Raw genomic sequence first — 57,671 nt, forward strand, 5'->3', positions numbered from 1 at the left:
CTCAAGGCTTTAAATATGCTGGATTCATTTTCATATACCGTAAGGATAATGATATGCCCTGCAGGATATTTTTTTTTGATCTTGCTGATGGCGTCGAGACCAGAGATGCCCGGGAGTTCGATATCAAGCAAAATCACATCCGGAAAATCTGATACCAAATAGGGTTCTGCGTCTTCAAAGCTTCCATAGCTATTAATCATTTTAAGTCCGGGAGTCAGATTGATAAGATAAGAAAAGGCCTCTCTTATGGTATGGTCATCTTCTATGATTATGATGCGAGTTTCCATGATCTGGGAATGAAATATACGACAAAGGTCTCATTAAAATGCTCCTGGGTCATCCCTCGGACAGGGGGATATTGAGTTCTATCGTGATGGTAGTGCCCGTCGGATTTGTATTCGACAGGCTTAGATGACCTCCCAGTCGATGGATACGCTTTTGCATATTGTCCAGGCCATTGCCTTTTTTGATGGCATTGGTCGTGTCAAATCCAAGCCCATCATCTTTTATGATCACCTTCAAAGTACCTGGGGCATCGTGAACAGAATGTTGATATACAAAATCCAAGGAGGCATGCTGTCCTTGAGCATGTTTGAGGATATTGTGCAGGGCCTCTTTGCACACCATGATCAGATTGCGACTAAATTCAAAAGGGGGTTTGAGTGTCTTGAATGCAGGGTCTATATCGTTTGATTTGAAGTGGATAGACGACTCCTGGAATAATTCTGTCCCAAAGCTCTGGACCCGGGATATCGCTTCATACAAAGTATTGTGATTGGGTGCTAACGCCCAAATGATGTCTTTGGTGCCCATATACAGGCCTTGGATATTCTCTTTGATTTGTACCATGAGTTTATTTAAATCGGCATCATCCTCCTTCAATTTGGTCTGCAAGACATCGGTCAGAAGCGATAGCCGAGTGATCTTATTGCCCAGGTCATCATGCAAGTCTTCACTGGTCCTTTGTTGGATTTTTAATTGTTCTTGTTTGCGGGCTTCTTGCACCAGGCGAGCTTGCCTGGCCTTCAGCATCATCCTATACTTTTGCAGCAGTGCACCTAACAGAATAAGCAATCCTACCATTGAAAATCTGAACCAGGTCGTTTGATAATACGGAGGCACGATCTCAAAGGCATAAGACAATGATGGTGACATGACCGGATCATTGGTACTTACGATAGCCCTTGCTTTAAATGTATATTTGCCGGGAGAAAGATTGGGATATATCACGCTTGGGTTCTCTCTGGGGGGAGAGTATGCTGTGTCTGCACCCGCCAGAAAATATTGATATCGTAGGTCTTCTGGTGATGATAAGTGTACGCCCTGGACCGTAAATGTTAGGTGATTGTGTTTATAATCCAGGTGCAAATTCTGCGGGATCCAATTCCAGGCTGACCGTTTTTGGTCTCTGGAGTAAGCAGTATCAACGGATCCTGAATAAATGTCTACCGCTTTGAGGAAAATCTTAGGCTGCGACAGCACAGAACTTGAATCAGGGTCATAAATGTAAATTCCTTTAGTCGTCCCGACCCAGATGCGATCATGCTCATCTTTTAGGATGGCATTTTGGTTGCATTCCGGCCCCAGGCGTTGGTTGGAGGATTTGATATGTTGTGCCGTAAATCGCTGCTGCGTGTGGTCAAAGCTAAGTTTATTCAATCCATTGATGGTGCCAGCATAAAGATCACTTCCTTCCTGCAGGATGCTAAAAACCATATTGGAAGAAAGGCCATTGGATTCATTACATACCCAGGTCTTGTCACCGGAAATTTCTTTTATCAGGACCCCATTTTCTGATGTTCCAAGAGCAAGATACTTACCAATGGTCTGAATAGAACCTACGAGCATACCTTCAGCTCCTGCCACCGGATAAGGGCAAGCAGACAAGTTTTTGTCCAGCAGGTACAAACCCTGCGTAGAACCTATCAGTATCGAATCTCTACCGATCTCATGCGTGATAAAACAAGGATATTGAATGCTCTCTATCGCCAATATTTTGCCATGGTCTATCTTGTGGACACCACGTGGACTTGTGAGCCAAATACTCGAATCGGAGGCTTCATAAATGGAAGTAAAATTCCTCGGAAAGCCTTTTTGATCCTTAGCAATTTGAGTAAACTTATTATTATAGTAGGTCCAAAGGCCTGACCCAATAGTTCCGATCCATAATTTTTGGGAATGATCTGTAAGCAAACAATTTATCTTCAACAACTGCCCGTTAGAGCTTGCGAAATTTATATGTTCTATATGCCCATTTTTTATCTTCGAAAGACCTCCTTCGAGCAAACCTGCCAAGATAGACCCATCTCTACTTTGTGATAAAGCCATAATAATCTCACCTTGCAAGCCCGATGCATGGTCAAATATCCTGAAGGTTGCATCATGAAACTTGAATAATCCAGACCCATCCGAACCAAACCATATATTGCCTTCATGGTCAGTAAATATATCATGAATGGCATTGTCCGTCAACCCTTGTTGCAAACCGATTTTTTCCGTGGTGGAGTTTGGTCTGATCTTATATGCACCATTATTCGTGCCAACATATAATGCTCCGGACGGATCCTCTTCGAGGCAATTTATCCAACCATTAATCTCCATGGGTATAAGGATTTTTTTGCCATCCTGGATATTAAAAAGGCCTTCGTTGGTCAATGCCCAGAGTCCAGGTGCATTTTTTTTGAGATAGAGTTTTCTAACCAGGAGACTCGTATCCTTGCCATGCCATTGAATGAATGGATCCCAATGCCCATCTACAAATTGGAATATGCCTTTTTTATAAATAGCACTGTAAAAATCTTTAGAATCAGAAGTTATTGCTGTGAAAGCATGCTCTTTATATACAGCATTAAAATTCCTCGAACTGTCAGATAGTTTACAAAGTTGACCACCAAAGATGAGCGCGTATATATCACCATCAGGAGCTTGTGTGAGATCTACAACATTTTTTCGTCCTGGGCTACAGCTGATATTATACAATTTAAATTCTTGTCCTTCAAACAATTGGATGCTAGATTCCTGGCCGATCCAAATTCGATTTTTCCGATCCGGATAGATGACTTCGGTCATGGACTGTACCAGTCCTTTACCATAATTAAAATTCGAAAACTCCTTGCCATCAAATCGACTGATCCCCCCCAGGGTGGCTATCCACAGCATGCCAAACTGATCTTGTGCAATGTTATTGATTTGTGACTGCACCAAGCCATGCTCAATATTGAGGTTTACAAAATCATACTTTTGGCTATGAGCTGGAATGCCTGACAACAAACAGATCATGTTAATGACTACAGTCGTTGCAATCCTATTGGTTGATATAGTTAAAAATGGTTGGATAGTATACACAGTTTTCTTCAGATGCAAAATTGATGTTTTTTAAAAATCAAGCAGTCCCCCACATTGGGTGAGACACAAAGTATGAAGCCAAATCGTTTTTCAAGAAATGATTCATGTTCAATAATACATATTATTTGTAATTTGACTATGTAAAATATTAACAATTAGTTTATTATAAAAAAAATATTCTCTGCATTGCTTTGGAATATTTAGATTTGTGTTAAAATCAAGCAATATGAAGTATTTAAAGCCTCTCTTATTATGTATAGGCCTATTGTTTTTCTTCCAATGCCAAAAGGATGATTCAGGGCCAACAAAATCCACCCAGTCGATCAGTGGCAAGCTAGCTATAGACTATATGGAGCTATTAAGAGATTACACCAAGCTGACTCCTGGTTTTTCGCCTCCAGTAGCTGCACGTGCGTTTGGTTACGCCGGGCTTACCTTATATGAAGCTGTAGTTCACGGGATGCCCGAATATCAAAGTATGGTTGGACAATTGAATGAATTGAATGAGCTACCAATGCCTGTAGCAGATACCTATCATTGGGGTCAGGTGGCTAATGCGGCTATGGCTGAAGTAGCCAGGTTGTATTACCCTTCAGCTCCACCTTCATTAAAGCCAAGGTTAGTATTGATGGAAGCCAGCTACAAAACAGACTTCCTGAATGAAACGAATGAATCAGTACTGGAGCGAAGTACTCTTTATGGACAGCAATTAGCCAATGCCATTTTTGAATATTCTAAAAACGATGGTGGACACGAAGGATTTAATAAAAATTTTCCCGGTTTTCCAAACCTACCGGTAGGACCAGGATATTGGGTGTCAACCAGTGCAGCCAACCCTACTCCCTTGCAACCTTATTGGGGCAATAATCGCACGTTTGTCAAAGACATCACCATACATACCCAACCTGTCAAGCCTCCTGATTATTCCACAGAAAAAACCTCCCCATTTTACATTCAGGCATTGGAAGTATATAATGTGACCAAAAATCTGGATCAGGAACAAGCCATTATTGCGAAATATTGGAGCGACGATCCTGGCAACGCAGGTACACCTCCTGGGCATTCCATTTCGATTGCCTCCCAGGTGTTGGGATTAGAAAATGCTGATTTAGCAGTGGCGGCTGAGACCTATGCTAAATTGGGAATAGCTATATCGGATGCTTTTGTATCCTGCTGGAAGTGTAAGTATACGTTTAACCTCGTAAGACCCGTGACTTATATCAATAAAAATATAGACGCCAATTGGACTACTTTATTGGCCACTCCTCCATTTCCAGAGTATACCTCCGGCCATTCAGTCCAGTCAGGTGCCACTGCCAGGGTATTGTCTGTCATCTTCGGAACCAACTATGCTTTTGTGGATCATACCCATGAGCGGCGTACAGATATACCTGGTGCACCAAGATCTTTCAGATCCTTTGATCACGCCGCTCAGGAAGCAGCTATCTCGAGGTTATATGGTGGGATTCATTTTAGAGACGCCATTGACCTTGGAGTCCTTCAAGGCAATAAAGTGGGGGACGCGGTAAATGCTTTAGCTTTTAAAAAGTAGGGAAGGATATCTTAACAGCTAATCGACCATTTGGATAGTATCATAAGTTAGATAGAATTTAATGTTAAGCATTGTCTATAAATGTTATACGGTTTAATAAAAATCATATTTGTCTCAGCCAAGTGTTTTTTATACTTTTACGCTAAACCAAAAATTATATGAAAAAAATAATTACACTTAGTCTCATTTTTATTTTGGCCAGTTCATGTGTTAGTAAGAAGAAGCACGATATGCTGACCAAAGAAAGGGATGCCACTGCTGAAGAGAAACGCCAGCTAATGTCTCAACTCAAACAAAGCCAGGATCAATACCAGGAGTTGATGAAAAAGTATAATGATGAGCAAAATCGACTAAAATCAGAGATGCAAATGTCTGATACTAAAGTTTCTGAAGCTCAAAATAGGATCAAAAGTCTTGAAACCCAGCTTGATCTTGCTAACAAGACCAATACTAACCTACTGAGCAGATTGGAAGATCTCTCTATCATCAGTATGTCTGGTGCGGAGAACATTCAAAAATCTCTGGAGGCCATTAACCAACAATCAAGGTACATTCAAGGGTTGAATAATAAGATCCAAATGAAGGATTCGCTCAATCTAACTTTGGTGACTAACCTCAAACGCTCCCTGGCTGATGTCAACGATCAGGATGTCCAGGTTGAAGTGCGTGGTGGAGTAGTATATGTGTCCATTTCTGACAAGCTTTTATTCAAATCAGGAAGTTATGATGTCAATGCTGCCGCTGAAATCGTGTTAGGTAAAGTAGCCAAAGTGGTCAATGACCACAAAGAAATTGACATTTTGATCGAAGGTCATACTGACAATGTGCCCATCAGCACTGATAAAATCAAAGACAATTGGGATTTAAGTGTGCTCCGGTCTACCTCTGTAGCCAGAATATTGCAAAAGAAATTTGGCGTCGATCCTAATCGTATCACAGCAGGGGGCCGCAGTGAATTTGCTCCTAAAGGTGCAAATGACAATAGTTCCGGAAGACAGGTCAATCGCCGTACAGAAATCATCATCACCCCAAGGTTGGATCAATATATTAACTTAATGGTACCGCAATCCAGCAATTAATTGCTATTGATTCATTCTGCGGTAAAACTTATAAAAGTGCTGATAATCCTGGTGGGTTGTCAGCACTTTTTGTTTGCCCAGCAGTCAGGAGAAGTATTAGTTCATATTGAATGCAATGGGCTATCCACGCAGCAGGTTTTAGACTCTATCCATGTAAAATACGGCACTACTTTTTATAGTGATCAAACTAACAAGCTCCTATCAATCAGCGTGTTGAGACCGTGTCAGGATTCAAATCTTCAAGACTTTTTAGAAAATTTATTGACCGGCACCGGACTTGGATATATCGCATATACGCCCTATTTGTATATCATCAGTGATACTGCTTTGTTAGATGATATTCGATTTGAAGCGTACTTCAAAAGCAAATCAATCATTGAAAATAATGTGACTGTCGATATAGAAACGATCGGTCATCGAGACTCCATAGCCAGATCAGGTATGGCCAGAATAAGGGGAGTGGTTACAGACGGCAATACAGATAGCCTGATATCTTTTGCCTTCATAAAATTTGGAGATCATGTAGTAACTACGACTGGTGATAGTGGCAAAATAGATGTCACACTGCCCATAGGCATATATTCACTGATAGTAGAATCTAATATTTATCAGTCATATCAAAAACAAGTCAAGATCTACGGTGATGGATTTATAGAAGTGAGACTATATGAAAACTCGGTCGATCTTCCGGAATTGGTGATCGGAGGCTCTGCCCAACGGAGACTTGAAAACGCTACTGCCGGGGTGGCAGAACTATCGATGAAGGAGGTTAAAAGGCTTCCAACTTTGATGGGCGAAACCGATATACTAAAGGCGCTTCTGACCCTGCCAGGGGTAAGCAATACCGGCGAAGTGGGTAGTGGGTACAATGTCAGAGGTGGCAATATTGATCAAAACCTGATACTTCAGGAAGGTGCTTTTCATCTGAATCCATCTCATGTATTGGGATTGTTTTCTGCATTCAACCCTGAAGCCATCAAAAATGTCACTTTGTACAAAGGATATATCCCTGCGCAATTTGGTGGACGGACATCCTCTGTCCTGGACATAAAACTGAAGGATCCCGATTTTGAACATTCCAGCGTGTTTGGTGGTATCGGGCCCATCTCCTCAAAGATATTTATTGATATGCCTCTGGTTAAAAATAAATTGGCTTTTTTCGCTGGCAGTCGGTTTACTTATTCAGATTGGGTACTTGGGCTTATTCGTGATCCTAATCTCAAAAAAAGTCACGCAGGCTTTTATGATATCAATTTTAAGCTGGAGACCAAACTGGGATCTGCAGCAACACTCTCTCTCTCGATGTATAATAGCAGTGACCAGTTCAATTATGCACAAGAATTTGGGTATGGCTGGTCCACACTTTCATTTGGGCTCAATTATACTCAACAAGTCAATCAGAGAGTGATTCTAACCGGATCTTTCATCCAAAGTAGCAATAGGAATGATTTTGATGATCAGCAGGTATTGGTAAAAAAGTATTTAAAAAACGGACTGGATTATTTAAAAACAAAATGGAACGTGGCCTGGCAAGCAAGTCCGGCACAAACACTCAATCTTGGATTGGAAGCTACCAGATATAAGCCATTACCACAATACTTTAGGGCTATATCCGAGCAAAGCACCATTGAAGAAAATGTAGAGCTGAGTCGGGGAGAGGAAGCTGCGATCTATTTGAATGATGAGATCAATCTCACAAAAAAAATCAATGCTTCGCTGGGATTTCGGTTTAATATGTATCGTAATTTTGGTGCTGAATCTGTGCATCAATATGCGCAGGGTTTGCCTCGTATCAAAGCCAATTTAATCGGAGAAGATATTTTTAAATCGAACCAAACGATCAAATGGTATCCTGGTGCTGAACCGAGGATCAGTGCTGCCTATAAAATCAATGCCAGCAGCTCCGTCAAACTGGCTTATAATCACCTGGTCCAATTTATTCACCTGGTATCAAATACGGCAGCTGCAACGCCTGTAGATCTTTGGTTGCTGAGCAATAGTTATATCCAACCCCAACAGGCTGACAATTATTCATTGGGATATTTTAGAAATCTTCGCCAAAATGAATGGGAGACCAGCTTTGAAATATATTATAAAAGACTGGATCATCTGATCGAGTATAAAGACTTTGCACAATTATTGCGCAATCCTTATATCGAAACCGATTTATTTGCCGTAAAAGGCCGTTCGTATGGGGCAGAGCTATCTATTAAAAGGTTGAAGCATAACCCGACAGGATATGTCTCCTACACATTGAGTAGAAGTCAAAGACAATCACCCGGCATCTATAGAGACGAGGTGATCAATGAAGGAGGCTGGTATGCATCTAACTTTGACAAACCACATAATTTTAATGCTGTAATTGATTGGCAGATATTGAAGACCATGTCATTCTCTTCTAACTTCGTATATGCTTCCGGAAGACCCTTGACAGGTCCGGTTGCTGACTTTTATATTGGAGATGGTGGCGTATTTTTGGACTACTCTCAAAGAAATTATCTGAGGATACCTGATTATCATAGATTAGATGTATCCCTGACCGTCACGCGGGGTGCCATCAGGACGCGTAAAAATAAAGGCAGTATCACCTTATCCGTATATAATCTCTATGCACGAAAAAATGCCTTCTCAGTTTTTTATCGCAAAAGCAACAATCAACCCCTGGTAGCTTACAAACTGGCTGTATTGGGTACGGCACTTCCTTCACGCGGTTACAATTTTCAATTTTGAAGAGACCAGTTTTATATTTGATCCTATTATCTCTTGGAGTGATATCTGGTATTTGTTCCTGCCTGGTGGAATTGCCATTTGAGCCTACTTTGAAAGTGAATAATCTAGTAGTTAATGGCACCATCAGCAATCTCAAGACGGACCATCATATTTTATTATCAAGAACAGTAGGTGTAAGCCAACCCCCTATTCCGCTGGCTGGAGCTCAAGTCAGGTTAGTTGAGAACGGTAGTAAAGTATATTCATTCCTGGAGCAATCAGCAGGAGATTATGTTTTACCAGGAGATGAATACGATCCTACAATGCTGGCTACCTATCAAATAAAAATAGAACTCTCTGATGGCAATCAATATCAATCTGATCCGGACATTATGCAGGTGCCGGTCAAACCAGACAGTATGACCTGGACTGTAGGGATCCATCCCGTGATCACCTCAGAAGGACTAATCCGAAATCAGGATGTAGTAAAAGTTTTTGCCAATACAAGTTTGCCGGAAGGAAGAAAGGACCTTTTCTTAAAATGGGATTTAAAGAGTTACTTTCAATTTACCACCATGCCGGAATGCAATCCATTTAAAATTTTGTCCTATTGTTATTATGGAGGAAATTCACTGCAGCCGGAAGAAATAAAAATATACAGCAACCTGGAAGCGGGCGTAACCAGGGTACAAGACCTTGACATGGGATTTGAAAATATTTTCCCGGAATACAGATTTGTTGAAACACACTATTATGAATTATATCAATACCGAATCTCGGAATTGGCATATGAATATTTTAGAAAGTTGCGATTAGTATCAGAGCAGAACGGAACTATCTTCGACCCTATCCCTGCTTCAGTTACGAGCAATGTGTACAATGTCAATAATCCAAAAGAAAAAGTGTTGGGTTTCTTCCTGGTATCTTCAGTAGAGGTGATAAGGAAGCAGTTGGTTGCTGCAGATTTCGCTGGTTTATACCCTTTACCTGACAAAGTAAATAATATTTGCGGATGGCTAAAAGGTATACCTGAATCCGTGTATTTCTCTGCATGTTGTGATTGTAAATTGCCAGAAAAGCGGATTCCAAAGCCAGTTTGGTGGTAAAAAATTTTGATGGTGAGATGGTGAATATTAAATTTTATTTAGCGACAATTCTATTTGCAGTGACTTTGTCTTTTGGCTGGTCTCAAACCTTCTCCATTCACTTGAATCAATCGTTTTACATTGTTGGACAGACCCTGTCTTTTGCTGTATATCCTCACAAAGACCTCCTGATTGATTCGATGTTGATATATACGGAATTATATTCACCCGGGAGTGAGTTGAAGCAACAACGAATATACCGATTGCATTCACGATCTGTTGAGGGCTCCATGGAACTCCCGATATTATATGAAGAAGGTAATTATATACTGACATGTTATGCCTTGATGGATACGGGTCGGTTCTCTTCGCAACCCCTTTATACCAGCATCAATGTACCTATATATAACAATCTCGAAGAAAAGCCCGAAGAATTTGAGAAGCTGGATTATCCTCAGCCACCAATCGAAAATATCAACCACGAAGATTCTTTTTATACGCGTAATACATATACCTGGTCCATTAATCTCCTGCCGTTATCAGAGCATCCTCAGGATGGAGAATACTCCGTATCTATTTTTAAATACGAAGGTTTTTATACTAATGCAGAGATGGTGAGCCAATCTGAGTCAACTGTGTCCAAAGGAGAGATAATAGCATCAACTATTAGGAAAAATATTTTTCTGGATGGCAAACTGAATGATCGGTTGAATGGAAAAAATATAACCGAAAAATATCTCTCGTTGTATCTTCCCCAAACCGGTGCTTTTCACAGGATGCAAGCTACTGCCGGGATGGTCAAGATGGCCCTGCCCGATATTTACAATGTTCAAAAAGCACAACTGCTCTCTATGAACCCGAACCAAAGATTGAACCTGGGATGGAATCCGGTCACTTCTTATTTTAATGTGGACTGGATCAATGACCGCAATCGCAAATTAGAGAGGAATCAAACAGTCAACTATGTATTATGGCAAGACTCAAAGCGTCGGCTTATAGAAGATATTTTTAAGATTACCGCCCCAAGCGTAATCACACCAATTGATACGATTAAAACAATTCCTCCGGACAAATCTTACTTATTATCTGACTACAAAGATCTGAAGTCTCTGCGGAATTTTATAAAAGAAGTTATGATCGATTGTAGAATCTCGAAGGTAGTGAACGATCGACAATCATTAAGACTACGCAACAAAGACCTCAATCAACTTTATCGTTGGCCGGCATGGTATTTAGTAAATGGTTTTTTCGTAGGAGATGATTCATTGATGCTCAATCTTCAGCTCGCTGATATCAAGCAGATAGATTTATATAATCGCAATACCACCTTCGATCAACAGTTTGATCCTATGATGGCTTATACTGGCGTGATTGCTATCAATACAACTTCAAATATCGAGACAGCACAGCATGTATTTCCATTGAACGGCCTCAGTCTTGAACGACCTGCTACCACATCAATGCCCGCTTCTAATTTGCCAGACCTTAGGACTCAAATTTACTGGTCATCAAAACTTAAAGCAGATCAGTCAGGAAAATTGAATGTGGGATTCGCTACCAGTGATGTCAAAGGAATCTATGCCGTAGAGGTGCATGGAGTGGATGGGCGTAAGGTGCCGGTATCTAAAAGAGTGTTTATTGAAGTGCGCTAACTACTTTGCGATCACCGACGGGTTCATATGTTTTAGGAAAAACTAATTGAAAGGAGGTGCCTGTACCTTCCTTGGAGGCTACATGGATATTGCCTTTGTGAAGGAGCATGATTTGTTTTGAAAGGCTCAGACCGATGCCACTTCCATTGCTTTTGGTACTAAAAAAGGGCACAAATATTTTATCCAAAACTTCAGGAGATATACCCTTGCCATTATCTCTGATTTTAATCACCAGCTTATGATTTTCTTCCATGGCAGAAAGTTCTATCATGGCTTTGTCTTCGCCTTGTACCGCATCCTTGGCGTTGAGTAATAAATTGATAATAACTTGTTCGATAAGATTTGGATCGGCTGACAGTTGTAAGTTAGGATCTTTGAGCGTGATATCCAGGTCTATATTTTTTTCTTCCATGGTAGGATTCATCAGATTATACATCGTGCCGAACAATTCGCTTACCTGGAAAGTTTTGATCTGAGGTTGAGTTATTTTGTTGAGATTTCTATAAGTTTGGGCAAACTTTAATAGACCTTCACTTCTTTTTTTAATAGTATCCATTCCTAAAGAAAGGTCTTCTTTATCCAGATTTCCTTTGCCTTCCTGCATAAGCCTCGACTTTAGTGTATCTGCCAGCGAAGCGATAGGAGCTACACTATTCATGATTTCGTGAGTCATGACACTCAATAGTTTTTGCCAGGCATTGGCTTCGGTTTCATCGATGGCTTCATTGATATTTTGTATGGCGACCAGTTTATACCGCTGATCTTGCATGATAAACGAAGTGGAATTAATCAAAACCTTTAACTCTTTGAGACCCTCGCTCAATTTTACGATTTCCTGTTGGCCCGATTTTATGAAAATAATCTTGTTATATAAGGTTTCGTTTCTTTTTTCAAGAGAATGAATGGTGCGCAGATAAGGTACCTGTAGCATTCGCTTGAGCGTCTCGTTGAGCCAGATAATTTCGCCATCAGGTTCCTTATATGAGATGATGCCGGTATCAATGATCTCCAGTACTTTTTGCAAGTATTGAAAGTGGGTTTCTTTTTCGAGGGTGATGTCTTTGATGGTATCATTTATTTCATTGAAGCCTTCACGAAGTGTCTTCAGTTCATTGGGGGCTTCTTTTACATTAAAATGCCTGGAAAAATCTCTATAATGAACTGCCTCTACATAAGTGGCTATCTCATCATAAGCTTTGCGGTTAAAAATATAAAAGTCATAGATCTGATAAATAAATATGGCCAGGGGAATGAGTAAATAAATGTAATAACCTTGGATGACCAGCCAGGACCCGCCGAGGCAAGTAATTATCAGCAGGATCAGCCGCTTGATTATTTTCCATTCAAATCTCTTAAACTCCATATGATAAGGTGTTATTCAAATATGGATAAATATACTTTGATCAGATCTCATATTTATTAAGCCGCCTATACAATGCGGTCCGGGTGATGCCTAATTCTTTAGCGGCTTGAGTGATATTGCCATTGTGTTTCTCCAACACTCTGATGACCGTATTTTTTTCTACAGCACTCAGGTTCATATCATCCTTGTCTTTGAGTACAGATGAAGTCTCCAGGTTGGAAAAAATAATTTCTGAGGCAGTCAATTCAGTCTTATCACATAATATAACTGCTCGCTCAATCGTATATTGTAATTCACGAATGTTGCCTGGAAAGGAATATTCCATAAGTTTATTGATGGCAGAAGACCCTAACTTAAGGTCGTGCTTTAGATACTTGGCACTATAGACTTGAAGGAAGTGTTTGGCTAAAAGTTCGATGTCGCTACCCCGATCTCTAAGCGATGGAAGCGTCAAGTCTACCGTATTGATTCGATATAATAAATCTCGTCGGAAGCGATGTTCGTTGGCCAATTCCGAAAGCGGTAGATTAGTCGCACAGATCAATCGGATATCAACCTGGCTCGGTACATTGGAGCCTATTCGGGTGATATGCCTGTTTTGAATAACTGAGAGAAGTTTGGCTTGTTGATTGAGATTGATATTGCCTATTTCATCTAAAAACAAGGTTCCTCCCTGAGCGGCTTCAATCCTCCCTATTCGATCTTCTTTGGCATCGGTGAAAGAGCCTTTTTTGTGCCCAAATAATTCGCTTTCAAATAAAGATTCAGTGAGTGCTCCAAGATCTACTTTGACGAATGGTTTATCTGCTCTGTTCGAATAATAGTGAATTTGATTCGCGAGTACATCTTTGCCAGATCCATTTTCTCCCAGGATCAAAATATTTGCATCTGTTGGAGCTACTTTAGACACTTTGAGCATCAAATCTTTCATAAGACTGGACTCGCCAAGCAGTGTGATTTCAGGTGCTATCGAAGGTTGGATATTTTTTAATTGTTTTTTGAAGGCATCATGCAGGCTTTCAATGAGTTTTTCATTTTGCCAGGGCTTTAGAATAAAATCTTCAGCTCCTTCTTTAAGCGAACGCACTGCTAAATCTATATCTCCATAGGCGGTAATGAGGATCACGCAGGAGTCAGGGGCTATTTTTTTAATTTCCCGCAGCCAAAAGATACCTTCATTGCCAGACTGAATACCACTCTTAAAATTCATATCCAATAAGATAATGTCAAAAACTTTTTGCTTAAGCAAGGATTTGATCTCATCAGGATATCTACTGAACTCTATAGATTTGACCAATGGCTTTAGCAATAACCTAACTGCGGTAAGCACATCTGGATCATCATCTACTACTAGTATATTGCTTTCGCGGAGCTTCATATATCTCCCAAAGGTCGGCAAAATCTTATGAGAAATCATAAAGTAATAGATTTATATAAAAGACAGAAGTTCAATGGAATAGTTGCATGCACATTGATCTTTAGACTTGAAAGTCATAACTTTTATTAATTAACTGGGTGAATGGAGAGATTGCTGCAAGGAAGCTCATTAGGATAATAAAGGGCTAATCTTCATTTTTCATGCAAGGTTTAATCCAAAGTCTTGCCTTTCAATTTCGCACACAGTTGTATCAAAATCGTACACTTTAAGGCTAATAAAATTTTGTAAGTGACTGATTATTAATGCTATGTAACCTTTGGCACGGTCTTCCGTACTTATAATGTTAAGAAATACTCATAAAGTGGATAGACCAATAGAAAAAAAGACCTGGACGACAAAACGAATACTTGGGATTATAGGAGTGCTTGCCCTCGCTGGCTTAATATACATGGCAGTAAAGTCATCTTCTGGCAAATCTAAACTCAATGTAGAGACAGAAAGACTGATGATCAGCGAGGTTACTGAAGGTCCCTTTAAAGAATTTATACCCATCAATGGAGTCGTCATGCCAATCACTACTATCTACCTCGATGCTTTAGAAGGAGGTAGGGTAGAAGAGAAATATGTTGAGGATGGAGCTATGATGAAAAAAGGGCAACCTATATTAAGATTAAGCAATACAGATCTGGAGTTGACTTTGGCCAATCAGGAGACTTCCGTGTTTGATGTATTGACTCAAATGCAAAATACCAAAAACAATGCTGAACAAAATACAATTCGCCAACTCAACCAGATGGCCGAAGTGACCAATGCATTGGAAGAGGCCAAGCGATTGTATGACCTAAACAAAAAACTATTCGATCAAAAAGCAATTGGTCTGCAGGATTTTAAATCTTCGGAGAATATGTATAACTATCAGGTGAGGAGGAAAAATCTTACAGAGCAAATCCTTTCACAAGACAGTATTTCTATTAAAACACAGCTAGCACAGATGCAAGAATCTTATTCACGTATGCAGAATGCGTTACAGCTCATGCGTCGAAAAGTAGGTGATCTTATCGTACGAGCGCCAGTCGATGGACAACTCACTTCGTTGGATGCAGAGATCGGACAGTCTAAACAGAAAGGCGAAAGTCTGGGCAGACTCGATGTATTAAGTGGTTTTAAAGTGAGGGCGGACATCGACGAACATTATATCTCCCGGATTTATACTGATCTCGAAGGGGACTTTCCATTTGCTGGAAAACAATATTTTTTGGTGATTAAAAAAGTATATACCCAGGTGACCAATGGCAGATTCCAGGTAGATATGGAGTTTAAAGGTGAAGTTCCTCCGGGCATCAGAAGAGGACAGACCTTCCAGGTAGGATTGGCGCTGGGATCAGAATCTATAGTGACCCTGGTACCCAAAGGAGGTTTTTTTCAAACGACCGGCGGCAACTGGATTTTTAAATTAAATGAAAATGGAACAATGGCATTTAAACAAGATATTACCCTGGGTCGGCAAAATCCTAATAATTATGAAGTGTTGAGTGGATTAATGCCTGGTGATAAAGTGGTGACGAATAGTTATGAGACTTATGGTAAGATGGAGGAGTTGGTGTTGGTGAAGTAGTTGGATGAGGTGTGAGCATTGAGGTATGAGGGTTGAGGATGCTAATTAAGTTTATTGGATAAGGAGTTAATCGTTTTTCTGATTTCAATCACGTTCTCAGTTAATTCAGAAAAAATTGATTCTGATAGATATAATAAATCTCTAGCTAAAAGTAGCTGGTACTCAAGTTCGGAACAGGATCCACTTGCAATCGTTAGAAATCTTTTAAAATCTGGGTTCGTTCGCCTTCCTCACCCTTCAGCAATATTGGTTGGAATGGAGGTGGATGATCTTCTCATTTGATTTGTTAATCCAAAGATCTCCTCTTTTGGAAACAAATTGGTGGCTTTATAAATTTTTAAAGTAAGCGAATGTGACTTTATCAAAACTTGTAATTCATGAAAATTTCTCATTTTTTTAAATTTTAACTATTAATAATTTTGGTGTATCAGGAACAAGACGAGACAAATTTTGTATCAAATTTGACTCGTGGCTCTTGCCACACACCTCAAACCTTTCACAATGATCAAAATAACTGACTTAGAAAAAACCTACCGTACAGAAGAGGTAGAGACCATTGCTCTCAATAAGGTGAGCTTTGAAGTAAAGTCCGGCGAATTCATCGCGATTATGGGACCCAGCGGTTGTGGCAAGTCGACGCTACTCAATATCCTAGGATTACTTGATGACATGGATAGCGGTTCCTATTTATTTGATGGTATCGAAGTGGCCAAATTTAATGAGCGCAAGAGAGCTGATCTTAGGAAGCACAATATTGGATTTGTGTTTCAGAGTTTCAACCTCATTGACGAATTAAGTGTATTCGAAAATGTCGAGTTGCCATTGATTTACACCGGCGTAAAATCTGATGAGCGCAAGCGAAGAGTGGAGACCGTCCTGGACAAAATGCAGATCATGCACCGACGCAATCACTTTCCGCAACAACTCTCCGGAGGGCAGCAACAACGTGTCGCGGTAGCTCGTGCAGTGGTTAACAATCCAAAACTGATATTAGCGGATGAGCCTACCGGAAACCTTGACTCCAGCAATGGTAACGAAGTGATGCAATTATTGACTGATCTAAATGAGCAGGGTACAACCATCATCATGGTGACGCATTCCGAGCATGATGCAAGATACAGCCATCGGATCGTACGTATGTTGGATGGCAGGACTGTGATGGAGAATATCCTGGTTTAAATATTTTTACGCTTTTGCTTGAAGCGTGTTCTTTTTATGAAAATGGTCACTAAATAATTACTCACTTCATAATAATATTAAAAAGGACATGATAAAAAATTATTTTAAAATCGCTTTACGAAACCTTTGGAAGTTCAAAGGGTTTTCGCTGATCAATATTTTTGGTTTGTCCATGGGGCTTGCCTGCTTCGTGTTGATAGCGATGTATGTCGCGGATGAGTTGAGTTACGACCGTTATAATGAAAAAGTCGATCGTATATTCAGGATTAATTCTGATATACGCTTTGGCGGAACAGATCTGAATATGGCCGTGAGTGCTGATCCGATGGGGGCGGTGCTGAAAAAGGATTATCCTCAGGTCGAAGAGTATGCAAGACTATATAGTTCGAGTGGATCAAGGTTGATTAAAAAAGGCGATGAGTACATCAATGAAGATCGGATCACGTATGCAGACTCTACGTTTTTAAAAGTTTTCACCATGCCTGTCCTTGCCGGGGACTCAAAAAACTTTTTAAATGAACCCAATACTGTAGCGATTACTGAGACAATAGCCAGAAAATATTTTGGAGATGTACAAGGAGCTATTGGGAAAACCATAGAAACTTCAGGGGCTAATCCGACCCTTTTTAAAGTGACTACTGTGTTGGCAGACATGCCTCACAACTCCCATTTTATATATGATTTTCTTTTTTCCATGGCAAATGTTGACTATGACTTTGGAAACTTTCTCAACCATAATTTCCATACTTACGTACTACTGAAGCCAGGCACGGACTACCAATTATTTAATAAAAACTTTGACCAGGTAATTAATAAATATATACTGCCCCAGGCCAAGCAATATATGCAAATTGAATCGATGGAGGATTTTGCTAAAAGTGGCAATATGCTGAAATATTCTTTGTTTCCAATTAAGGACATTCATCTTCATTCCTCCAGAACGGTAGAATTAGGAGTAAATGGCAATATTCAATACGTATATATATTCTCCGCAGTTGCTTTATTCATCTTGTTGATAGCTTGTATTAATTTTATGAATTTATCGACGGCTCGTTCGGCTGGAAGGGCTAAAGAAGTTGGCATCAGGAAAGTACTGGGTACTGAAAAAAAAGCTTTAATCGGACAATTTCTTACAGAGTCTACCCTGATGGCTTTCATTTCTACCTTGCTGGCGATATCAATTATATGGATTTCAATGCCATGGTTTAATACTATGGCTGGCAAACAATTGGAGTTTACAATTTTATTTAAACCTCAATACATCTTGTTTTTATTTTCACTTCCTATCGTAATTGGAATTTTAGCTGGCAGTTACCCGGCATTTTATTTATCTGCCTTTCAGCCGATTTCTGTCCTCAAAGGGAAACTCAATGCAGGTTCAAAAAAGAATGGGCTTCGCAATTTTCTGGTAGTATTTCAGTTTGCAACTTCTATCATTTTGATCATCGGGACCATCATTGTATATCAACAGTTAAAATTTATTCAGAATACAAACCTTGGTTTTAATAAAGACCAGGTCCTTGTAGTCAATAACCCTGGAATAAGAGGAGAAAATCGAGAAGTGTTTAAAAATGAAATTGCAAAATTGAGTGGAATTAAATCTGCTTCTTTTGCAGGATATTTGCCTGTGAGCAATTCATCACGCAATGACAATACTTTTTCACCGGACGCGGTGATGAATGAAAAAAATGGCTTTAATATGCAATCGTGGTCCGTGGATTACGATTATATTCCCACTTTAGGGATGGAAATAATTAAAGGAAGAAATTTTTCTAAAGAATATGGCTCTGATTCCGCTGCTATTATCATCAATGAGTCGACCGCGGCTGTCTTAGGACCGGATGAACCAATCGGAAAATATTTATACACCAATGACGGAGGTAGCCCTAATAGTACTACGGCACTTCAAATTATAGGGGTGGTTAAAAATTTTCACTATGAGTCTTTACGTAAAAATGTAGGACCCTTGAGTATGCGACTGGGAAACAATCGTTGGGCTTCGGCCTATCGGGTCGATACCAAGGATATCAACCAGCTTGTAAAAAATATTGAACTAAAATACAAAGAAATGGCACCCGGCATGCCTTTTAGCTACCAATTTCTAGATGACTCTTTTGATGAAATGTACAGGGAAGATCAAAGGATTGGTCAAGTGTCATTAAATTTTGCTTTTTTGGCCATACTCATTGCTTGTATGGGCTTATTGGGTCTGGCTACTTATACGATGGAACAACGGACAAAAGAAATTGGAGTGCGCAAGGTATTGGGAGCTACAGTAGCTAATATCGTCAAAATGTTGTCCAAAGATTTTCTAATGCTAGTATCGATCTCCATTGTTATAGCCGTGCCTATTGCCTGGTTTGGGATGTATAAGTGGTTGCAAGAGTTTGCTTTTCGAATGGACATGAGTATCTGGATTTTTGTAGCGGCAGGAGTAGTAGCCTTATTGATCGCATTAATTACCGTGAGTTTCCAGGCTATCAAAGCAGCTTTAATGAATCCAATAAAATCACTTCGTACCGAATAAAAATGCTTGGTATAAGCATTGGATTTGTTCAGGAAATATCTTTTTGATAGATTATTTATCCTGGAATCTTAAATTGAAGAACATATGCTTATTAATTATTTTAAAATTGCCTGGCGTAATCTTGGAAAGAGCAAATTGCATTCCCTGATTAATATATTTGGTCTCGCCATCGGTATGTCAGTATCTATACTTATAGGATTGTGGCTATATGATGAGCTTTCTTTTAATACAGGGTTTAAAGCATATGATCGGATAGCCCGAGTAATGCAAAATGTATCCAACAATGGAGAAATTCAAACCTGGAACAATATGCCTTACCCATTAGCGGATGAATTGCGTAATAAATATGGAGATCATTTTGAACATGTGATAATGTGTGCCGATTTAAGAGAGCATACATTAACGATTGATAACAAAATAGTCAAAGTCTCTGGAGGGTTTTTTGAAAAGGGGATTTCCGATATGTTGTCTATTCAAATATTGCAAGGAAATGCTGGCCCTGGTGATGACCCTTCTTCGTTACTCTTATCCAGTTCAGCAGCCGTGGCCAATTTTGGAGATGACGATCCTATCAATAAATTGATCCAGATAGATCATAATCCACCCTTGAAAGTGGTAGGAGTCTACCAGGACTTTGCGCAGAACTCTACTTTCGCTGATGTAAATTTTATAGGTACGTGGGCAAATTTTTATAAGGTCAGCGATGGATTTAAATACATGGAGGATCCCTGGCGTCCTAATTGGACCACGATCTATGTTCAATTGAAGGAGCATAGTGACATTACTCTAGTCACCGCTCTTATAAAGAATGCCAAGCTAAATAGGATCAATCCTGAACTTCAAAAAAAGAAACCTGCTTTGTTCCTTCAACCGATGAGTGGATGGCACCTATATGCGGAATATAAAAACGGACAAAATGTGGGTGGAGCTATTCAATATGTGCGTATGTTTGGAATGATAGGTTTATTTGTACTCTTGCTGGCCTGCATTAATTTTATGAACTTGAGTACCGCCAGAAGTGAAAAACGGGCTAAAGAGGTTGGGATTCGCAAAACGGTTGGGTCCGTGCGGGGGCAATTAATTTTGCAGTTTTTTAGTGAGTCCTTTGTGACCGTATGCTTTGCATTTATTCTCGCAGTATTTATTGTTTGGATAAGCATGCCATTTTTTAATTCTATTTCTAATAAGCAACTGCATATTTTATGGAGCAATAAATTTTTTTGGTTAGTCTGCATAATCTTTATTTTTATTACCTCTTTGATAGCAGGCAGCTATCCGGCTTTATATCTTTCCTCATTTGAACCTATCAAAGTTTTGAAAGGAACGTTTCAGGCAGGGCGTCTTGCGACGCTTCCCAGAAAGCTTTTGGTAGTCGTTCAGTTCACTGTGTCTATTGCATTGATTATAGGGACTATGATTGTATACAGACAGATTCAATATGCCAAGGAAAGACCTGTTGGTTATTCACAAGATGGACTGGTCAATATATATTTGGACAATAATAATATTCATGAGCATTTTGATGCCATCTTTGATGAGTTGACCCAAACTGGAGCGGTGGTTTCTATGACGGAAGCTGGCAGCCCGACTACCGCTGTTTGGGGGACTACAAGTGGTATTTCCTGGAAGGGTAAAGATCCCAATTTATCTACTGATTTTGGATTTGTAAATGTTTCATTTGATTATGGCAAAACGATTAATTGGACGATCAGCGAGGGCCGGGATTTTTCTAAGGCATACGGAAGCGATTCTTCGGCTTTAATTTTGAACGAAGCTGCTGTTCGCTATATGAGCCTGGAGCATCCTATAGGACAGACACTCACCTGGTTTGGGTCGCCTTGTACAGTGATAGGTGTGATCAATGATATGGTCATGACTTCGCCTTATGATGAGCCCAAGCCTATTATTTATAGTATGTTGGATGATCAGGGAAGTTTAGCTATAATCAAACTCAATCCTTCTAGCAGTACAAAAAGTTCTTTGGACAAAATCGAGACTGTTTTTAAAAGCTTTAATCCTGACCAACCATTTGAGTACCGTTTTGTAAATGAAGAATATGCTCGAAAATTTGGTGATGAAGAACGTATTGGTAGACTCACCAGATTATTTACATTATTGGCTTTGTTTATATCCTGTCTTGGACTGTTTGGGCTGACTTCATTTGTGGCTGAACAAAGAAAGAAAGAGATCGGTGTACGGAAAGTATTAGGTGCAAGTATTTTCGGGGTTTGGAATCTGCTTTCTAAGGAATTTTTGCTATTAGTATTTATTTCTTTTATGATCGCTGTGCCTTTGGCTATATATTTCATGGGTGATTGGCTCAAGAGTTTTACTTATAGAACTGAACTATCATGGTTGGTTTTTACTATGGCAGGCATGGGAGCCATGGGGATAACATTATTGACGGTAAGTTTTCAAGCAATTAAAGCGGCGATGGCCAATCCAGTTAATTCATTACGCACAGAGTAATATAACATTAGAATCATGAGAAATATTTGTAATTATAGCCTAGTTAAATCAAAACAAACTCAATAAGATGATTAGAAATATTTTATTAATTGCTTTGCGAAATTTCAAAAAGGATATTGGCTATAGTCTACTCAACATTTTAGGTTTGACCATAGGCATTACCTTCAGTTTGTTTTTAATATTTTATATAAAAGACGAATTGGGTTTTGACCGTCAGTTTAAGCATGCGGATCGAATCTGCCGGATAGGTGCCGATATTCAGGAACCGGATAAGAAAATGCAATGGGCTTCTACACAATTTCCATTAGGCCCCACGCTCCAAAACGAATTTCCTGAGGTAGAAGAAGCTGTGCGATTTATTTCCAGGGAGAGGACTTTGTTTAAAAATGGAGATGCTACGCATTTTGAGACTAAAATATATTATGCTGACAGCAATGTATTTAAAGTATTTGATCAAAACTTTTTAGAAGGTTCGGCTGCGAGTGCCTTGGTGGAGCCAAATTGTGTAGTGATCTCTAAAAAAATTGCGATAAAGTATTTTGGTAATACATCATCCGTGCTAGGTAAGACTTTGCAGACGGCAGCCAATGATCTTTACAAAGTAACTGGTGTTATAGAAGATCCGGTACCTAATACTCATATCCGGTACGATATTTTAATTTCTGAGTCTACCTTAAAATCAGACAATTTTGGTGGTTGGGGTGGGTTTAATAATTATACTTACGTATTGTTAAAACCGCAGACCTCTGCACTTGCCCTGGAGAATAAATTATTGCCTATGTATGAAAAGTATATGGCTCCGATATTTGCACAATACAATATTAAGATCAAATACAGGGTAGACCCTATCACTTCAATACATCTTCATTCTACTTTGCAGGGCGAGCCTGAAGAGTTGGGTAGCATGTCTTATATATGGATATTCTCTGCAGTTGCTTTCTTTATGCTATTGATAGCCTGTATTAATTATATGAATCTGACTACTGCCAGATCTGCTAGACGGGCCAAAGAGATTGGGATAAGGAAAGTGACCGGATCCTCCAAAAGTCTCTTGATCATGCAATTTCTTAGTGAGTCTGTACTGACATCAATATTGGCGGTTGTACTGAGTATGATCACCGTGCTTGCTTTATTATCTACGTTCAATTCTATTTCCGGAAAATCTTTCACCATTCATACTTTATTACAACCAGCTAACTTATTATTGTTGTTGATTATAGCTTTATTCACTGGTTTGGTTAGTGGCAGCTACCCTGCATTTTATCTTTCGGGATTTAAACCCATTGGTATACTAAAGGGAGTACTTTCAAATGCTTCTGGCAATGTCAATTTGCGCCAAACTTTGGTAGTCCTGCAGTTTGCTATTTCTATGATCATGTTGATTTGCACCTGGGTGGTATACAATCAACTTTCATTTCTTCGTAGTAAGGATCTTGGTTTTGACAAATCACAAGTGATGACAGTGACTGTTAATACCGGAAAAGATGAGCGGAGTACAATTTATGCTTTCAATAATGAACTGAGAAGTTTGCCCGGGATTAAATCTATTGGTACAGGTTATTCTTATCCTGGTGGAGGTACAAGTTTAAACCTGTTCAGCCTTGAGGGTAAAAATGGTAGAACGGAGAAAGGTATTGTCTGTTATAATATAGATGAAACTTACCTAACCACGCTCAGCATTCCTGTAGTGAATGGGCGCAACTTTATTGGTCAGCAAGACACGTTACATAGTATACTTGTTAATGAAGCTATGGTCAAGGAATTTGGATGGGATGGCCAGGCCATAGGCAAGAGAGTTACTTTCCCGGGGGATACCTCAGGAAATTATCTAGAAGTAGTAGGAGTGATAAAAGATTTTAATCAAAAATCGTTGTACAATCCCATAGAGCCGCTTTTGTTGTTTTATACAGCCAATTGCAATATTATCCAGCTAAAGTTAGAGGGATCCAATATAGCTTCTTCTATTTCATCAGTAGAAGCCACTTGGAGCAAATATTTCCCACAGTTGCCTTTTGAGTACAAATTTCTTGACAAGGACTACAATTCTCAATATGCAGCTGATGAAAAGAGGGGGAAGATATTTGCATCCTTTTCGATTCTGACTATCCTAATCACCTGCCTGGGTTTATTGGGACTGACTGCATTTACTACCCAACAAAAACAAAAGGAAATAAGTGTGCGTCGCATCTTGGGTGCCAGTGTCATGAGTGTGATGGCCCTCATCACTAAGGGTTATTTGTGGTTGGCATTGATCGCTGCTTTGATTGCATTTCCTGTCGCCTGGTATTTTATGCACAATTGGCTTAAAGTTTTTACCTATTATCAGGAGATGACAGCATTACCGTTTATTTTATCAGCTTTGGTGATTGTAATTACCGCTGTGCTTACTGCGATGTATCATTCCGCGAAAGCAGCAATGACTAAGCCGGTCACCACTCTAAGGACCGAATAATATTTTCTACTAATCGAAACTATCTGATGCCTGATCTATTATCCTAATGATTTTAAGTTGCCCAATGAATAAATCAATGCTTGCAAATAATTTTAAGATTGCCTTCCGGACATTCCGAAATAATAAGCTATTTTCCTTCATCAATATTGCCGGATTGGCTATTGGGATCAGTGCATCTTTGGTAATCTATCTTATTGTACAATATGAATATAGCTTTGATAAGTTTCATAAAGATGGTGATAGAATATATCGGGTAGTTTCTGAAATTAAATACCCTGACCTCACGATTAATAATTCTGGTGTGCCTGTTCCTACGGATAAGGGTATGCGACAAGATATTTCCGGAATAGAGTTGCAAACCCATTTTATCACGCCTTATGAATTCAAAGTAGCAATTCCACTGCCTGGTAATCAAAGCCCCGCGGTTTTTAAACAACAAAAGAATATTATTTATGCTGATCAATATTATTTTAATTTGTTTGAATATACCTGGTTGGCAGGGACACCACTGACTGCTTTGAAAGATCCATACCAGGTAGTACTAACTCAAAGCAGGGCAAAGACTTATTTTGGCAACCTTTCTCCCAATGACATATTAGGAAAGACTATAATATATGATGATAGCCTTAATATGCTTGTAGCAGGTATTGTAAAAGATATAGATTACCCTACTGATTTGACATTTAAAGAATTTATATCCAGGACTACATTGGAGGTGACCGCATTAAAAAATAATTGGAATTGGGATGAGTGGGGCAGTATCAATTCTTCTTCACAATTATTTGTAAAGTTGGTCAGGGGCATCGTGCCGACCCAGATTGAAAAACAGTTGGTGGATATGAGAATTAAATATTTGCCAAAATCCGAGGATGGAGAACCCGACGATACAAAACATTATTTGCAACCCTTGGCGGATATACATTTTGATGCCCATTATGATGCATTCCAGGAAGGGAGGCAAGCGCACAAACCGACACTGATCGGATTATTGGCAGTTGCGGCATTTTTACTGATTTTGGGCTGCATCAACTTTATTAATCTGACTACTGCACAGGCATCACAGCGAGCAAAAGAAATAGGTATTCTGAAGACCATGGGAAGTGGTCAAGCGCCTTTGACTGCTCAATTTCTCATGGAGACCTTTGTACTTACTTGCATTTCGATGTTGGTATCGATTGGGTTGGCTCCCTGGTTGATTCAAATGTTCAGAGATTTTATTCCTCCGGGCATTTCTTTTGCCTCTCTCAATCAGCTTCATGTTTGGCTTTTCATGGCTGTTTTGACTGTGGTGGTAAGTTTATTGTCTGGATTTTACCCTGCTTGGGTTCTGTCCCGATTCAAGCCAATTGCAGTTTTAAAGAACCAGGCGTATGCAGGAACAGATCAAACTCGAAAGGCATGGTTAAGAAAGACGCTTACCGTATCACAATTCGTCATTACTCAAGTCATATTGATAGCTACTTTAGTGGTAGGTAAACAGGTAAGGTATTCTTTGAATAAGGACTTGGGGTATAAGAAAGATGCGATCGTTTTTTTTAATACTGAATGGAATATTTTTTCTTCCCAAAAGGATGATCGACGGTTTGTGCTTCTTGAAAGGTTAAAACAAATTCCAGAGATAGAGACCGTCAGCCTTGGCAATGCTCCACCAACTGCCAATAATTATAATACAACCACCATGAAGTACAAAGAAGAAAATAAAATGATTGAGACGATGGTTGAGACCAAGACTGCTGATGAGCGTTATTTTGATTTGTATAAGATGAAGCTGTTAGCTGGAGAAAACTTAAAGAATAGTGACACTTTACGAGAATTTGTCATCAATGAAACTTACGCAAAGTTATTAGGCTTCCAAAATCCTCAAGACGCTGTTGGGCATTATATTGAGCGAGGTAAAATCGTGCCAATCACCGGTGTCATTGCAGATTTTCATACCAACTCTACACGGACACCTATTAAACCATTGGCCTATTCGTCCAGTTCAAGGAATAATTATACCATTCATCTGGCACTGAAACCTAGAGGCACAGATCCTGATTTATGGAAAAGGGCTCTCAGTAAAGTGGAATTAACCTATAAATCACTTTATCCCGAAGATGACTTTAGCTATAAGTTTTTTGATGAAAGCATTGCTGCATTTTACAAGGCTGAACAGAATATGGTAAGATTATTAAAATGGGCTGCGGGCTTGTGTATATTTATCAGCTGTCTTGGATTATTAGGACTTATCATCCATATGTCTAATCTTCGTACTAAGGAAATTGGTGTACGCAAAGTACTTGGTGCTTCTGTCATGCAGATAGTAACCTTGCTTTCAAAAGATTTCGTCAGGTTAGTGATATTGGCATTTGTGATTGCAGTTCCGATAGCCTGGTGGAGTATGAATCATTGGCTGGCCGATTTTGCCTATAGGGTAAATATTGGCTGGATGGTTTTTGCTGCTGTGGGTATCTCGGCAGTATTGATTGCTATTTTGACAGTGAGTTTTCAAACCATAAAAGCGGCAGTAGCGAATCCTGTTAATTCTTTGCGAAGTGAATAGGGAATCAGAATCAGGTGTTAGAATCTAATGTCAGAAAATTTCTGAGTCTGAATTCTGATTTCTTCAATTTTAAAATTTCGAAAGCTCAATCAATAAAGTATGTTTAATAATTATCTTAAAATCACTTGGAGGAACTTGCTGAAAAACAAGACCTTTTCTATTATTAATCTTGTGGGATTGTCAGTGGGCATTGCTGCCTTCTTATTGATCATCAACTATCTTCGCTTTGAATACAGTTATGATGATATGCATAAAAATGGGGACAGAATTTTTCGCGTTCCTATGACTGTTGCTGAAAAGGATGGCAAACAGCAGACATTTGCCTTTACCTATCCGGCGCTGGCTCCAGCCATGAAAAAAGATTTTCCTGAGGTGGAGAAGGCAGCCAGGTTTAGAAGGAGAGGAGGTGTGGTGTCTAATGGTGATCAAAGAATCATAGAAAATGGCGGGATCTTTTTTGTAGACCGGGATATGTTTGATATATTTTCATTTACGTTTAAATTGGGAGATTCAAAAAATGTATTCAAAGAATTAAATGATGCTATCATCACAGAGGAGACGGCCATAAAATATTTTGGCAAAAATGACCCTTTGGGTAAATCGCTGAAATATGCCAATGAAGATTATATCGTGAAGGGTGTATTAGAAGATATTCCTGTCAATTCCCATATTCGATTCAACATCTTGCTGAACTACGATAAATATATACAGCTCACTGATGGCAGTGCCAATACCAGCTGGGGGTGGTCAGATTTTTACACTTATGTGCTTTTGAAGCCCGGTACATCACCTAAAACAGTCGAAGCTAAATTTCCTGCCTTTACAGAACAGTACATGGGTGCGGACATGAGGAAATCTGGATTTGTGCAAACATTTGTTTTGCAACCACTTAAGGACATCCATACCCGATCTGCTTATGATTATGAGATGGCAGGCAATGGAGAGTTAGGGTATTTGAAATATTTGGCTTTTGCTGCATTATTTATATTGATCATAGCGTGGATCAACTATATTAATCTGTCGACAGCCCGATCCATAGACCGTGCTAAAGAGATTGGAGTACGAAAAGTAGCTGGTGCAGGGCAGTTTCAATTAATCAGACAATTTTTGGCAGAATCTTTATTTCTCAATTTATTGGCTATCTTGATTGGGCTCATATTGTTTTACCTGGCTCTGCCATTATTTTCGGAATTGGTTCAAAAGGATATGGTAAGTCTACAAACCACATCATGGCGATTTTGGCTACCGGCTTTAGGTATTTTTATATTCGGAGCTTTTCTGGCTGGCTTTTACCCAGCATTTGTTTTGGCTTCATTCCAACCTATCGATGCCATCAAAAGTTCGATCGGGTTTAAAAGCAATCAGGGCGGCAAAACATTATTGAGAAAATCATTAGTGGTGTTTCAATTTGTAGCTGCGATTATATTGATTGCCGGAGCCTTTGGCTTTTACCGTCAGTTGAGATATATGCAACATCGAGATTTGGGTGTAGATATTAATCAGACATTGGTAATCAATCAGACTTCCAATCTGGATAGCTCACAGATCCCGGCTTATGCTGGTTTCATCCAGGATATGAAACAATATGCGGCGATAAACTCTGTGACAGCATCTAGTTCAGTGCCTGGAGCTGAGGTAGGAGGATCGAGCAGCTTTACGTTAAAAAATTCAACGGTTTCCAAAAGGTGTAGAGTCTTGGGGATTGACAAGGAATTTTTGCCAGCCTATGGCTTGAGCCTGGCTGGAGGGAGAAATTTTGCCAATGAAACCCCCATTCAAGATACAGCGGTTATCGTTAATGTCCTTGTCAATGAGACTGCAGCCAGGATATTTGGTTTTATTCAGCCTCTCGATATCCTCAGCCAGGAAGTTTCGGATGGTCAAGCTTATTACAAAGTGATCGGCGTGGTAAAAGATTTTCACCAGGAGTCACTTGAATATGCATTTGACCCGATCGTATTTTATCTTGGACAGGAATCAGATTTTGGTAATTTTTCTCTAAAATTTACTTCGACAGATTTGCCGGGATTGATGGCCTATGTAAAACAAAAATGGAGTTCTTATTTCCCTCAGAGCCCGTTTAGTTCATTTTTTCTGGATGAAAGGTTTAGTGCACAATATAATAATGCGCAATTATTTGCATCGGTTTTATGGGTATTTACAGGCATCGCCCTGTTGATTGCTTGCCTGGGTTTGTTAGGACTATCGATATTTACGATTGCAAAGCGTAAAAAGGAGATTAGTATCCGCAAAGTTTTGGGGGCGAATGTATTTCAGATCACTTCCATGATTACCAGGGATTATCTGAAGTTGATCTGGCTGGCAGGTATTATAGCTTTACCTATTTCATTTATTTTGGTGAATAACTGGATTAAAAAATATGCGTTTCACATTGATCTGGGTTGGTGGTTTTTTATCATACCCTTGGCATTGATCGTGTTGGTAGCCTTGACTACAGTGATGGTACAATCTATAAAAGCGGGATTGGCCAATCCTATCAAAAATCTTAGGAGTGAGTGAGAGACGGAATCAGAATCAGAAGTCAAAATCGGATATCAGACTCAGGCCTATATCTTATAAAAATGTTTAAATCTATTAAGTAATTTGATATGTTCAAAAACTACTTTCTTATCACCCTTCGTAACTTGTTTAAGCAGAAAGGCCTTACAGTCACCAATGTTTTGGGCTTGAGTATAGGTATGGCTAGCGCATTATTATTTATGTTATATGCGGTCAATGAATTTAGTTTTGATCGATTTCATCAGCATAATGGACGACTGTATCAAATGGTCAATTGGATGCAACCTTTTGGCGGGCGTACTGAAGAGGCTGTTCATAATTATATGCCCTATCCGGTAGGACCTGCACTGACTGCAGAAATGTCAGGCGTAGAGAGTACTGTGCGGATGCGGTCTGGATGGGACGAAAGTTATGTGAGGAGTAATGGCATTGTGCAAAATGCAAAAATTTCGTTTGCAGATTCTAATTTTTTCGAGGTATTTAGTTTTCCACTATTATATGGAAATAAACATGTCGTACTAGATCAGCCTCATCATTTGGTATTAACCGAGGAAACTGCTATTCGATTATTTGGAGAAAAAAATCCAACTGGAAAAACACTGGACATCAAGCTGGAAGATAAGTTTGAATCATACCAGGTGACCGGGGTCGCTGTCAATGTGCCTTCCAATTCAACTATTAAATTTGATATTTTACTCAACTTTGACCGATTGTATCAGACAGCACAAGGTATACGGTCTAAAAATTCATGGAATAATGCATCAGTGCAAACCTTTGTCCTTTTGCAACCAGGTAATGGGTTAGCGACTAATACCGCTCAGATGGAAGAATTTTATAGTCGCCACTATCCGGATAAAGAGGCTAAGATGAGGAAAGAAAATGTCTGGAAAGGGCAAGGCCCTCCTGTGAGTTATAAATTGCAGCCTTTCAAGGAAATCCATATGGGGCGGGATAAATGGAAAGGTGCTGCAGAGGTTGACCCTAAAAGCATCTGGATTTTATTGACTATTGCTGCCAGTATCCTGATCATAGCCTGTATCAATTTTACTACCTTGGCCATAGGCCGATCTGCTGGTAGAGCAAAAGAAGTGGGTGTACGAAAGGTCATTGGAGGAAGTCGCAGACAATTGGTAAGCCAGTTTCTTACGGAAGCACTGATACTAAGTATAGTCTCGGGAGCCATAGGCATCATCCTTGCCTTGATAAGCTTGCCCTATTTTAATGCTCTTGCTGACCGACAGCTTCGTTTTTCAATCAATTTATACCCTGAGATCATTTGGTTGACACTGGCCATGATACTTATTGCCGGACTACTGGCAGGTACTTACCCCGCTATGGTCATATCCGGTTTTAAACCCTTGGAGGTGCTTAAAAGTAAGTTGCGATTGTCAGGATCCAATATATTCACCAAATCTCTTGTCACTACACAATTTGTATTAAGTATTGGTCTTGCAATTTCTACTATGCTCGTCGTACGCCAGCTTAATTATATGCGTAATCAGGATCCGGGATTTAATAAGGAAAATGTTCTTGTAGTTCATGCGGATCAGGCAAATGGCAAAGTCATCTATCCTCGATTTAGGCAATTAGGTATGGACTTGTCCGGAGTGCAAAATATCGCCAGCGGAGAGATGAGCCTGGGAGAAGGTGCTAGCTGGAGCCAGGTCGGATGGAATTACCAGGGGGAACAAAAAGACGCATATGAATATTTCGTAGATCACGATTATGTAGATGTAATGGGCATGGAACTATTGGCGGGAAAAAATTTTGATGCACAGATGCACGGTGATTATGTAATTGTAAACGAAAAGTTTGTAAAAAGTTTTGGTTGGACCATACAGGATGCTGTTGGGAAACCACTGGAAGGATATTTTGATGAAAATAAAGAAAATAAACCATTGCCTATCATCGTCGGGGTGATCAAAGATTTTCACTTCAGACCTTTTAAGGAGGAAGTCAAGCCGCAGATGTTTCATCATTATACTGAAGATTATACGGTGCCGGACCAGATATTTGTCCGGTTACATCCTGGAGAACTCACCAAAACTTTAAAGGAACTGGAAAATAATTGGAACGCCATTGAACCAGTTTTGCCATTCAGATACAGCTTTCTGGATGAAGACCTGGATCGTTTTTATCAATCAGAAGCCCGACTGAGCAGCATCATTGGATGGGCAGGAGGTTTATCTATTTTTCTGGCCTGCCTTGGTTTGTTTGGTCTTGCAGCATTAACCGCTGTAAATCGTACCAAAGAAATAGGAATCAGGAAAGTCCTTGGAGCCAGTATTGGCAGTGTCATCAACTTGTTATCTAAAGAATTTTTAATTTTGGTCGGAGTCTCATTTTCAATTGCTGCACCTGTTGCATATTATTTTGTTAGTCAATGGTTAAAAGGATATGCTTACCGAATCGAAATACCCTGGTTAGTTTTTGTGTTGGCAGGAATAGCTGCAATGGTAGTTGCATTTTTTACTGTGGGTATTCAATCTTTTAGGGCTGCTATGATTAATCCGGTAAAAAGTCTGAAGAGTGAGTGAGGAATTAGAATCAGATATAAATCGCTAACTTCTTAATCTGATTCCTGTAATCTTTATCAAAAACATATGCTTACAAATTACTTTAAAATCGCCTGGCGCAACCTGATCAAAAACCCTTTCTTTTCTGTCGTCAATATCGCGGGTTTATCTGTAGGAATCGCGTTTGCTCTTATTATTGCTTCTTATATTTGGAGTGAGTGGAATGTTAATCGAACGCTTTTACATGCTGAAAGGCAATACATTATTCAGAGTAAATGGAAAGATCCAAACCAGGGAATAGAGTTGACTTCATTTGGGCCATTGGCCAAGGCTTTGTATAATCAGTACCCAACATTGGTAAAAAATTATTACAGATGGGATGGCATCAGTTCCAATGTAAGCCTGGGTGATAAAGCATTCAGGGAAGGTTTACAAATAGGAGACAGTACCATGCTGAAAATGTATGGGTTTGAGTTGATGGATGGTGATCCTACTACTGCTTTTGATGGGCCATACTCCTTGGTCATCACAGATGAAAAGGCCAGGAAATATTTTGGCAGGACCGATGTCGCAGGTCAAAGTCTCACTATAGAGAATTTTGCAGGAGCCAGGCATGATTTCCTGATCACCGGAGTGATGAAAAAACCAAAACGTAATTCTGTATCCTGGGTCACTGCGGACAATGATAATCAATTTTATATATCGTCTTCCGACCTGAATTATTTCGGACGGGATATGGAGACCTGGCTCAATCAATATATACCTTCGTACCTGGAGTTGCAACCCGGAGTAAGTCCAGAACAGTTGACTGTCCCTATACAACAATTGATTACGCAAAATGTATCACCAGCAGTAGCTTCCAATGTCACCACTTACCTCAAGCCGCTCAACGAATATTATCTGGATGCATTTGGTGGTCTGGTGAAAAAATTGATTTATGCTTTAGGTGGAATTGCTTTTTTTATTTTGTTGATGGCGGTGATCAATTTCGTAAATCTCTCTGTCAGCAGATCGGCTACACGGCTCCGGGAGATTGGCATTCGAAAAGTGATGGGTGGGCTCAGAAACCAATTGATCTTGCAATTTCTGATAGAGTCAATCATGCTGACTACGATTGCCGCTGTATTCGCAATGGCATTGGCTGAAATGCTTAGACCATTTTTTAGAAACGTGATGGGAAAAGAGATACCTGCACTATACCAAATGCCAGGCACTTTTTTGATTAGTTTAATTATTGGAGTAATATTGGTTGGATTGATAGCCGGTATATACCCGGCATTCATATTATCCGCGATGCGATCAGTAGATTCGCTCAAAGGCAAGCTGAGTACTGTTGGTGAAAGGGTGATATTGAGAAAGTCATTAGTGGCTTTTCAATTTGCCACAGCAGCGATCGTGTTTATAAGTGCCCTTATTATTTCTCAGCAGGTAAATTATTTTTTTAAAAAGGATCTGGGTTTTGATAAGACATTTATTGTTTCCGCTCAACTGCCGCGAAACTGGACACCCCAGGGGGTTAAACAAATGCAAGATTTGAGGGCCCAGTTTGCTTCTTTGCCGGTGATCCAGGATGTATCCCTATCTTATGAAGTGCTGGATGGCAATAGCTCCGGTAATATTACTTTATATAGAGCAGATCGGGACTCTTCTCAGGCAGTAACTTCAAGCCTTTTAACTACTGATCAACATTTTATATCTACCTATGGTATACCGCTGATAGCCGGGGACTTCTATGCTAAATCAGATCCCCGGGATTCTGCTCTGATTGTCATCAATGAAACCCAATCTAAAGCGCTGGGATGGCAAAGTCCACAGGATGCCGTCGGAAGGCAGCTTCGGGTGATAGGTAATCCTTTGATAGTGATAGTAGCTGGTGTAACCAAAGATTTTAATTTTGGTGCATTTACCCGGGCCATCCAACCGATCACTTTTATGCAAGTGACGCTCAATCCAATCTATAGGGTTTTTTCATTCAAATTAAAACCAGGAGATATTGGAAACTCCTTAACCAATATTCAGAATAAATGGAATACTTTGATGCCCGGTGCTCCATTTGAGTACTCTTTTATGGATGATAAATTATCCAATCTATACCTGACGGAGTTACAATTGAAGAAAGCTTCCTATGCGGCGACGATATTAGCTTTGATCATAGTCTTTCTTGGTGTACTCGGTTTGATAGGATTGAGTATTCAAAGGCGGGTTAAAGAAATCGGTATCCGTAAAGTTTTAGGATCTTCTGTAGGAGGCATCATGCTGCTATTTGTGCGTGAGTTTTTAACTATTGTGTTGTTTGCGGGAATAATTGCCAGTCCAATAGCTTATATCCTGATGCACCGGTGGTTACAAACCTATGTATACAGAATAGATATGACTTTATATCCTTTTATTTTTTCTTTTGGTGCTTTGGTGTGTTTCACTACTTTACTGATTTACCTGCAAACTATAAAAGTAGCCAGTAAAAATCCTATCGGAAGCCTCAGAGCTGAATGAGGTAATGTACTTTTTTTAGAAGGAAGCCTGTAAATCGACCATGAAGGGTGTGGATAGTATTCTCTTTGTAAAATAATTGGAATCGGCAGAAGTTACCTTTTTACTTGACGAACTGTACAGAATGAATCATCGGAAGAAAATGACTAATGGTCTCCCAGGATTCGCCTCTATCACCTGAGAAAAATAGGTTTCCCGTAGTTGTACCAAAGGCAAGTCCATCACCGGAAGTAGCGAGCGCATGCCGATACACAATATCAAAACATCCGGACTGTGGAAGGCCATTTCGTTGCTGATGCCATGTCTGACCTCCATCATCCGTACGGCAGATACACAACGCACCATCAATAGCTATTCGGTTTCCATCGCTTGTTGCCGGAGCTACCCAGGCCTGGTCAGGATTGTCATCTGCTACCGCAATCGCAAAACCAAAATTAGCAGGACCATTTTTTTCACCTACATTATGCCATTGTTTGCCACCATCAATTGATCTGAAAATTCCGCAATGGTTTTGTTGCCATAATATGTCCGGGTTAGAAGGGGCAGCAACCAATATATGAGGGTCATGACCTGTTTCTTGTTCCGGGTTTGGTAAAAACTCTGCTTTAAGGCCTTTATTTCTGATGATCCAGGTTACGCCACCGTCCAGCGTCTCAAACACACCTGCGCAACTAATACCAATGAATAGATGATCACTATCGCGAGGATCGAGTACTATAGAATGTATGCCAGGATTGTCTCTGCCCCCTCCAAACCAACCGGTTTTGCGGGTAGGATGCATCCAGAGTGAATTATTTAAATGAAAACTATTACCTGCATCATTACTGACGAATAAGCCGCCCGGGTCTGTTCCCAGCCATAACCGATCAGGATGGTTGGAGCCACCATGATTCATGGCCCATATATATTTAGTAGTCGCCGGTACTCCGTCTTTGACTTCTTCTCCTTCTGCATAAGCTGGTGCAGTGACTTCTTCCCAGGTAACACCTCTATCGAAGGAGCGATGCAGTTTGACTCCCCAATGGCCATGGTCTAGACAAGCCCACCAGGTATTATTTCTTTCGTCTGCGTAGGCTATGGATACCGGTATTCCTTCAAATGAAAAATTTTCCAATTTCCATTGTCCCCCAATTCTATTATACGCAATAAATCCTTTGCGTGTGCCCAATAATATGGTCTGTTTCATCCTGGATAAATATTATTAAGATTAAAAATGAAATAAATTTTTTAGCCTCCGGATAGTGCCTGAACGATGTAAATCTCGCTATCCGGCTCAAACCGATCGGCCAATTTCGCCCGATCATCGATCATATCACCATTGATAAATATGTTCACATGTTTGCGAAGGCTGCCTTGTTCATCTACAATATATGTCTGGATCCCGGGATATTTTAAATTTATTTCATGTAATACCTCCGGCAAAGAACGCCTTTCGGTACTATGCTCACCTAAAGTTGGGAAAAATCGCTTTAATGCCTTGGTAAATTTTACGACTGCCATTTGTCCAATCAAAAAACTAAGATAGGACGAAAATTATTTTTATGCTTTAATTATTTTTTTTGTGAATTTACCAGACCCCATTTACAATTTGATCAGGTAAATGCCGGAAGATTGTTGACATATATCGTGTGAAGTATGAGCATGATAAATGGTTGTTTGATAGATGAGGTTTCCTTTCATAAAGAAAATATCCATTTTAGATTGAACATAAGTTTGACCTTTCAAAAGCAGTGCCATGATTTGTATTCACCAATCAGATGGATCATTTTTGAACAAATTTGTATCAAAAACGAACACTTTAAATTGGTACTTATGACTTAACACATTGATTGTCAATATTTAAATCACGTGGTACGTTTAATGATATTATTATAAGTGCCATGATCTCTCACTATTCACGGACCGCTAAAATCCTTTTTAAAATTTAAAATTATTCCTTGAGTGGACGATTGATATGACTAATTAAGAAGATAAATATGTTTAGAAATTATTTCAAAATCGCCTGGAGAAATATCCTCAAAAACAAGGGGTTTACGTTTATCAATATTACTGGACTCGCTATTGGGTTGACAGCGTGTGTCCTGATCCTGATGTACGTGATAGATGAAAACAGCTATGATCGGCACCATAAGGACGGAGAGCGCACCTACCGCATCATTTCTCAGGTCAAAGGTGATAAGTTTGTAGGTTCTTCGGCACCTACCGCAATGGGTTTAAAAAATGATTTTCCGGAAGTGGAGGAGGTGACACGTTTGCTCCGGTTTCCAGGCAATGAAAAAATGCTGTTGAAAAATCCAGCTACCCAAAATGCCTTTTATGAAACTAATTGTTACTACATAGACTCTACTTTCTTTGATTTATTTTCTTATGAATTTAAGTATGGAGATATAAGAACGGCTTTAAATGCGCCCAATGTTATCATCTTGCAGGAAGAAGTAGCAGAGAAATTATTTGGGCCCTTTGATCCGGTAGGTAAGGTTATCAATGTGGGGCTTTCTTTTGGAGCATTTGATTATACTATAAAAGGTGTAATTAAGACGACTTCGGCCAAATCGCATATTCCTGCCCATGTCTTTCTGAGTATGAATAATGGCGATATTGGTGATTGGGCCAAAAATCAAACCAATTGGGCCAGTAACAATCTGTTTGTAACTTATTATAAACTCAAAGCTAATACGGATCATCACACATTTGAACGGAAATTGCCAGCGTTTGTAGATCGCAATATGGGAGAAGATATGAAAGCGATGGGATTTACCAAAACTTTAATAGTGCAACCAATGAAAGATATTTATTTGCATTCTAATTATGCATTTGAAATAGCGCCAAATGGCAATATTAAATATCTCTATGTATTTTCTTCCATTGCATTTTTTATTTTGCTTTTGGCCTGTATAAATTTTATGAATCTAAGTACTGCCCGCAGTGAAAAGCGAGCTGCTGAGGTAGGGATGCGCAAGGTGGTTGGTGCCTATAAAAGTGATCTCATTGCCCAGTTTTTAAGTGAATCAGTGATTTTGAGCTGCGTGTCCATGTTCCTTACTTTGATCCTGATTACATTGGTTACCCCTCTATTTAATCATTGGACCAAAAAGAATCTTTCTGTATTGGACGACCCTCGATTGGTGGCGGTTATTATAGGATTAGCATTAATCACTGGTGTGCTGGCAGGGCTTTACCCCGCTGTTTATCTTGCCTCTTTCAAACCAATAGCAGTGTTGAAAGGTAAAATTAAAAACAACTTTTCAGTGGTCGCCATCCGTAAAGGATTAATCGTATTTCAATTTTTTATTTCCACTGTATTAATATTTAGTGCGATCCTTATCAACGGTCAAATGAGGTATCTCAGCAATTACTCGCTTGGATTCGATAAATCGCAAAAATTAATTCTTCCGCTACAGACTCAAGAGTCGGATCGCAGCTACCAGTCCCTTCGTGTAGCTATTGAAAGCAACCCGGTAGTACAATCTATCGGTCGTGGAGCTGCATATCCTGGCATTGAACAACTGCAGGATATGTTGTTTTATGGTGAAGGCAAGACAATAGAGGACAATGTAGACATTCAGATGGTCAATGTGGATGAAGGTTATTTTAAAACGCTGGGATTTACACTTCTTTATGGTCGTGCTTTCTCTAAAGAATTTTCTAATGACACTCTTGGATTGGTTTTAAATGAAACCGCTGTCAAAAATTTGGGTTACACTCCTGAGACAGCAGTAGGCAAGAAGGCCACCTATGATTTTCACAATGAGATCGTGGAAATGAATATCCTCGGCGTCATGAAAGATTATAACTATCAAAGCTTGCACACAACCATCAAGCCGATCGGTCTGACTATTTCACCCTTTTTTGGCTCACCCAGTAGTTATATGATCGTGAATATCAATACCCGGGATTTTTCAAAATTAATCTCTCAGGTAAAAACGATTTGGAGCGGAATCAATCCCAACTCCCCTTTTGAGTATTCTTTCCTTGATCAAGACTTTCAGAAAAATTATGAAAAGGAAACCAAATCGGGCCAGGTCGTCAAGGCATTTACTGTAATAGGTATCTTCGTCGCGTGTCTCGGATTATTCGGTCTGGCCGCATTTTCTACAGAACAAAAAGTAAAGGAAATCGGTGTTCGGAAGGTATTAGGTGCCGGCGTGCCAGGATTGGTTGGTATGTTGTCAAAAGATTTTTTAAAGCTGGTAGGTATTTCGATTTTTATCGCACTTCCTGTTGGATACATGCTGATGCGTCAATGGCTTATGAGCTTTGCATATCAGGTCAGTATGGATTGGTGGATGTTTTTCCTGGCTGGTTTGACCTCATTATTCATAGCTTTTGCCACGGTGAGCTTTCAGACTATCAAGGCAGCTGTGGCCAATCCGATTAAATCTTTAAGAACTGAATAACTTCGACAATCTCTACTACAACAATTCAACAAGCTCAATTTTAAAAACTGGCAATTATGCTTAAAAATTATATCACCATCGCGATACGAAATCTTTGGAAAAACAAGGTTTTTTCATTTATCAATATTGCCGGACTCATGCTTGGCCTGGCTTGCGCTATACTTATCATTTTGTATGCCAAGGATGAGTTGAGCTATGACCGCTTTCATGTGAATAATGAACTATATCGGATCGTAACCAGATGGTATAACCCGGATGGGAGTTTAAAAAGTACTGATGGCAACACGGGAGATCTCCAAGGTCCGAGATTTGCAAATAGTATACCTGAAATGAAATCTTTTGTCAGGATTCAAAGTGAGTCAGTGGATATCCGGCATGGGATGGAAATAAATAGCTATGAAAATTTATCAGTGGATTCTAATTTTTTTAATGTTTTCTCATTTCCACTTCGGGCTGGAGATGCTGCTACTTGTCTTCAAGCTCCGAAATCTATTGTAGTCTCAGAAGAAATGGCAAAGAAATTCTTTAATTCTACTGATGTGGTAGGCAAAACGCTGGAAGTGAAAGTAGATGATCAATTTATGCCATACTCGATTTCTGCTGTGAGTCGGAAATGCCCTCAAAACTCTAGTATCAAATTTGATTTTTTGATGAAAAAGACGGTATCTACGGCTGAATTACAAAATGATGAAAATTGGTTCAATTTTTTTCAGAACTCGTTTGTTACACTGATTCCGGGAGCCAATATTAAAACTGTAGAAGCCAAAATGAAGCAAGTCTATGAATCTGAGTCCAAAGTAGCTCAAGAAAAAATGATGGAAGAATATGGCATCAATGAAACAGCTGGCTATTTTTTACAGCCTGTCACAGACATGCATCTTAGCAGGGAGTTCGGAGCCAGCAATGGTTTAGTAGATGATAGTAACCCTATGTATTCCTATATTCTCTCAGGTATAGCCATCTTCATATTGTTGATAGCCTGCATCAATTTTATCAACCTATCTATTGCCCGATCTTTAAAAAGGGCCAAAGAGATCGGAGTCAGAAAGGTCATTGGATCTGATAGAGGCCAGTTGATGTGGCAGTTCATGGGAGAGTCATTTTTACTTTGTTTCATCGCATTTGGCTTGGCCATATTGTTGGCTGTCGCTTTATTGCCTACATTTAATCACCTGGCCAACAAAGCGCTTTCATTCAGTTATTTGATGGATTTTAAATTGGTAGGTCTATATATTTTAATGTTTTTTATCACTGGATTGATCGCAGGGTTTTATCCTGCCGTCATGATGAGTGGATTTAGCCCGGTGGATACTTTATATGGAAGATTTAAACTGGCTGGAAATTTTTTGCTTCAAAAAAGCCTGGTCATATTACAATTTGGTCTGGCGTCATTTTTAATCATCGGGACTATCGTGATCTATCTTCAATTTAAATACCTGGTGAATACCAATCTGGGTTACGATGATAAAAATGTGGTCATGGTCAACGGGAGTATGTCACGAGAAAAAGCAAATGTATTCAAACAAGAACTTTTGAAGCATCCCATCATTGAGTCCGTTGGACTGAAAAATGGTGGATTTTGGGAGACTGTAGCGAAAGTGAATGGGGAACAAAAAATTGAAATTAAATATGAAACAGTTGATGAAGATTATGTTCCCATGTTTAAATTACAGGTAATAGAGGGTAGAAATTTTGATCGCAATTTCCCTTCTGATTCTTCGCATTCAGTGTTGGTTAACGAATCTTTTGTAAAGGAAGCTGGTTGGAAAGATCCATTAAATCAAATTGTGGATTTTTGGTATAGAAATGAAAAATATTCTGTGGTTGGGGTGGTCAAAGATTATCATTTTAGTGACCTCTCTCAAAAGATAAAGCCCCAACTATTTACTATGAGAGCGGGTAACAGGTATGGAATGGCCAATATTAAGATCAAACCTGGGTCAGAGACCTTGAGCTTAAAATACATAGCTGATACCTATAAATCCATATTCCCAATCAATGCCTATTCTTATCGTTTTATGGATGCTGAAAATCGCACTAAGTATGCTTCGGAGGCAAAGTGGAAACAAATCATCCTTTATAGTTCCATACTTACCATTTTTATTTCCTGCATAGGATTATTTGGTCTAGCATCACTTTCGACAGAGAAAAGGAACAAAGAAATAGGTGTGCGCAAAGTATTGGGGGCATCAGTGGCCAGTATTGTACAGTTATTGACTAAGGATTTTTTGAAGCTGGTAAGTGTTTCTTTTTTATTTTCTTTTCCTCTGGCCTATTATGCTGCCCATAAGTGGTTGGCCAATTATCCATACCGCATTGATCTCCAAATTGGGATCTTTGTACTGACTGCGTTTATCACCATAGGCATAGCTTTGTTTACGGTGGGATGGGATTCTGTCAAGGCGAGTATGATGAATCCTGTCAGGTCCTTGAAGACTGAATAGTGGTGAAAAATGGATGTTAGAGATGCAACCCTAAAGCTATATTCCCCCTCCTTGGTGTATGCTTAGAAGTTACTACAAAATAGCATGGCGTAGTTTGACCAAAAATCTTTCCGCCTCAGTTATCAATTTGATAGGACTCTCCGTGGGATTCACCTGTGTGATGCTGATGGTATTGTATATGCAGCATGATTTAAGTTTTGATAGGTTTCAGCTGAAAGGTGATCGTATCGCCAGGGTGATTATGCAGTACAGTTTTGGGGGTAGTGAGGTGACCAGTGGCAATTTTACCAGCACCAAAGTATTGCCTTCTTTCAAAAAGAACTTTCCTGAAGTGATTGATGGTGTGAGGATATATGACGCATCGAGGATAGTATTGTACAAAGATCGTCTGTTTAATGAAGAAGGTTTTGTGTATTCTGATTCTTCTTTTTTTAGCATATTTAATTTTCAATTGCTGCGCGGAGGTATTAGGCAGGTATTGACTGAACCGTATCAAGTCGTGATTACCCAATCTACGGCCTTAAAATATTTTGGTCAGGAAGATCCTATAGGAAAAGTGCTAAAAGTAGGAAGTGATCAGATGAATTATACCGTGATAGGTGTTTCTGAGGATTGCCCTTCCAATTCTCAGATAAGATATGACTTTTTAGCGTCCTTTTCATCCCTGGGACCTGCTCAGGAGGAATCCTATTTTGAGGCTAACTATACTACCTATCTGTTATTTAGAGATGCCTCCTCGATTGATGGATTGCAGCAAAAAATTGGCCCTTTTATGAAAGGTGAGATGGACACCCAAGAGCCGGGGGCATATATCAATTATATTTTTGAACCATTTTGCAGGGTCCATTTATATTCAGAATATGATGCCATGGTACCTAACAGTAATATCAGGTATATCTATATTATCGCCGGTATAGCACTGCTGGTATTGATCATAGCTTGTTTTACTTATATTAATCTGAGCACTGCCCGATCTATAGAACGAGCAAGGGAAGTAGGTATCAGGAAAGTGGCCGGCGCTATGCGATATCAATTATTTGCCCAGTTTATTAGTGAATCATTTTTGATTACGATGATCGCTGGCATTATTAGCTTGGGACTGGTCGCACTGGTATTGTCCTCTTTTAATGAACTCGTTGGCAAGCAATTGCATTTTTCAGATTTGGGTCGTCCTGGCATCTTACTGGTCATGGCAGGTATCGTCATATTAATTTCATTATTTGCTGGTAGTTATCCAGCGCTTATATTATCAGACTTCCAACCTATTAAAGTATTAAAAGGGGCTTTTAAAAATAGTAGCTCCGGCACCTGGCTGAGACATTCATTGATTGTGTTTCAATTTGTGATATCTGTATTTTTGATTGCTTCAACCACCATCATTGGAAGCCAAATGCGTTATATTCAAAATAAAAAGCTTGGTTATGAGCGCGACCATGTGATCATTACTCGGATAGACCAAAAAATGCTGGATAAGATAGATCTGATCAAAACGGAATTAAAATCGAATCCAAATGTACTCAGTGTCACTAAAGCCAATTTTAGCCCGGTGCATATACCGGGAGGATACGTGATGAGTCGTGGCGATCAGACCATCGATCAGTCTATCAATACCCGGGGGAATAATATCGACGAAGATTATATTAAAACCAATGGATTGGAAATCATAGCCGGCAGTGATCTCCATCATCAGGATATGGTAGATGTGAGCAAAGAAGATTACAAGGATAATTATTTTCATTTTGTACTTAATGAAGCTGCTGTCAAGGCATTGGGGTGGACTACCGAAGAAGCTGTAGGCAAAAAAATGTATTTGGGCGATGGTCGGCCCGGTGAGGTCAAAGCAGTAGTGCGGGATTTTCATTTTACATCGCTTCACAATACCATCGAGCCTCTTGTTTTATTTCCGAGCACCTGGGGGAGTACGATGATGATTAAAATAAGTGGAGCAGACTTGGCAGGCACTATTTCATTTTTGGGAAATAAATGGAAGACCCTTGCCGCACATCGGCCTTTCGAATATCATTTTATGGACGAAGATTTTTCTAAATTATATGATGCAGAGAACAGGGTAGCCAAAGTTTTTAATATTTTTTCAGGCATATCTATTTTATTGGCTTGCCTGGGACTGTTTGGTTTGTCTGCTTTCGCTGCTAAACAAAGGATGAAAGAACTAAGTGTACGAAAAGTATTGGGGGCGTCAGTAGCTGATATCATTTTGATTCTATCCGGAAAGTTTGTAAAAATGATTTTTCTCGCATTTTTAATCGCGATTCCGCTGATTTGGATATCAATGAATGCCTGGTTAAGTGATTTTTACTATAGGATCCATATAAAATGGTGGATGTTTGCTCTGGCAGGGGCTAGTGCCCTATCTGTGGCGATGCTTACTGTGAGTATCCAGGCTATTCGCGCTGCAGTAGCCAATCCTATTAAAAGTCTGAGAACTGAATAATATGTAAGCATCAGATATCAGCTAATAGACTCAGATCTATCTGAATTCTACTCGGTGATTCTACAATAAATTTAGATATGTATAGCAATTATTTCAAGACAGCCTGGCGCAATCTCCTCAAACATCCATTCTACTCGTTCATCAATATGGTCGGTTTGGGGCTGGGCCTGATTGCAGTATTTTTTATATTTCTTTACGTAAAGGATGAATTGAGTTATGATCGATATCACAAGAATATTGATCAATTATACCGACTCAATTTTATTGCCAAACTGGGAGACCAGGAGGCTAATACCAGTGCAGTACCCTGTCCGGCAGGTCCATTATTTTCGGAGATTTTTCCTGAAGTAAAATCGAGCTGCAGGATCTATACCGGGCATGGTGATTATACGGTGTCTTATGATGAACACGCATTTCGGGAAACCAGTGTCGCTAGTGTGGATAGTACATTTGGAGATTTGTTTTCAGTGCACGTGTTGGAAGGAAATATAAAAAACACGCTGTCTCAGTCGGGTAAAATTGTAATCAATGTTTCTGAGGCGAAAAAATATTTTGGTTATAAAACAGGTATCAGCCTGGAAAGCCCAATTGGAAAATCACTTTTATTGGAAAATTCGAATTTGTATCAGGTTGGGGCAATTATAGAAGATTTACCTAAAAATAGTCATTTCCACTTTGATATGTTATTGCCTATGTTAGATCAAAAGGATAGCTATGATGTTGATTGGGGAAGTACGAACTATCATACATATTTTCTATTGAAAGATGGAGTAGCGGTCAATGATTTGTCTGCAAAAATGAACCAGGTATTTGTAGAAAAATTTACTTTGGAAGTAAAGCGATACCTCAATATGTCCTGGGACGAATTTATTAAGCAGGGCAATTTTGCGCGCGTACAACTCTTCCCGGTGCAGAAAATACATTTATACAGCCATTTCGACGAAGAATTTATGCCAGCCGGAAGTATTGCGCAGGTATATGCATTTAGTATAATCGGACTGGTGATTTTATTTTTGGCTTGTATCAATTTTATAAACCTTTCTACTGCACGCGCAACCCTGCGGGCGCGTGAGGTAGGTGTGCGCAAAGCTATAGGTGCGATGAAAAGCGCGTTGGCAGCTCAGTTCCTTTCTGAAAGCCTATTGTTAAGCCTATTGGCAGCCTTCATAGGATTGGGCTTAATGTGGATAGTCATGCCTTTGTTTAATCAGATGTCGGGCAAATCATTTTCATTTGGAATGATCTTACAGCCTTCGATATGGCTGCCTTTCCTTTTTATTACTGTGATTACCGGATTACTGGCTGGAATATATCCTGCATTATATTTATCAGGTCTGCAACCAGTGAAAGTGCTGAAAGGGTTAGTCCTAAGGTCACAGAAAAGTCTGATTCGAGGTGGGTTGGTGGTCTTTCAATTTTTAATCTCTATCGTGTTGGTGATAGGATCCATCACGATCTATCAGCAGTTAAAGTTTATGCAAAACAAAAAACTTGGATTTAATAAAGATCAGGTTCTGATCATTAATAATTTTTATCTGATTGGAAAAAATGCCACAGCTTTTAAAGATCAATTAGCTGAATTGCCTGACATCCTATCGAGTGGGGTGAGTAATTTTCTCCCAGCGTCTACCGATCGGAATACTTCGGCCATTATTGCCGGACGAGTAGCAACTGCTGACAATTCAATTTTGTCTAATAACTGGAGTGCTGACAGGGACTTTATCCATACCATGGAATTTGATATAGTAGCTGGAAGGAGTTTTGATAAAAGTATTCGAAGCGATAGCCTGGGTGTAGTTATCAATGAAGCACTTGCCAAGTCATTTGGACATCCCAAGGTGGATGTGATTGGTAAAATATTGGGCAGACCAGGAGATGAGGGCCGGATAACAGAGTATCATATTTTAGGGGTCATGAAGGATTTTAATTTTATGTCCTTGCAGCACCGCATAGAGCCTTTGGCTATTTATAATGGCGGCGGGCTTCAATATATTAGCATTCGGATAGGCACCAGGGATGTAGCATCTACCATCCTTAAGATTGGTAAACTTTGGGCATCACTTGCTCCGGGTATACCTTTTGAATACAATTTTATGGACGAGCGGTATAATCAGCTTTATAGATCCGAACAAAGGATTGGAACGGTCAGTCTCATTTTTTCTGTTTTTGCCATATTCATAGCTTGTATTGGATTATTAGGGTTAGCGACATTTACCATTCAACAACGAATTAAGGAGATCGGTATAAGAAAGGTGTTAGGAGCATCCACACAGAGCATTATTGGACTGATGTCTACAGATTTTTTATGGATCCTAGGCCTGGCGATTTGTTTTGCTTTTCCATTGTCATGGTACTTAATCCATCGTTGGTTGATGGGATTTGAATACAGGATGGATATTAATATTTGGCTTTTTATTGGTACCGGCATAGTAATTCTACTTTCAGCTATGATCATTGTATTTGTTCAGTCATTTAGAGCCGCTTTGCTCAACCCTGTACGTTCTTTGCGGGCTGAGTGAAGGTATTATTGTCTGGCAAAGGGTAGGGTACATGCTTATAAGTAAATTTTGCAACCAATGAAGTTATTAAGCAGGATAATTTGTCCATTGATTTATTTTGGTGTAGTATTTTCCGACTCCGGTTTACTGGCACAAAAATTTGATGGCCTGTATTTCGGACTGACTGTAGGACTCCAAAATGTCGTTGGCGGTTCGCTGGTCAATGGTAAAGATCTACTGGCCAGGGATACGCGCCCAACTTTGGATTTGAATGTGGGCTATCGGTTTCAGGTTTGTAATAAAAGATTAGTATTGGGACCGGAGATAAGTTTTGGAATTGTCCGGGGTAACCTGGAGTATGATGATCCGACTCAAGGAATTAATGTTCAATATCGAAATCATACGCAACGGTCTTTGGGTGGTATTATAGGATTGGTCATAGGATCTGACAAGAATTCATTGGTTTATGTGTACACCAATGAAATAAAAAGACAATTTGATGTGACCATTATCGACAGTTTTGGTTCATACAAGCAGAAAGATAAACAGGGTATGTTACGTTATGGTGGAGGGTTTAAATTTCCTTTGGGTACTGACATTCACCTGAGAACTTCAGTGGGTTCCGGGAGAGCTGATTTTGGTGATCAGATCACGAATATACAGGTAAATAATAAATTGGATTTTATGAGTGGAGTTGTTTTGCAGTTTTGAAAAAGACGATCCTGATACAGTCGGCAGGTTTCAAAATCACCCATATGGGGTTATAATTTGTATCGAAGGGAGTACTAATTTGCAGGACATTCCTAAATCAATGTAATATGACTTTCGTAAAAATCAAATATTCAACCCTGGCGCTTTGTACCTCACTAATTGTCCTGTTTTCATCGCTTGTAACCGGACAAAACATTACGGCTCCGAGAGCGGCGAGTCCTGCAGCTGCTGTCTCCCAGACCATCGGTATTTCAGAAGTAAAGATTAATTATTCAAGACCCGCTGTCAAAGGCAGAGAAATTTGGGGTAAACTCGTGCCTTATGGTTACAACGTTCAAAATTTTGGCGCTAAAAATCCGGCTCCCTGGAGGGCTGGAGCCAATGAAAATACGACCATCGAATTTTCACATGATGTCAGGGTAGAAGGACAACCGGTTCCGAAAGGCATCTATGGTTTGTTTTTTGTAATAAATCAGGATAACACGGGCGAAGTAATTTTATCAAAAGATTATCGGTCCTGGGGTAGTTTTTGGTATGACCCTGCGCATGACCAGATGCATGCTAAAATTTCAGTTAAAGATCATACTGCTACAGCAATCCTTACGTATGATTTTATCAACCTGTCCAAAAACACTGGTGACCTGGTGCTTAACTGGGAGAATAAACAATTTCCTGTAAAAATAGAATTCGCAGTAAATGATATTGTCATGGCCAATGCAGCGGAAGAATTAAAAGGTCCTACGGGATTTAGCTGGCAGGGATTCGAGAGTGCCGCTCATTATGCGCTCAATGAAAAAGTAAATTTGGAGACTGCCTTGGTATGGAATGAAAAGGCCGTTTCGCAAAATAAAAGTTTTAATACGCTTAACACCCGATCTGGTTTATTAAAAGCCTTAGGCAAAAAGGAAGAGGCTGACAAAATCATGGCAGATGCTTTACCATTTGCTACTGAAAACGATTTGAATAATTATGGTTACCAACTAATAAACGAACAAAGACTAGATAAAGCCGTAGAAATCTTTATACTGAATACTCAAAAATATCCTACCTCTGCCAATGGCTGGGACAGCTTAGGGGAAGCTTATGCTCTAAAGGGTGATAAAGAAAATGCGATAAAAAATTTTAAAAAATCACTTTCATTAAACCCTCCTGCCGGAACTAAAGCAAATTCAGAGAAATATTTGAAACAATTGGGAGCAAAGTAATTGGTCTCTTGAATGTTCAAATTCTACCCGGTATTATCATTTTGATGATTCGATAGAGCACGCAGCTAATAAGTTAGACTATCGACTAAGGAGCATGTTAGTCATTGCTCCGTATCTATTATTTACTGAATGAACTGCCATAGGTACTACTTTTTCTAACATTATTGGTTTGCTTCTATTTTGATTCATTTATTGTACGTTTTCGTACACTTAAACATATAGCCGTATTGAATAAACAGCAGAAGGTCAACGAGTTGCGCTTTTGGTATGGTTGATGATTTCTTTAAACGGAATGAATAAACTATTGCCATGATCAACCATTACATACTGATTGCTTTCAGAAATATTATCAGACATTCGGGTTCCTTTTTTATCAATTTGCTTGGACTTTCTACCGGTCTTGCTTGCACTATACTGATCTTTTTATGGGTTTCTGACGAAAGAGGTATGGACAAATTTCATGTCAACGATGCGCAATTGTATCAGGTCATGGAAGTCAGCAAGGAGAATGATAAGATCTTCGTAAAACCGCATACACAGGGGCTCTTAGCCGAAACCATGGCTAAAGATTTGCCGGAAATCGAGCGGGCCACCACTTTTTTTTCCCTGGTAAATGAAGGATATACTATCAACTTCAAAACCGACGACGGTAAAGTGACCAAAGCCGGCGGTGTGTGGGCAGATCAAGAGTTTTTCAATATGTTTTCTTATAAATTAAACTCAGGTCTTCCTAACGAGGTGTTGAAGGATAAAAACGCTGTCGTAATCTCCAGCAGCCTGGCCAAAGCGATGTATAAAGCCGGAGAGGATCCAATCGGTAAACGCATTGAGTGGGAAGCATTAGGCAGGAAATATACTGCACAGGTCAGTGGAATCATGGCAGATGTGCCTGATCAAAGCACACAAAAGTTTGACTTTGTCATGACAAAAGAATCGCTATTCGAACTCGTGCCCAATTTTACCAAGTGGTACAATGAAGGAACAAATACTTTTCTCCAGCTCAAAGCAGGGACCAATGTAGACGCTTTTAATGCTAAAATCAAAGACTTTCTCAAGACTTACCATAAAGACAATTTATTTTCATTATTTGTAAGGCCGTATTCCAGTGGATATCTGTATGGGAAATATGAAAACGGGGTATTGGCCGGGGGCAGAATAGGGTATGTCAGGTTATTCTCTCTCATTGCTTTTTTTATTTTATTGATCGCCTGCATCAATTTTATGAATCTTTCTACTGCCAAAGCAAGTAGAAGGCAAAAAGAGGTGGGGATTAAGAAGGCAGTAGGATCTACCCGGGTAGCATTGATCGGTCAGTTCCTGGCAGAGTCTGTGATGATCAGTATTTTTTCATTACTCGCTGCAGTTGTGATGGTTCAATTATTCCTGCCACCATTTAATGAGATCACCGGCAAAGATTTATCATTACATCTTAATACAAACAACTTACTTTTATTAACCGGAGCCACTGTATTCACCGGCCTGGTGTCAGGTAGTTATCCTGCGCTGTATTTATCCGGATTTAATGTGATATCCATTTTTAAAGGAAAACTAAAAAATTCGCTGGGTGAATTATTAGCCAGAAAGGGCCTGGTAGTATTTCAATTTGCAGTCTCTCTTTTATTAATCATTGCTGTGGCGGTTATTTACCAGCAAATGAAATTGATTCAAAACATGAATCTTGGCTATGATAAAGATAATGTGGTATATTTTGATCGTGAGGCAAATCTTGTCGAAAACGCTTCTTCCTTCCTGCAAAAACTTCGGATGCTTCCCGGAGTCATTCATGCCTCAGCCTTAAACGGTGGAGTAGCATCTTCAAATGACAATTCCACGACCTATGGTATAAGTTGGCCCGGTAAACCAGCAAACAATGTTACCAATTTTTCTGATAGATCTGTGGATATAGGGCTGTTAGAAACGTTGAATATAGAAATGAAAGAAGGCCGAAGCTTCTCAGAAAAATTTGGTGCTGACAGCAATAAACTGATATTTAACGAAACAGCGATCAAGGCCATGAATCTACAAGATCCAATTGGAACCCCAATCACCATGTGGAACAAATCGTATACGATAGTTGGTGTAGTGAAGGACTTTCATTTACAATCAATTCATGAGGTGATCCCGCCGATGGTCTTCCGTTATGCACCCGAAGAAACATCGCAGTTTATGGTAAAAATAAAGTCGGGTAGTGAAAAAAATACTTTGGCTCAGATTGAAAATCTTTACAAAGAATACAATGCCGGGTATCCATTTAATTATGCATTTCTCGATGAACGATATCAGGCATTGTACCTGGCTGAACAAAGAGTCTCCACCTTATCAAAATATTTTGCAGGTTTAGCGATCCTGATTTCTTGCCTCGGACTGTTTGGCCTGGCCACTTTTAATGCAGAGATCCGTGCAAAAGAAATGAGTATAAGAAAAGTATTGGGTGCCAGCATATCATCGGTAGTGTATTTATTGTCTAAAGATTTTATGAAGCTGGCTCTTATAGCAGTCATCATTGCTTTTCCGCTTGGCTGGTGGGCTATGAATAAATGGCTGGAAGGATTTGTCTATAAAGTGGAGATAGGACCGTATATTTTTGTTATTTCTTTTGCATTAATCCTGGTCATTACCATGGTCACTGTTGGGTACCAGGCTGTAAAAGCAGCCATTGCTAATCCTATACAGGCATTAAGAACCGAATAGCTTTGACAGGCTCAGCCGCAATACGTTATGCTCAATTTCGACAAGCACATTGAATAAAAAGTGAATCAAAATCTGAATCAAAAAAGTCAATAATCAGCTACAATCTCTGAAAGCTGATTCATAAATCTAAAAAATATGTTTACGAATTATTTAAAAATCGCCTGGAGGAACCTGGTAAAAAACAGAGGGTATACAGCGATTAATATTACAGGTCTTGCAGTGGGCCTGGCAGTAGCTATGCTCATAGGTCTGTGGATCCGGTTTGAATATAGTTTCGGAAGAGAACATGCCAATATGGATCAAATCTATAACGTGGTTACCAATGGAATAGACAGCAAGTCAGGATTTAAATATACTACGCATGCTACTCCTTTGCCGCTGTATGTAGCGTGCAAGGACCAAATCCCTGAAGTTAAATATTCGGCAATCGTCAATTGGGGTGGCAATAATGGACTAATGGTAAAGGATAAAAAACTGATTAGAAATGGTACGGAGGTATCCAAAGATTTTTTTAAAATATTCCGATTTAAATTTCTGCAAGGAGACCCTAATACCGCTTTAAATGACCCGGAAGCCATAGTCCTTACAAAAGGTACGGCACAGGATTTGTTTGGCCATCAGGATGTCGTAGGACAGTATGTGAAGTGGAATAATGCAGACGAATTAAAGATAACCGGCATCATAGAGGATATTTCTAATGATACCTACTTTGGGGAGCGCGATTATTTTATGGCTTACCAGCATTTTGAAAACCAGGAGCCCTGGGTGCAATATGCTAAAAATGATTGGGGTAGTTACTCCTGTATTACTTATGTGGAATTGATGGCCGGGGCCGGGAAAGATCAGGTTTTGCCTAAAATAAGGAATTTAATACAGACAAATTATAAAGAGACTAAGAACGAAGTAGGCCTGTACCCGATGTCTCAGTGGCGCCTTTATAATGAATTTGACAATTGGGAAGCCAGTGCAGGCCGCATTGTTTATGTGCGGATGTTTGGTATCATTGGTATACTGGTATTATTGCTTGCCTGCATTAATTTTATGAACCTGAGTACTGCTCAAAGTATTAAGAAAGCAAAAGAAATCGGGGTAAGGAAAGCCATTGGTTCTCTAAGACATCAACTTATAGGCCAGTTTTTAGTAGAGGCTGTTTTCATGTCTTCCATTGCAATGGTAGTTTCAATTTTAATTTTGATGATTCTGCTGCCAGCGTTTAATACCATACTCCAGGTAGGCGTTAGCATTCCTGTTCAAAGTCCGGGCTTTTGGATGGTTGTCATCCTGGTGGTGCTGGGTACAGGTCTGATGGCCGGCAGTTATCCTTCTTTTTACTTATCATCTATTTCGAGTATAAAAGCCTTAAAAGGTAAATTTATATCCCCCGGCACAGCCATCAGCCCCAGAAGGGTATTGGTGGTGGTCCAGTTTGTCGCATCCATCGGGCTTATTATTAGTACACTGACTATTTATAAGCAAATTCAATACACCAAAAGCAGGCCGACTGGTTACAATGGAGCAGGTGTCCTCGTGGTAGATATGAAGGAGGATCTGATTAAAAACTACGAAGTGTTGAAAAACGAATTGTTATCCACCGGTATTGTGGAATCTGTTACAAAATCTTCAAGCCCTGTTTACACTACACACTCCAATTCTGTTATCGAACAGTATCCCGGTAGTGTAGGGGACGACAAAGTCTCCATTGTAAATATTGCGGTCAGTCCCGATTATTTCAAAACACTGGGCATGCAGCTGCTGGAAGGAAGAGATTTTAATGCATTCAGTTTTGATGCTGACTCAGACAAGGTAATTTTAAATCAGGCAGCCAAAGAATTAATGCAATTAAAAGATCCACTTGGCAATATTTTAACAGAAAAAGGAGGTCGAAGACGGGAGGTAATTGGGGTAGTCGAAAATTCGATTATGGAAAATCCTTATGAAAAAGTGAGGGCTGCCCGTTTCATATGTGATCCGAATTGGGCAGGATACATAATGTTTCGGATTAAGGACCAGGTATCTTTTAGTAAAGTGGAAAGTTCCATCGCTTCTATATTTGACAAATACAATCCGGCCTTTCCATTTGAATACAAATTCGTCGATCAGGAATATGGAAAAAAATTCGCATTGGAAGTGACAGTGGGAAAATTGGCTTCGATATTAGCCATATTGGCGATTTTTATCTCCTGTCTTGGTTTGTTTGGACTTTCCAGTTTTGTGGCAGAACAGCGTAAAAAAGAAATAGGTGTACGCAAAGTAATAGGGGCCTCCGTATTCAATCTTTGGCAATTATTGAGTAAGGAATTCGTAGTCTTGGTTGGAATATCTAGTTTGTTGGCCGCACCAATCGCATATTATTTTATGAACGAATGGCTTCAGAAATATAGCTATCGAACCGATATGTCCTGGTGGATATTTGTTGCAGCGAGTATCGGAGCGCTGCTAATCACTTTGCTAACTGTTAGTTTTCAAGCACTCAAAGCTGCCTCAGCCAATCCAATACAATCTTTAAAATCGGAATAAACAATCGATGATCAAAATCAGGTGATCGTTATTTGGTCAAGGGATTATTCAACTATCAATCGATTCTAATTGATATGGTGCGCTTATGTATAAGATAGAAAGTTGGCAACCAAGGATTCAATTGGATGGTTGCTTAGCGCTAAGCAGAACCAGGACACCTCCAATCAACATCAATCCTACGCCAAGGTAGGGTGACCAGTCCATGCGGTGTGTTTTGTCTTTGGTGATCTCTACAGGGCCGATATCCACTACTTTTGTTTTTGTGACATATTTGAATCCTGCAAACAGAGCAAAAAGCAGACCGAGAATAAATATTGTTTTTCCTAAACTTTTCATAAATAGAATTTTACAACAAAAAGAAATTACAGGGACTTTTGAGCCCCTGCAATCTTACTAAACCTTACAATACAGACTACGCACTGTATTGTGTTATCTAATGCTGGGATTAAACTTGTCAATTTGTATCTTTCAAAGTACTTTATCACCTCTTATAATTCGTAATAAAATGACTATAACCGCTATCACCAATAATAGGTGTACTAACCCACCTGCATGATAACCCAGGAAACCAATTGCCCAGGCAATTATCAAAATTACTGCGATCAGATATAATAAATTTGGTTCTTTGCCATATTTAGTGGGTATGAAAATTTAAGCCACCGAGTTTAAAATAGATCATAGTAATGTAATTATCGATATTTCTATACCCTCTAGCCACCCTTTTAATCAATTGAATAGTTGAATTGAGTTGTTCTGCATATGCATTAGTAAAGTGTTTCCTAAAGTAGTTAGTTATTCCAGACCAATGACTTCGTAATGCGTTTAAGAACTGTTGAATTGTAACCAGTTTAGATGTTGCAGCAATTTTCATCCATTCTTTTAGATCTTGTATTGATCCTAACTGATCGGCATAATCAAATATCTGTTTAAATAATTCCTTTAATCTATAAGCCTCTCCAATTTTGGGGAAACAGATACTTAAGTAATAAATTTTTGCTTGTTGTTTTGGTGTTAATGTCTGTTCATTTCTTAGCCATAAATATTTTGTTTTTTTGAGTTCCGTTGCTTCTGATTGTTCTTGTTTACGTACTGTATCCACTGCTTTAGATAGAAGTTGTTCCAAGTGAAACCGATCATAAATTTGAATTGCATTTGGGATATATTCTAAAACAGCAGAGATGTACGATGGAGAGAAATCGGTGGTAGCATACTTTACCCCTTCTGCTTTTGATCCTCTGCTTTCCATTTCTTCAAGCCCCTCCAATACAGCTTCTTTACCTTTTCCCAAGCCAACACCGACTACTTTTTTTCGCTTGCTATCACTTAAAATACTCAAATACTGATGGCCCTTCTGTATACTTACTTCATCAATTCCTAATACCTCGACCTGCTCCAACATTTGTTCTTTCTTAGCCTGATCTACATATCGTTCAATGATCCGTCCTATCACACGACTATCTTGATCAACCATTCTACCTGCACCACTCAGACTCATTCCTTCTTTAACCAACAACATACTCATCGCTTCAAATAGCAAAGTAAAGCTACTTCCTTCCATAGCCCAGAGAACGCCTACCTGTCTGACACTTCCATCGGGGAGTCTTATCCTAGCTACGCGAGCATGAACATAACAATCGTGTTGAAAAAAGTTAACATGTCGCCAGGTTCTCTCAACAGTGTCATGTACCGGACACAAAGAATTACTTCCAGGATCATTGAACTTCCATCCAGGCTTAAAATCAATATGTATGTCTAATTGTCCACTTCCAAACTTTGAGAAATGGCTTCGTTGATATTTTAAGCTATTCATTTATAATTTCTATCCCATTGGTCTGGATAGTTGCTGCTTTTAGGAAGGGTTGTATTGAGAGGCTCATCCATGAGACTGGAATTCTAAGGTCTGATTCTTAATTATGGTTATCATTTTATATTTTAGATGTAACAAAGAAAATATTTTATAAAGTTTAATCAAAAAAGATGGGTGATCCTTTTGTGCTTCTTTTAATTGGTATGGTGATAGTCATAGGAGGGATTATAGGATTGAAGCTTCACCCATTTTTAGCGATGATATTGGCTGCTTTTGTAGTGGCTGTGCTGACTCCGACCATCAATATTGAACAATTTGGATTGGCAAAAGGCATGAGCCCTGAGTCAGCGTTAAAATTTTCTAAGCTTAATACAGGAGAGAGAGTGGCTACCGAATTTGGAAATACCTGTGGCAAAATAGGAGTCATGATTGCTTTGGCAGCTATTATAGGCAAGTGCCTGCTGGAGAGTGGGGCTGCCGAGCGCATTATCCGATCGATATTGCAATTGACTGGTATAGAGAAAGCGCCGGCTTCATTTCTGGTGAGTAGTTTTTTTATTGGGATACCAGTGTTCTTTGACACGGTGATGTTTTTGATGATGCCTTTGGTCAAAGCAATGACGGTTCGTCTTGGTAAAAACTACCTTCTGCTCCTCATGTGTATCTATGCAGGTGCCGCCATGGCCAATTCTCTTGTACCACCAGCACCCGGACCACTATTCCTGATCTCAGAACTACAGATTCCTATAGGGATGATGATGCTGTGTGGGGTAATAGTAGGTATGTTTACTATCACAGCAGGTTACTTTTTCTCTGTATGGGTCAATAAAAAGATGCCCATTGAATTAAGGGATTCGGTCGACGCTAAGATCTCCGATATCCAGCACATAGCAGACCGGGACCTTAGCCTGCTACCTTCACTGGGCATGTCACTGCTGCCATTGATTATCCCATTGATTTGCATTGGAGCGGATACTTTTTTCAGCTCTTATTTGAATAAAGTAGATCTCTCTGGTCAGTCATTTTTTTTCCAAAATATTATGCCGATCATAAAATTTGTTGGAAATAAAAATACGGCCATCTTATTGGGGGCGATAGCAGCACTGTGGGTGGTGGTGAGGCAACGTAAAGGCAATAATGAAGTGCTGAGAGGATTTGTACAGGCGGCGATTTTGAGTGGGGGTGGCATTATTTTGATCACAGCTGCTGGAGGCTCTTTTGGAGCTATGTTGCAACAAACAGGTATCAGTGCTAAAATCGCCAATCTGACGAGTGGTTATCAGTTGGCTTTGATACCCCTGGCATTTTTGATTGCCGCAGTAGTGCGCACTGCCCAGGGATCAGCTACCGTATCTTTGATCACAGCATCCGGCATTTTATCCGGTATGGCACTGCATACTGATCTTGGCTTTCACCCGGTTTATATTGGCTTGGCTATAGGATGCGGCTCTAAACTGGTGCCCTGGATGAATGATTCCGGATTTTGGATTATTTGCAGGCTGAGCAATTTGACCGAAAAAGAAGGCTTGAAAACCATTACACCCTTATTGGCCATCATGGGCCTCACAGGACTGATTGTGATTATGATTGGAGCTAAAATCTTTCCTTTGGTGTAGTGATTGTGGGTTATCGAAAATTAAAAAATTGAAATAGGTATGATTTTCACCTTAAATGTAGTACAAACTCTAATGATATGAAAAGGATAAATTTTCTCAGAACGTTGGCTGCCGGGGGCTTCGGCACTTCAGTTTTTAATCCATCAGCTTCTGCATCAATCAAACCTGTAAAAAAGGTCTTGATGAAGGTAGGTTGCCAATCAGGTGGCATAAGCGAAGAAAACCTAATGTTAAAGAGCAGGTGCGGGGTGTATCATATTGATGGGGATGCTCCTGCGACTGTCCCTGGCAAAGGCTGGGACCTGGAGGATTCGCTTAGAAAAAAGGAAGCTTGTGAGAAGTATGGCATCAGCCTGGATGCTTATCACTGGCCATTAAGTTCCTCTGGTATAGATAAACAGGTATATCCCAATATCATGTTAGGCAAAAGTCCTGAAAGAGACCGGGAGATTGAAATCCTTCAACAAATGATCACCGTGGCTGCCAGGACCGGGATCAAAGTATTGAATTATAATACCACGATTTTAAAAGTAGAAAGGACCAGTCGTACTCGTGATTTAAAACGAGGAAATGCGGAGTACAGCACCTGGAACTACCAGGAAGCCCTAAAAAGCCCTGGCGGAAAAACAATCGCTGGTGATGTGGGGATAGAAGAGATATTCGACAGGATATCCTATATGCTTGAGCGTGTCCTACCGGTAGCAGAAGAATACAAAGTCAAACTGGCCAATCATATCGCAGACCCTCCCATACCCCATGCTTACAAAGGTATCATGCGATGGAATAGCCCGGATGTGTTTAAAGGTATTAAGCGATTTGCCCAATTGAGTAACAGCCCTTATCATGGGTTTAATTTTTGT

33 protein-coding genes and 1 pseudogene (2 of these 34 only partly in view) are annotated in these 57,671 nt (G+C 39.6%); 24 read left to right on the forward strand and 10 right to left on the reverse strand.

Going from position 1 to position 57,671, the window contains the following annotated elements; all coding sequences use genetic code 11:
• A protein-coding gene (locus IPJ09_19925) for a response regulator transcription factor (GenBank protein MBK7373660.1) crosses the window boundary here: on the reverse strand, positions 1-287 show its 5' end (the start). The gene continues 334 nt to the left of window position 1, outside the view; 287 of the gene's 621 nt are visible here — the first part of the coding sequence; its start codon is at positions 285-287; the stop codon falls past the left edge of the window.
• 49 nt (positions 288-336) lie between these two features.
• Positions 337-3,363, reverse strand: coding sequence for a hypothetical protein (locus IPJ09_19930; protein MBK7373661.1), 3,027 nt, complete (start codon positions 3,361-3,363; stop codon positions 337-339).
• A 208-nt stretch (positions 3,364-3,571) separates the two neighbouring features.
• Between IPJ09_19930 and IPJ09_19935 the strand changes: the two genes are divergently transcribed.
• The 5 genes from IPJ09_19935 (at position 3,572) to IPJ09_19955 (ending at position 11,422) form a co-directional block, all read left to right on the forward strand.
• Positions 3,572-4,897 (forward strand): vanadium-dependent haloperoxidase, encoded by a 1,326-nt coding sequence (locus IPJ09_19935; GenBank protein ID MBK7373662.1) that lies wholly within the window; start codon positions 3,572-3,574, stop codon positions 4,895-4,897.
• 158 nt (positions 4,898-5,055) lie between these two features.
• The gene (locus tag IPJ09_19940; GenBank protein ID MBK7373663.1) at positions 5,056-5,976 is read left to right on the forward strand and encodes an OmpA family protein; all 921 of its coding nucleotides are present in this window, start codon (positions 5,056-5,058) and stop codon (positions 5,974-5,976) included.
• 36 nt (positions 5,977-6,012) lie between these two features.
• Positions 6,013-8,706, forward strand: coding sequence for a TonB-dependent receptor plug domain-containing protein (locus tag IPJ09_19945; protein MBK7373664.1), 2,694 nt, complete (start codon positions 6,013-6,015; stop codon positions 8,704-8,706).
• Positions 8,703-9,791, forward strand: coding sequence for a DUF4249 domain-containing protein (locus IPJ09_19950; GenBank protein MBK7373665.1), 1,089 nt, complete (start codon positions 8,703-8,705; stop codon positions 9,789-9,791). Before IPJ09_19945 ends, IPJ09_19950 begins: the two co-directional genes overlap by 4 nt.
• Before the next feature lie 17 nt (positions 9,792-9,808).
• The gene (locus tag IPJ09_19955) at positions 9,809-11,422 is read left to right on the forward strand and encodes a hypothetical protein (GenBank protein MBK7373666.1); all 1,614 of its coding nucleotides are present in this window, start codon (positions 9,809-9,811) and stop codon (positions 11,420-11,422) included.
• Here the strand turns inward: IPJ09_19955 and IPJ09_19960 are convergent.
• The gene (locus IPJ09_19960; GenBank protein ID MBK7373667.1) at positions 11,406-12,785 is read right to left on the reverse strand and encodes a HAMP domain-containing histidine kinase; all 1,380 of its coding nucleotides are present in this window, start codon (positions 12,783-12,785) and stop codon (positions 11,406-11,408) included. The two genes, IPJ09_19955 and IPJ09_19960, sit on opposite strands and share 17 nt — an antisense overlap.
• Before the next feature lie 40 nt (positions 12,786-12,825).
• On the reverse strand, positions 12,826-14,163 hold the full coding sequence (locus IPJ09_19965) for a sigma-54-dependent Fis family transcriptional regulator (protein MBK7373668.1): 1,338 nt from the start codon (positions 14,161-14,163) through the stop codon (positions 12,826-12,828).
• Positions 14,164-14,524: 361 nt separating this feature from the next.
• Here IPJ09_19965 and IPJ09_19970 point away from each other — a divergent pair, with 361 nt between their 5' ends.
• A complete protein-coding gene (locus tag IPJ09_19970) occupies positions 14,525-15,778 on the forward strand; it encodes an HlyD family efflux transporter periplasmic adaptor subunit (protein MBK7373669.1) in 1,254 nt (417 codons plus the stop codon).
• Positions 15,779-15,819: 41 nt separating this feature from the next.
• Here the strand turns inward: IPJ09_19970 and IPJ09_19975 are convergent.
• Positions 15,820-16,170 (reverse strand): annotated as a pseudogene (locus IPJ09_19975) (four helix bundle protein).
• A 109-nt stretch (positions 16,171-16,279) separates the two neighbouring features.
• Between IPJ09_19975 and IPJ09_19980 the strand changes: the two are divergent.
• The 8 genes from IPJ09_19980 to IPJ09_20015 all read left to right on the forward strand — a co-directional run bounded on the left by IPJ09_19980 (position 16,280) and on the right by IPJ09_20015 (position 34,476).
• The gene (locus tag IPJ09_19980; GenBank protein ID MBK7373670.1) at positions 16,280-16,957 is read left to right on the forward strand and encodes an ABC transporter ATP-binding protein; all 678 of its coding nucleotides are present in this window, start codon (positions 16,280-16,282) and stop codon (positions 16,955-16,957) included.
• A gap of 88 nt (positions 16,958-17,045) precedes the next feature.
• Entirely contained in the window at positions 17,046-19,484 is a 2,439-nt protein-coding gene (locus tag IPJ09_19985) for an ABC transporter permease (protein ID MBK7373671.1), read from the forward strand.
• A gap of 84 nt (positions 19,485-19,568) precedes the next feature.
• Positions 19,569-21,953: an ABC transporter permease gene (locus IPJ09_19990; GenBank protein MBK7373672.1), complete on the forward strand. Its 2,385-nt coding sequence runs from the start codon at positions 19,569-19,571 to the stop codon at positions 21,951-21,953.
• Positions 21,954-22,020: 67 nt separating this feature from the next.
• Positions 22,021-24,405 (forward strand): ABC transporter permease, encoded by a 2,385-nt coding sequence (locus tag IPJ09_19995; GenBank protein MBK7373673.1) that lies wholly within the window; start codon positions 22,021-22,023, stop codon positions 24,403-24,405.
• Positions 24,406-24,469: 64 nt separating this feature from the next.
• The gene (locus IPJ09_20000) at positions 24,470-26,947 is read left to right on the forward strand and encodes an ABC transporter permease (protein ID MBK7373674.1); all 2,478 of its coding nucleotides are present in this window, start codon (positions 24,470-24,472) and stop codon (positions 26,945-26,947) included.
• Between the two features lie 99 nt (positions 26,948-27,046).
• The gene (locus tag IPJ09_20005; GenBank protein MBK7373675.1) at positions 27,047-29,467 is read left to right on the forward strand and encodes an ABC transporter permease; all 2,421 of its coding nucleotides are present in this window, start codon (positions 27,047-27,049) and stop codon (positions 29,465-29,467) included.
• Positions 29,468-29,556: 89 nt separating this feature from the next.
• Positions 29,557-32,004, forward strand: coding sequence for an ABC transporter permease (locus IPJ09_20010; protein MBK7373676.1), 2,448 nt, complete (start codon positions 29,557-29,559; stop codon positions 32,002-32,004).
• Between the two features lie 66 nt (positions 32,005-32,070).
• Positions 32,071-34,476: an ABC transporter permease gene (locus tag IPJ09_20015; protein MBK7373677.1), complete on the forward strand. Its 2,406-nt coding sequence runs from the start codon at positions 32,071-32,073 to the stop codon at positions 34,474-34,476.
• A gap of 100 nt (positions 34,477-34,576) precedes the next feature.
• On the opposite strand, the gene IPJ09_20020 is transcribed toward IPJ09_20015, so the two are convergent.
• Both IPJ09_20020 and IPJ09_20025 read right to left on the reverse strand, forming a co-directional pair.
• On the reverse strand, positions 34,577-35,659 hold the full coding sequence (locus IPJ09_20020) for an exo-alpha-sialidase (GenBank protein ID MBK7373678.1): 1,083 nt from the start codon (positions 35,657-35,659) through the stop codon (positions 34,577-34,579).
• Positions 35,660-35,700: 41 nt separating this feature from the next.
• Positions 35,701-35,973 carry a MoaD/ThiS family protein gene (locus tag IPJ09_20025; protein ID MBK7373679.1) on the reverse strand — a complete coding sequence of 91 codons (273 nt, stop codon included), beginning with the start codon at positions 35,971-35,973 and terminating at the stop codon, positions 35,701-35,703.
• 476 nt (positions 35,974-36,449) lie between these two features.
• Here IPJ09_20025 and IPJ09_20030 point away from each other — a divergent pair, with 476 nt between their 5' ends.
• The 8 genes from IPJ09_20030 to IPJ09_20065 all read left to right on the forward strand — a co-directional run bounded on the left by IPJ09_20030 (position 36,450) and on the right by IPJ09_20065 (position 53,388).
• Complete coding sequence (locus IPJ09_20030; protein MBK7373680.1) at positions 36,450-38,870, forward strand: ABC transporter permease; 2,421 nt, start codon at positions 36,450-36,452, stop codon at positions 38,868-38,870.
• Positions 38,871-38,926: 56 nt separating this feature from the next.
• A complete protein-coding gene (locus IPJ09_20035) occupies positions 38,927-41,314 on the forward strand; it encodes an ABC transporter permease (GenBank protein MBK7373681.1) in 2,388 nt (795 codons plus the stop codon).
• 58 nt (positions 41,315-41,372) lie between these two features.
• Positions 41,373-43,766 (forward strand): ABC transporter permease, encoded by a 2,394-nt coding sequence (locus tag IPJ09_20040; GenBank protein MBK7373682.1) that lies wholly within the window; start codon positions 41,373-41,375, stop codon positions 43,764-43,766.
• Between the two features lie 77 nt (positions 43,767-43,843).
• Positions 43,844-46,285: an ABC transporter permease gene (locus IPJ09_20045; GenBank protein ID MBK7373683.1), complete on the forward strand. Its 2,442-nt coding sequence runs from the start codon at positions 43,844-43,846 to the stop codon at positions 46,283-46,285.
• A gap of 57 nt (positions 46,286-46,342) precedes the next feature.
• Complete coding sequence (locus IPJ09_20050; protein ID MBK7373684.1) at positions 46,343-46,975, forward strand: hypothetical protein; 633 nt, start codon at positions 46,343-46,345, stop codon at positions 46,973-46,975.
• A 107-nt stretch (positions 46,976-47,082) separates the two neighbouring features.
• Positions 47,083-48,180 carry a DUF2911 domain-containing protein gene (locus tag IPJ09_20055; protein ID MBK7373685.1) on the forward strand — a complete coding sequence of 366 codons (1,098 nt, stop codon included), beginning with the start codon at positions 47,083-47,085 and terminating at the stop codon, positions 48,178-48,180.
• A gap of 309 nt (positions 48,181-48,489) precedes the next feature.
• Positions 48,490-50,871 carry an ABC transporter permease gene (locus IPJ09_20060; GenBank protein MBK7373686.1) on the forward strand — a complete coding sequence of 794 codons (2,382 nt, stop codon included), beginning with the start codon at positions 48,490-48,492 and terminating at the stop codon, positions 50,869-50,871.
• A 135-nt stretch (positions 50,872-51,006) separates the two neighbouring features.
• Positions 51,007-53,388, forward strand: a complete 2,382-nt coding sequence (locus IPJ09_20065) for an ABC transporter permease (GenBank protein MBK7373687.1) — start codon at positions 51,007-51,009, stop codon at positions 53,386-53,388.
• A gap of 117 nt (positions 53,389-53,505) precedes the next feature.
• On the opposite strand, the gene IPJ09_20070 is transcribed toward IPJ09_20065, so the two are convergent.
• From IPJ09_20070 to IPJ09_20080, 3 genes are all read right to left on the reverse strand, one after another.
• Entirely contained in the window at positions 53,506-53,724 is a 219-nt protein-coding gene (locus IPJ09_20070; GenBank protein ID MBK7373688.1) for a hypothetical protein, read from the reverse strand.
• A gap of 132 nt (positions 53,725-53,856) precedes the next feature.
• Positions 53,857-54,033 (reverse strand): lmo0937 family membrane protein, encoded by a 177-nt coding sequence (locus tag IPJ09_20075; GenBank protein ID MBK7373689.1) that lies wholly within the window; start codon positions 54,031-54,033, stop codon positions 53,857-53,859.
• Entirely contained in the window at positions 54,023-55,198 is a 1,176-nt protein-coding gene (locus IPJ09_20080; protein ID MBK7373690.1) for an ISL3 family transposase, read from the reverse strand. Before IPJ09_20080 ends, IPJ09_20075 begins: the two co-directional genes overlap by 11 nt.
• A 167-nt stretch (positions 55,199-55,365) precedes the next feature.
• Here IPJ09_20080 and IPJ09_20085 point away from each other — a divergent pair, with 167 nt between their 5' ends.
• Positions 55,366-56,811 (forward strand): GntP family permease, encoded by a 1,446-nt coding sequence (locus IPJ09_20085; GenBank protein ID MBK7373691.1) that lies wholly within the window; start codon positions 55,366-55,368, stop codon positions 56,809-56,811.
• Between the two features lie 77 nt (positions 56,812-56,888).
• Positions 56,889-57,671, forward strand: the 5' portion of a protein-coding gene (locus IPJ09_20090) for a mannonate dehydratase (GenBank protein ID MBK7373692.1). The gene runs 327 nt beyond the window's last position; only the first 783 of its 1,110 coding nucleotides appear in the window; its start codon is at positions 56,889-56,891; its stop codon lies beyond the right edge, outside the window.

Source organism: Saprospiraceae bacterium, assembly GCA_016709995.1.
GTDB lineage: Bacteria > Bacteroidota > Bacteroidia > Chitinophagales > Saprospiraceae > JADJLQ01.

What these genes read in the sequence shown, in the direction of transcription:
- IPJ09_20050 (MBK7373684.1), top strand. Translation starts at nt 46,343, where the DNA reads ATGAAGTTATTAAGCAGGATAATTTGTCCATTGATTTATTTTGGTGTA.
- IPJ09_19960 (MBK7373667.1), bottom strand. Translation starts at nt 12,785, where the DNA reads ATGGAGTTTAAGAGATTTGAATGGAAAATAATCAAGCGGCTGATCCTG.
- IPJ09_20035 (MBK7373681.1), top strand. Translation starts at nt 38,927, where the DNA reads ATGCTTAAAAATTATATCACCATCGCGATACGAAATCTTTGGAAAAAC.
- IPJ09_20070 (MBK7373688.1), bottom strand. Translation starts at nt 53,724, where the DNA reads ATGAAAAGTTTAGGAAAAACAATATTTATTCTCGGTCTGCTTTTTGCT.
- IPJ09_20085 (MBK7373691.1), top strand. Translation starts at nt 55,366, where the DNA reads ATGGGTGATCCTTTTGTGCTTCTTTTAATTGGTATGGTGATAGTCATA.
- IPJ09_20005 (MBK7373675.1), top strand. Translation starts at nt 27,047, where the DNA reads ATGTTTAATAATTATCTTAAAATCACTTGGAGGAACTTGCTGAAAAAC.
- IPJ09_20060 (MBK7373686.1), top strand. Translation starts at nt 48,490, where the DNA reads ATGATCAACCATTACATACTGATTGCTTTCAGAAATATTATCAGACAT.
- IPJ09_19955 (MBK7373666.1), top strand. Translation starts at nt 9,809, where the DNA reads ATGGTGAATATTAAATTTTATTTAGCGACAATTCTATTTGCAGTGACT.
- IPJ09_20000 (MBK7373674.1), top strand. Translation starts at nt 24,470, where the DNA reads ATGAATAAATCAATGCTTGCAAATAATTTTAAGATTGCCTTCCGGACA.
- IPJ09_19940 (MBK7373663.1), top strand. Translation starts at nt 5,056, where the DNA reads ATGAAAAAAATAATTACACTTAGTCTCATTTTTATTTTGGCCAGTTCA.
- IPJ09_20030 (MBK7373680.1), top strand. Translation starts at nt 36,450, where the DNA reads ATGTTTAGAAATTATTTCAAAATCGCCTGGAGAAATATCCTCAAAAAC.
- IPJ09_20015 (MBK7373677.1), top strand. Translation starts at nt 32,071, where the DNA reads ATGCTTACAAATTACTTTAAAATCGCCTGGCGCAACCTGATCAAAAAC.
- IPJ09_20025 (MBK7373679.1), bottom strand. Translation starts at nt 35,973, where the DNA reads ATGGCAGTCGTAAAATTTACCAAGGCATTAAAGCGATTTTTCCCAACT.
- IPJ09_20020 (MBK7373678.1), bottom strand. Translation starts at nt 35,659, where the DNA reads ATGAAACAGACCATATTATTGGGCACACGCAAAGGATTTATTGCGTAT.
- IPJ09_19995 (MBK7373673.1), top strand. Translation starts at nt 22,021, where the DNA reads ATGATTAGAAATATTTTATTAATTGCTTTGCGAAATTTCAAAAAGGAT.
- IPJ09_20055 (MBK7373685.1), top strand. Translation starts at nt 47,083, where the DNA reads ATGACTTTCGTAAAAATCAAATATTCAACCCTGGCGCTTTGTACCTCA.
- IPJ09_19935 (MBK7373662.1), top strand. Translation starts at nt 3,572, where the DNA reads ATGAAGTATTTAAAGCCTCTCTTATTATGTATAGGCCTATTGTTTTTC.
- IPJ09_20045 (MBK7373683.1), top strand. Translation starts at nt 43,844, where the DNA reads ATGTATAGCAATTATTTCAAGACAGCCTGGCGCAATCTCCTCAAACAT.
- IPJ09_20065 (MBK7373687.1), top strand. Translation starts at nt 51,007, where the DNA reads ATGTTTACGAATTATTTAAAAATCGCCTGGAGGAACCTGGTAAAAAAC.
- IPJ09_19985 (MBK7373671.1), top strand. Translation starts at nt 17,046, where the DNA reads ATGATAAAAAATTATTTTAAAATCGCTTTACGAAACCTTTGGAAGTTC.
- IPJ09_19990 (MBK7373672.1), top strand. Translation starts at nt 19,569, where the DNA reads ATGCTTATTAATTATTTTAAAATTGCCTGGCGTAATCTTGGAAAGAGC.
- IPJ09_20080 (MBK7373690.1), bottom strand. Translation starts at nt 55,198, where the DNA reads ATGAATAGCTTAAAATATCAACGAAGCCATTTCTCAAAGTTTGGAAGT.
- IPJ09_20040 (MBK7373682.1), top strand. Translation starts at nt 41,373, where the DNA reads ATGCTTAGAAGTTACTACAAAATAGCATGGCGTAGTTTGACCAAAAAT.
- IPJ09_19965 (MBK7373668.1), bottom strand. Translation starts at nt 14,163, where the DNA reads ATGAAGCTCCGCGAAAGCAATATACTAGTAGTAGATGATGATCCAGAT.
- IPJ09_19980 (MBK7373670.1), top strand. Translation starts at nt 16,280, where the DNA reads ATGATCAAAATAACTGACTTAGAAAAAACCTACCGTACAGAAGAGGTA.
- IPJ09_20010 (MBK7373676.1), top strand. Translation starts at nt 29,557, where the DNA reads ATGTTCAAAAACTACTTTCTTATCACCCTTCGTAACTTGTTTAAGCAG.